This window comes from Clostridium facile (assembly GCF_014297275.1).
Classification (GTDB): domain Bacteria; phylum Bacillota; class Clostridia; order Oscillospirales; family Ruminococcaceae; genus Massilioclostridium; species Massilioclostridium facile.
In genome coordinates this window covers 1,326,446-1,384,116 of record NZ_JACOQK010000001.1, presented here as the reverse complement: position 1 = coordinate 1,384,116, position 57,671 = coordinate 1,326,446, and the positions used below count along the sequence as shown (strand labels likewise).

Below are 57,671 nucleotides of genomic sequence, written 5' to 3'. Positions count from 1 at the left end.
AAACATGGCGATCAGGGAAATATATATCGCCAGCCAGTCTATCTTGTATCGGTAATAGTAGGAGGACATAGCGTCCCATCCGAACAAGCCATCGCTTAATTTTGTAAGTTTTTCTGTACCGTCTGTATTAAAAGAAATCTGGTTGCTGAACACATCATCGTTTTTGCAGTCTTTTGGTTTCATCAATGTGGCGGGGTCTATCTTCTCAATCTTTTCTTCTGCGATATTGTTTTTCTGCTGCAATGCTTCTACCGAGAAGTCGTTTTCATCATAGTAGGATAAATCCTGCACACAGGATTTTAGAATCTGACTGCTGACCGAATTGGAACCCCAAAACGTCTGGATGCCCGTTGTTGTGATACCGGAAATCTGGGACAAAAAAGTAGGCAATCCCGTGATGATCAGGACAAAACACAGCAAGTTGACAGGAATCTGTGATTTCTTTTCGCTCTGGTTGAACATGAGGTTATATCCCAACACCACAATACCAATGAGCAGCAGGCTCCAGATAATCGGGCGGATAGTGGACATGAAGCCTGTGACTTCTGCGCTCTCAAAGAAATTGATATGGGACATTAAATCATTCACGATGGATTCTACGCCGCCGACAAGGGAAGCAAGCCCCCTAATAATCCACCAGCCTAATATCCGGATGATGTACAAAAAAGGATTGTTTGTGGTACTGAATAAATCATCATAGGTCGTTAAAGTTCCATATGCATCGATAGCCTTTGCACTCCTTTCATCGTTATTTTTAGGCATAAAAAACCGCCACTTGAGTAAGTGACGGTTTCTGGTGCTATTCTGTTTTTAGTGGATAAGCCATCCATAATCCTGTCGGCAATCAAGGACATAATCTACATATACTGTATTATCTTTAATTTGAAATACAATCATATACCGTTTTTCAAATAGCAAGTAATGATATACATTGCGTGGGATATATTCTTCCATCAACCAAGGGCATCTTTGCGGCATGGTGTCCAGCGAATTTGCTGCATTTTCAAACGATACAACCAGCCGTTCCGCAGCTTCCGCATTCACCTGCGCTAAAAACGCCGCATGGGATACCAGCATTTGTGTTGCTTGTTTGGATACAACCACTTTATATTTATTATCCACGGCCGGTTGCCTCCTGAATAGCATTTCTCATCATTGCGGCAACTTCGTCTACAGAATATCCTTCATTACCATGCAAACGATCTTCCTCTACTGCCAATAATTCTTCCCGGAGTTTTAGCATTTTTTCCCTGCGGTTGAAGGTTTCCATATCCATGACAACCAAATCTCCTTCACCATTTTTGGTCAGATAGACCGGTTCCGCAGTTTTTCTGCACAGTTCCGCTATTTCATTGTAGTTTTGCCGAATGGCGGCGGATGGACGTATATTCATAAGAAGTCCTCCTTTATAGCTTTATTCTAATTATATTATATACAAATTATACTATAAAATCAAGTGTATCTCTCATTTTATCAAAAATCTTTCGATTACCTGAAAATCCGTACTGGAGATATCCCCATTTTGATAAAGCTGTACCAGTAATTCATAAAAGGACTTTACCGTGTACTGGGATAAATCCAGGTCTATTTGATTGTTTGCAAGACAATTTTCAATTGACTGCAACTCGTTGGTGTTTAACACATCAGTGAGTTTGTTGGTTTTTGGTTTCCTATCTTGCAAAACCCTATCTTGTATAAACGCCAGCAGATATGTGACCTCATCTAGATTGATTGTTTCTGGCTGAATCCCTAACCTCACATAGTCCATATCCGCTTGTGGATTCCATTCTGGCAGGTAATCATAACGGTATCTCATCCGGTGTTCGCCGCTTGCAAAGATGGGCAAAGCAGATATTTTGTTGCTGTTTAAATCTTGTCGTTTCATGGTCGGAATTACCACCATTTCACCCTCCTGCAACCGTTCCAGCTGATTGGGGGAAAGCAGATCCTTCTCCTCATAGGTCTCGGTAAAGCTCTTGTTGATGGAAAACCTGTGTCCAGCCCGGTTCACGTTTTTGATGGTGTATTTTCCGAGTTTTTTGCTTACCATCTCCCGTGTGGATTCTGCGGGGGACATCAGATAAAACATGGTGGAGCAGTTATCGGCAATGATTTCCGCTGCGTCCTCTCCATACACTTTTTTGATCTGGTGATAGGACTGTGCATATAAATCCATACTGAATTTTGCGCCCAATCCAACTGACAGCATGACATCGAGGTTTTCCATGGCGGGGAAGTTAAATGCTTCGTCCGCTATGACCTTCACAGGACGGATACATTTCCCTTTATTCTGCATAGCAGCCTTATCCATCAAGACAAAATATGCCTGCGCCACAAAGATACTGGCGATGGCATGGAAGGTTGTCTTATGAAAAGGAACACGGAGAAAAACCGCCGTTGGTTTCTCCTGATCAAAGCCGATTTTTTCTAAATCAATGGTATTCTTGCTTGTCACCTTCGCTATCTTTTCATAGGTGAAAATGGACAATTTAGCGGCGCAGATAGACAGGATAGAAGCCCTTGTTTTGCCTTCAGAAAATTGTATGGTGGTGTATTTGAGTCTTGCCTTGTCGTTATACGGGCGGGACAGGAAGAATTCATCCAAAGCAGATTCTTTTCGTTGAGGGTTTTTGATGGATTCCAATGTGGAAATAAAGATAGTAACGGAATACATGTTGATCTTATTCCGTTCGCCTGATTGCAAACAATCTTCGATGTGCGTTAAGGCAACAGCGCAAAACAAATCAATCGGAGCGTTGACCCAAAACCGATCATGAGTATTGGGTTCTTCAAACAAAGAAAAAGCGGTTGCCCTGCATATTTCCTCTGCGGATGAAATATCGCCCCTTTCATAATACTGTGTCGCAATTTCCAATAAATTAAAATACATGCTGTAGTCAGTATCAATCAAATCCAGTATGTTGATTCTGTATCCCCGTTCTAACAGATGGGGAATACAGGCACGGGATAATTCCCCTTTGACATCAAAAACAATCATACTGGTTTGTTCCTCTGCACGGGACAGGATATCTATGGAGGGGATCACCAATAACTCCCCTTTACCGGAACGGGTAATCGCCACAATCAGATTGTTGGTGATACTGTCGTCAATATATAGCGTTTTACCATCCCGGTAGACCGGCAAGCCGCCACGTCCCGGAAACGTTTTTTCTTTCTCCGGTATCGCCTTGTATACCTGCTTCACTTCTGAAAACGTCAAAAACCTTGCATCTCCCTTTTGTCCGATGTTTAAGTCCTTGAAGTTGGTTTGGATTTTGTAATAGAAATACATCCCGATACAGCAGGACAACAAACACAGGGCAAGGTACAACAAACCGAAATGCTCAAAATCAAAAGAAAACAAGGAAAGCCACGAAAAAGAACCGGCAGCGATATGAGGAATATGGGTAAATAGCTGGATGATAACGTGGAACAGGATAAACGATAGTAGGGATATCCCAAGGCATATTCCAATGAGTATCTTCTTGTTTGTCAAAATTTCATTGGCGGACAAAAGCTGTTTTTTGTCCGCCAAAAATCGTTTCTTTAATTCTTTTCTATGTAATTTCATGGGTTTCACCTATGCTGGGAAATATGATTGGAGGGTGGACACAATGGCTGGCGCAAAGGTTACAACAAGGAAGCCAATCACGCCGAATAGAATTGCCGTCTTACCCCAACGTCTGCCGGATTCCCCAAACATCAAGGCGACACCGACAAGGACTAAAAGTACAAAGAATATATTCGGACCGAATTTGCGGAGCAAATCCCCAAGGTCATCAATTCCTGTTGTGATTTCTGTGGTATCCACGTTTCCTTCTTCCGCAAAAGCATGAATGGAACACATGGCTGCCATCATTAGGCTGCTGACAGCAGCGATACATTTCTTTGTCATTTTTTTCATATTAGTAAACTCCTATCCATGTAAAAATTCTAATATTTGATGTAACACGGACGCCCATTCCGATAAAAGGGCTGTTCTAGTAGCAGGATAAAGCAATGAAATGAATCCAATGGCGGATAATAGAAAGATAACAACTCCAATTGTTACCCGAAATAACCGGATGACAAGCCGGATACAAAACTTTGCCATGTTGCTTTGTTCCACAACAACCACCTTTTTATCATCAAGCCCATATTGTTTCTTGATTCTATCGTGGCGGTTTTTATCCTGCTGTACTTTGTATTGTAAGGTTGGTTTTAATTTCATCGCACTGAAATAGCGGAAGGGATACACCTGTGTCTAGCCGTTTTTCCAGATATCGTGGCTGAACAGCTGCATACCAGAAACAAATCTTTCCGCTTAAATACCTCTTTGAGATGGGTTTGGATATTGGAAACATCCCATAAGCTGGCATGATAGCATTTTCCTTTTCCCATACAATACGTTCTGGATGTAATATTCAATTTATGGTGTGGTTTTAGAACCGACCGGATATTTCTAGCAATCCTTGACTGGCTGATCCGATCGATGGCATTTTCATCATTGGTCACCAGTTGAAAAACCATATTATGATATGTCACCGTCACAACAGAAAACAAAATACGCATGGTATCACCTCCGAAATCGCTTTTTCTTTTTGGGTGGTTTGGACGTCTCTGTGATGGATATTTTCTTTCCTATGGATTCATACATAGGTTTATTGGCAGAACAGAAAGAAAAGATGTTTGGGATCCATTCGGAAAAATAGCTATCCTTTGATTTTTCCAGCATGAACTTTCTCAGATCATTCCGGATGGATTTACAGGTGAAATTAAAAATATATTGGATTTCCTTATCCTCCAATTGTCCAATGGATTTGTTGGTGCTGTCCATTTCCCAAGGCAGTGTGCCACACACGAGGATTTTCAAATCCTTTTCCAGATAGGGATAGATATTTTGTTCAGATAATACTCCAAAGTCATAGACATACACAGCATAGTTGAGAGATAGCACTTCCGATATCTGTGATAAATCATAGAAAAAATCCATGTTTTCAAACCGTATCTTTCCCAGTTTCCGATCTTGTTCTTGTACCTCATAGAGTGTGGGGATGGACTGGATATGGTCGCTTCCATTCGCTTCGATGTAGCAAGCTTTTATTCCAGCATATTGAAAGTATTTGACCAGCTGGATGGCCTGCATTGTTGTACCGATCCTTGTCTGCGCCCCGCAAACGCCAATGGTTTTGTACACTTTGGAGGAAACGGAATGTTCCGTTTCCTCCCTGTTGTCTGATATCCTGATTTTCTCCAGTTTATTCAGTTCCTCCACATTGTCTTTTCCAGACAGACAATCGGCCAATTGCCGTTCCATATCGCCAATCGTTTCGGCAATAACATACTTGCCAAAGCCATGATGGCGTAGTTCTTTTATTACTTTGCTGTCTTTGGAATAGCCACGTGCGAAAAAGATCCATTCTGCGGTGGATACCGCTTTGAGTTTTAGAAAGGTATCCACGATTTCTTCCGGTTCCTCCACAAAAAAATCCAGGTCAATGACGTAACATTCATAGTCTGACCGCAGCAATTGTTCCGGCAACGTTTGTATGGTCGTAACCCGGTTGGATAAATCCTCATATTCTTTGCAGACTTCCGAAAGGATGAATTTGCTGTCCGTGGAGCCGATCAAGGCGATCATCTTTCTTCCTCCTTCCGTTTCCTTCTTTTTAACAGAAACAAGATTCCTATGATAATGAGGGTAAGCAGGACAACGCCTACTGTCATCATGGTAAGGAGAAGCTTATCCTCTTCCACATATTCGGCAACCGCTTTTACGGTGTATTCAGTTTCCCCAGTAGGCACTTCTATTTCCACCGAGTAGGTAGCAGTAGCGTTATAGCCATTTATTTGTTCTGGTACGATAGTTTCATAGTTCGCTACATATCGTGCGGCATATTGGCTGCAATGAAAAATGGCGTTACGCACGGTAACGCCATTTTCTACAGTTGGTTCTCCGTCCCACGCTGCACGGTTGATCCGGTATGTATAAGGGGATAACCCCAAAGATTGCAGGATGGATTCCTCATAACCCATATATGGAACAGAACCATCCAGAGTATTCGGAATTTGTGTGTTCTCAAACTGATAATATAAACAATCTGTATCGCCGTAATATCTGCCTCGAATAGTGTATCCATCCCGCCACCTGGATTCTTCTTGAATTACATCAACTAAGGAAGCTTTGGCAATCAACTTATTGTCATTGTGACCATAAGTGATTTCTTTTGTCTTTGGGATATTCGGTCTTGTGGAGGAATAGCCGAAATCGGTGGAACTGGTGATGGTGATTCTTTCTCCTGTAGGAAAAGTAACAGGTTCATACCGGACGTCGGTGAGCTGTAACACCAGTTCCTTTCCATCCCTGTCCACTGTCATTTCCTGCTTTACCTCCTGGTTCCTGAGATGTTCAAAGTTCTGTTCCACCGTGATGATTTCCGGCTTTGTGACCTCTTTTTGAGATACCGTATCATAAGTGATATTGCTTAATTCATATGTTATCCCATTCTGTTCAATTTCTGATGCAAAGGGATAAGCATCATTTTTAGTAGTGGTTGTATAAATTTGTTCCTCCGTTACTTTTTCAGAAGCGGCTAAAACCACCGTTGACGTTATAAAAACGGAGAAAGCAAGTACCATACTAAAACCACACATAAACAGTTTTCGTTTCATTTATTTTCCTCTTTTCTTCTTTCTATAACCGAAAGAAATGAATATTGCAGCGCCTATGAATAACATGATGAAGAGATATATCATCAAATAGGAGTAATCACCAGTAGACGGCGTATGGTGTATCTGGTTGTTATCATTTGGCACGTTATCTGGATTTTCAAATTCCACTGTCCCTGTTTTGAGCTGGTTTGTCATCTGGCATTTTACCACTTCGCCATTTTCTTTAATTTCAAATGGGTATTTGTTTTCATCTATCAGGTATCCGTCCGGTGCGTCAAATTCCCGATAATAATACTTGCCATACCGGAGAGGAAAGCGGAATACACCATTTTCATCCGTCCGCCCCTGTACAACGACATTTCCATCTTCATCAAGGATTTCAACGCCTGTATTGGGAAGTGGTTTTCCAGTATTGATATCTGTTTTTGTGATTTCAATTTCACCTTTGATTGGATGATTAATAAAGCAGCCACTTCCAGCTTGGTTTTCGACAATTACCGTTTCTCCATCGGTTATGATTGTGAATGGATAGTAACCTTCATCCTGCAAAAAGCCTTCCAGGGCTTTTGTTTCATGTAGGAAATACCGTCCATATGACAATTCGGATAAACGGTAAACCCCTGTTTCTATTTTCTGTAGTGTTCCAGCTATCTGTGTATCAATCTCAGGATTGTATTCACCATTCCGATCAATATCTACCACTACTTCAAATTCCGCTCCCTCCAGTTTATGGTCTGGGTATTCCTCATCTACCTTTGTTACCTCTACCGCTCTACGGATAAGCTGATTCTCTATCGTGATTTCTATAGTTTGCTGGTCTGTACCAATGGAAACAGGATAGATCTGATCGGATAGAATAAACCCTTCCGGGCTTTCTATCTCTTTGATGAGATATTCCCCATATGGGATATTGGTAAATGCGAAATATCCGATTTCATTGGATACACCTGTGAGGATGGGTTCTTCTGGAGTTTGAGAAGAAAATAGACCAATGGTAGCGCCCTGTAATCCAAATCCATCCTCGTCTACCTTCCAGCCTTCCAGATTGCCACGGATCAGGTTATTTTCCATTGGGTTTCCTTCATTTAAAATGATTTCTACAGTAGGAATTTCCTGATCTTGATAGGAAAAAGTAAACTCGTATTCCGTGTCGTTGAGGATGTAGTGGTGATCAGTTGAGCGTTCTTTGACATAGTATTTGCCGAATGGCAGATCGGTTTGAAAAGAGAGGGAACCATCTTGATGAATACCAGCAATTTCAATCAGACAATCCTTTGGGAATGCAATGGAACCATCTACCGCTAGAATATCTTCTCTAGCAAATAAGCCGAATTTGACCTGTTTGTATTCATCGTTCATTCCAATATCAAATGTATCGTCTTGCTCCAAGGATTTTATGAGTTTTACTTCTACCTTTTGACGTTCGTTCTCAAGGTTTAAGGAAGTGGTAACAACGGAGACGGTTTGACCGCCGTAGGTAAGTGTAACCGGATATTCTGCTGCATCCAATACCATACCTTCTGGCGCTTGTTTTTCTTTGACGATATATTCTCCTAGATACAGTTCCTTCGATGTGGCTACACCACTATCTGTAGTGGTAACCGTATCGACAATATCACCTGCTTTTGCCCTGACTGTCCCGTCCGGAGTAACAATATCGGTTTTCGCTATGATATCAAATACGGCTCCAGATAAGTAGCCTGTTTCATAGATGGGCTGGTAGATGTCTCCGTATTCGCTTTCCGCTGAACTGCTTCCCGTTAGGAGTTCCCCTGTTTTCTCAATCGTGATTTTCCCTTTGGCTGCTACATCCTTCATTTCTATTGTGATGATATCCTGTGTTCCATCCACAGAAAAATCAACTAGCTCACTATTGAGAAGGTATCCTTCTGGGGCTTGCACCTCATAAAGCTGGTACTGTCCATATGTGAGCGGCTCCGGCAACATCAATTTCCCAGTATTGTCGGTGTAAAAGGTGTCAATATCCGTTGGGGTAGGGTAATTGACATGCTGCGTTATGTATCCTCCTGTGGACATATCTTTGATTTTAAATCCTGTGCCGGATAGAGGGATGATCTTTCCTGTTTCAGCGTCCTTTTTTACAATTTCTATCTGGCTTTTGTAAACCGGATTGGACAGGATAAAGGAATACACCTTTCCGTTTTCATTGACAAACGCATCAAAATCGGGGACAAATTCATGTCCCTCTAAGCCAGCAATTTGATGGACAGTATATACGCCATACGGCAATACAGTAGACACTGCGTAACCATATTCATCCGTTGTCAGCAAGTCCCGTTCGGTAGGTTTGGCGGTTTCATAGCTTCCGGCAGATTTCAGATAGATCTAAAATTGCGCCCCTTCTTCTGGTGTATCTATTTGACCGCTGCTTCCATCTATATGCTTTGCGATTGCGATCTGCCCTAAAATGACATCTTCATTTACTATCATGGGGATACTGTTATTTTCCAACGTATATTTTTCCGCTTCCGCTCCGACAGGGTAGGAATTGTAGTCCAACAGATATCCTTCACTTGGTGTAATTTCTTGGATGTAATAATCATCCCCACAAGGATAATACTTTGTTACAAATTGTCCTCCGCCGGAAGTGGTATAGGTATCCAGTAGTTCATTACCTTTGTATAGCCCATAGACAGCTCCGTCTAAAGAAGCGTCTCCTTGTGCTGAATAGCTCCGTTGTGGAATATTATGGGCTGAATCCTGTTTCTGCAATTCCACGCAGAATTTCTTTAAAACATTGCGGAATGTCACCGTAGCGGTTTGACCGCCATACACGGTTATTTTTTGGATTTCCGGTTCTACATATTTATCTGGCGTGATTTCTGTTATTGTGTATTCTCCGGATGGTAGATTCTCTGCCAAAACCGTTCCATCTTCTCCCGTAGTGACGGTTTTATCAACTCCATTTCCAGTAATACGGAAGTCAATACCGTTTACCATGCCATCTTCTGACTGTTTGATGATATCCAGATTGCCAGCAGAGATTTTCAGTTTCATCGTTGCGGTAACAGGGTCTGCGCCACGATTGTAGTTAGCTGTTACCACATGCTGTACGCCTGCTGGACCAATCCAATAGTCCACCACACATGCTCTTGAATCGTTTGGTACATTCTTTTTTGCCTGTATCATGACTGGTTCAGACAGGTTGGAATTGGTGTGGACAGATAGCACATTCCCCGATGGTGAAAAGGTGATACCATCGTAAGAGAAGTTAAAATCCTGCAACACTCCATTGGTGTCGGTCAGGGTAGTGGAATATCCTCCGTTTGTATTGTCGTAGCTCAATTCGTGTGTCGGTGCGTTTAAGGCGATGGTACCGCAAAAACTGGGGACAGTTTTATATGTGTAGACTTTATGTTTCAGTTCATTGTAGTAATTTTGGGCTTCTGGGATAGTATCGAAAAATACATCGTTGATTTTCTGTTCCCATTCGGTGTTGACGGTGCCGTACTCAATCTGCCAGATGAGGGCTTGCGTGGCGAAATAGTAGCTTGGATTCTCGATACCTGTCTTTCCAAAATCAAACCCCAACATGAGTACATAGTTGATCATCAATCTTATCTCCGCCGGTAGATCGTCATAGGTGCTTTGCGCTGTGAAGCGGTCTCCTGTATGGACGCTGATGCCGATCTGGATACAATAGGCGCTGTATGGCTGCCCACCGTTCATGAGCCGCATTTCTGCCCATTTGGTTCCATTGTCTGTACTGGCTTTCCCTGCAAATGGGGCAGGGAAGCTGTCGTCAAATTTGTATCCTGCGTTTTCCCGGTTATACATCCGCATCACGGCAGAATCTCCGGCTTCCCTTGGCGTTGCCGCAAATACAGGCTGTGCAATACCTAATGCCAGGCAGATGGTGAGGATTATCGCCATCATCCTTTGAAAAATACGCTTTTGTTTCATTGTAACTTCCTCCTAAAAAATGAAATATGGTTGTGTTTGAATGGACGAAAATTTTCTTTATACCATGAGATACCATCTCCTTTGCAATAAAAAAAGCGCATCAAGTAACATACTCAATACGCTTTAGAATATATATATATATGAAAAAGTACGATACCAATTGGCATCGTACTTTTTTGTCACTATCTTGCTAAGAAATAAAAATTAAGCTTGCTTTAAAGATTTATAGGTTCCTCAAATCAATTTTCTTTCTTAACTTTTATTTTTAAAAACTTGTCATGGTTGTCTCCTTTTTAATCCCTTAATATATTAGCTCCAATAATTCAAGATTTACATAATTTAATTAATTTAGGAATAAATGTTATTGCACATACTCCTAAAATAGTTATTATAATTACAACCTTGATGTAAAAAAAGGATTTTTGTTCTATTGTTGCATCGTAAAGAATTATTTCTTCTCCATCTGGATTTATCTTTACTAATTGATTTTTATCAACAAACAACATGCGATCCAAAATTTTTGAAGAATTTTGAAGTCGATAGGTTACTCCATTTACTACCTGAGTTTCTCGTGTCAAATACTCATAGTAATATTGATCAGTCTCGTCATCATTAGTCAATAAATATACCATATCAATTAGTTTCCCTTGTAAGTCTATTTCAACCATAATTGTAGTTATACCAAAGATTAAAACTAAATTGTTTTTCTTCCAATCAAGTTTAACATCTGTGTTAGTGTCAATATAAATGATACATTGAAATTCACCATTTTGATTATAAACTGAAATAGCATTCGGGTCACCAAGGCTGCTAATTGCTATCCATCCATTTTCTGAAACAGCAAACCAATCAGGGATTGGTTTTTTTTCTGGTTTTTCAGTTGAAATGTGGAGATCTAAATTATTCCATATTTTATCTTGATTTTTTTGACTGATTTCTGACGTTTTTAAATTACTTTGAAAAGCAAATGCTGTCGATGGAAATATAAATAATAAACCCAACAACAAAATAAAACAAGAGATTATTCGATTCATATTACCATTCCTCTATCATTGTATAGTACTTATCTAACTCTTCGTAAATGTTAAATAAATATTGTGTATCTGATTCTGACCACATTACATGTGCTTCACTCGAAAGAGTTGGAGGATAACTTATACCTACATTTGTGCTTTCTCCTAAAAAGGTGTTACCCTCTCTATCAACTTGGATAGTCCCATCCATACCAATCGTAATAGGAATTGGTGGTTCTGCAGGAATAGGTACCGTTGCCGATCCCCCTAATAAATAAGATTCTTCTATTTCATGTCTTATATCTGGAACATTAGAAGACGAACTATAAAATCCAGCTGATACAGATCTAGCTGATCTTTGGTTAGAAAAACCTCCAGAAACTCCTTTTTGATAACCTATACGTCCTTGAGAATCCATCACTAGCCCTGCTGTTACATTTCCAATAAAAGGACCAATTGCACCTGATATAGATCCTCCAAAAGATTTTGTCCAACTTTGTTTTTTAGCAACGGATTTTATTGCATTTACTATTGGTCTAGCAATGTATTTTGTAACTACCTTCATTAAGAATTTGAAGCACGATTGTCCATTAGTGTCAGTATTATTAATAGGATTATTTTTGCAATACGAATATGTGTTATGAGAATCAATTGCTCCCGTATTACCAGCAATAGTATCGCAATTAATAAATCTTTTTACTAATGGGTCATAATATCTATTTTGCAGATAATACAGTCCGCTCTCGGTATCATAGTAATAACCACGATAACGGAATGGATTTAACTGCCCAATCGTATCCGCTAATGAACCTGTGGTAGATGCTGGATAAAAAGAGTACTATCATACAATAGTACTCTTTTCAATCTCACTCAATATATAGGTGTTGTTTTCAACCATTCTAATAAGTTGGCATATCCTTCTTCAAATTCCAATAAACATTCACCATTTACTGATATAGAAACAATAGGTATTGCATATCCATCATAAAAATATTCTGGTGCAGCTATAAAAGTAACTTCGTCTCCCATATTTACTTTTTCGTCTATATTTTGCTCATGGAGAATTTGAAAGTTTTCACCAACAACTTTGAAATTGTAATATTCGAAATGATAATTCATATTCGATGGATAAATTACATTTGAAAATCCGTAATATAGAATATCTTTTCCATCACTATACGCAATATGGGATATGGTACCTGTGGCTGTTATATAATTGTCTTTTTGTGAATAATAGTCTTTCATTTTTCTTGCTGTACAAGAAGTAAAGAATACAATCGTACATAACAAAGTTATTACCAAGATCATCCTTTTCAAGGCGAGAACTCTGTTCTTCATTTTTTCATCACTCCTATTCAATAAACATCCACACAAATGCTCCTATTTTTTCACTTGCCACTAAATAATCAAATCCTGTATCAATATCGCTCTTTAAATGCTCTCTAGATTCTACCCCGCCATAAATATCAGCAGTAATTTCCCACGGTTTGCTATAATAATCTCCGCTTCCCTATTTTTGCCAAGACGGTATACCAATGCATAAAGCATAATTAATAACGCCCATTTGTTTTAACTGTCGAGTATGCCCATATTCATGACGGACAAGATCTTTAGGGTGTGGGTCTTTCTTGGCGGATCGCGATATAAACATAGCTCCGAATGATCCTGATCGTTCCATATTAGTTCTAATGACTGGCACTCCTTTATAGGATGAAAAATAATTTGATTCTAAAACCTTTTTTTCACTCTTATTATTTTTATCATAATTCTTAATATCCTCAATGACATCCTTGACAAATTTCTTAATAGGCTTAATGATTTTATCATTCACCCAATTAACGATACCAGTAACCCATTTTGGCCAATTACCATTTGAATCACTCATATTAATTGGATTATTAAGACAATAAGAATACAAATTATGACTGTTGATATCTCCGACTACGCCTGCAATTTCATCTGCATTAATAAACCGTTTTACAACTGGATCGTAATATCTACTTTGCAGATAATACAGTCCACTCTCGGTGTCATAGTAATAGCTGCGGAAACGGAATGGATTTAACTGACCTATCGTATCCGCCATTGAGCCTGTAATGGAAATTGGATTTCCCCAACTATCATAAGTATAGTTTACTACTATATTTCCATTGCTGTCAAGAATGCTTAAAATTAGAAAAAAGTACGATACCAATTGGCATCGTACTTTTTTGTCAAATATTTAGTATATCTACTTTTTTAAATAACGGCAGGCTTGATCCATATCAAATATAGATTGTTATTTTCAATCATAGCAATCGTACTTGTGCTTCGCCAGATAAAATATCATTCTTATGAACAAATGTAAATGTTATCATCGCTTGCTCCGAAAACGAATTATACATTCTTCTATAACATATTTACCATTCATAAGTAAAGAATCCTTCCGTCCAATTGTCTTCATCCAATCGATATTCATCAATATTAAAATCATCTGGATGATCGATAAATTTAGGGTGTTTTTTAAATTTTTCTAAAGCCTGTTCCGCTTTTTCTCTGGTAGAATATACCGCAATATCTGTTACGATATCATAGCCATCTTCATCTTCATAAAAATGTGTTAATTCGAAAATTGACTTCATAGCGTCTTCCCCCTATATAAAATCAAAATCATCAAAATCCACTTCGTATTCTTCAATCACAAAATCATCCGGATAATCTCTAAACCCCTCAATTGTTTTATATTTTTCTATCGTTTTTTCTGCCTTTTCTCTAGTAGAATAATATCCTATTCTTGCTGAACTATAAATCCATTTTTGTTCTTTATTATCATACTCTACTTTTCGTTTATGATTTAATTGATATACAAACATGATATTCCTCCTATTTTAACCCTAAAGTTCTATGCGCCCATTTTTTTATTTTACTATATTCTGAGTCTGCCCCTTTTCTATAGTTTCCTTTACCATATTTTTCAGATAAAATTCTATTTGTAAAGTCTTGTGCTGATTCACCAGAATAACAAAGTACTATACCAGCTGGTATAGTACTTTGTTTATGAAATTTAAGTTTTTTTAATCTTTGAATTTGGTATCCATTGAGTCCAAAGTTTGCATACATTATAAAGATCATTTTCATTTTGGGTATTATCAAAGAGGTTTGATGCTTGCATTTCAGTAAAATGGATAGGATCAAACTGCATTTCAAATGGTGGGTTATAAGTAGAATCAACAAATCCGAATATTTGAGGTATATTTGCAAATGAATCTTGTTCTATGTTAGTATGATAATCCCACCTAAGTGTACAAAAATTTGTTATAAACATTTTACCTACATACATACCTATATCTCGAATGACATAATGTGAAAAAATACTTAATTCTAAACTATGTTCACGAACCATATCTTCAATAAACTCATCGGGTTCGCCATTCGCTTTCATTTCCTTTTGAAGCTCTTTTAATACATTTTTTGGGGTTTTTGTTAATTCAGCAACTTTTAAAAACCACCTCCAAATATATATTAAAGATTCCATCGAAAAGTTAAGAGTTTCAATAGGTATATTTAGATCTTTAGATACTTTTTGTTTAATGTATTCTGAACGTTCATCTATATGATCAACAAACCAATCAAAATATGATTTTGCTTCCGAAGGGCTCAATTTTTCATATGGTTTATCAATTGGAATAATTAAAGGTATATAATTCTTTTGATTTTCTGAAATTTTCATGGCTTACCTCTTAAAATGTTCTATAATTTTTATACCGGCGTCTTGCAGTGCTTTTCTTAACGGACCAGAGGGTCCTCCACTATTGGATACTTGACTCCAATAAAAATGCCATTCAACCCTATAACCTCTTGAGATTAAATATGCGTCTTTGGCAATTTCTTGTTTGATAAATTTTGAAAGACTCTGATACCCATATTTTGCTTCTCTAGCAAACTTTCCGCTCAACGAATCAACAACACGTCGACCAAATGGAGTGTTTATACCTCGTGATACACCGCGATATGCTTTACGTAATATTTGTTCTGCATGTTGCCAAGAAGAAGCTGTTACGGTCTTTGCAGCTGTTTTTATACCTAATTTAGCGGCTACTTTACCGCCTAGCTTAGCTATATAAGGTCCTAGGAAAGCGCCAAGTACAGCTCCACCAACGGTTGCAGCTGATATAAGCGCCCATTTTTTCCATCCTGTTAAGCCAAGTTGTTTCGCCAACAATACTCCTAACGCTGCTCCTGCGACACCGCCTATAATTCCTCCAATAATATTTGCCGCTGCTTCTCCATCTGTGTCATACATATTGACAGGATTATTGAGGCAATAGGAGAATAGGTTGTATTGTAAAAGATTGTCCTGTTCTTCTGAGAAGACCTGGGTATCGTCAGCGTTGACAAACCGTTTTACTACCGGGTCGTAATATCTGCTTTGTAGATAATACAGTCCACTCTCAATGTCATAGTAATAGCTACGGTAACGGAATGGATTTAGCTGCCCAATCGTATCCGCCATTGAGCCTGTAATGGAAATTGGATTGCCCCAACTATCATAACTGTAGTTTACCACTGTATTCCCATTGCTGTCAAGAATCCCGATTACGTCTAACTGCGCATTGAACATATAGTAGTAGCTTGTACCGTTATAATTAAATCCAAATACAGAACCTGAATGGTCATAATAAAAGTCCAGACGATCATTCCCACTGACCTGTGTTAAAATGGTATTTCCATTTAGATAATAGTTCGTTACTTTTCCATCTACAATCTTTTGAGTACGAATTCCATCTGAATTGTATTGATAGCTAATATTATCATTGATGGTAGATAACCTACGACCTTTTTCCCATGTGAAGTTCATTCCATCACGGTACTGTAATGGGTTACCAATTTCATCATAAGTAATCGCTTGCCCGTTATAATTGGTTAATTTGTCTTTCCAATTGGTATCTTCATAGGAATAGGTAACAGTTGCAGTCGCGGTGCCTAAATCTCCTATAGTATATGGATATTCTGTAACACTTAACAGATTTCCACCGTTATCATAGGAGTAAGTGATGGTCTTGTTTACATAAAGGTTATCTTCCCTGATTAACTGGCTAAGTTTGTCGTAATGATAAGTTGCTTTCAGCTCTCCGTTTTCCGATATGGTTGTAATGTTACCAGATTCATCATAAGTATAACTTAGCTTATTATCGCCATTTGTTATACTTTCAATTAAATCTGTCGTTGTCCCAATGGAGTTGCCTTGCAAGTAGGTATACTGTGTAGTAAATGGAGTTGTTAGCTGTAAATTCCTTTTCGATAGCCTTGCTAAAGTGTCATACTCATACTCTAATATCTGGGTATCATTGATTTTGATTCCCTGTATTTGATCAGGATGTTTGGTAGCTTGCGTATCGCTATATAGATATGAAGTTTTGACAGATTGACCATTTACCTTACTGATATCATAGTCAATCCTGTTCTTATCATCATAATGGACATAGTATTTTTGGCCATTTGTAGAGTCCATCCCAATACTACGATTGATTTTATCATACTGATATTGATAAGAAACATTTTGAGTTAAATCGGTATATCCTACTAAATTTCCAGAAGTATCATATTGGAATCGATAAGCAGGAGTTCCGTTATAATCCCGTTGCGTTTCATACCCATATTTATCATAATGATATTTAATGGTATCTCCATTTCCATATTGTACCGTATCCAAATTACCGTTATTGGTTAAATATGTGTTTCTGGATAACCTTTGATTGCCAACCTTTGTTTCTTCTAAATTTCCAAATGCGTCATATATAAAGCTGTAGGTAAAGCCATTGTGATGGATAGCCGTCAAGTTGTTATAGGAATAATCATAATTAACAGAAACGTTATTTCCATTGATTGTACTCGAAGTAGATAATAATTGATCTGTATTATGGTTATAAGTATAATTGACGGTAAGTCCATTTGGTGAGGTGACACTAGCTGTGGTATTCGTATTATTGTTATAGGTATATGATGTGACATTTCCACGATTATCTGTAGTAGATTGCACGAGGCTATCTGCATTGTACTGGATAGAGGAAAGCATCACATCGCTGACTTCTTCAAATATCCATTGATAATAAACATCGGTGTTTTCCCTAGTCGCAAAATAAATGATTTCTTTACCATCTTCATAAATTTGGAATGGTTCAATCCGCCAAGCTAACTCTGGAATACTAGCCAGTGTTACCTTATAACTTCCATTCGGGCATTTTTCGAAGCTCAATTGCTGACCAGTTGGGTCATTTGGATCTTCCAACGAGATACCATGGTCTGTTAAAGAAAGCACCTTATCTTTTGCATGTCCCGGAGATAGCATAAATGTATTTGGATCTTTTGTTCCCTGTACTACCGTGAACATCTGGTTCGGGTTTGCGCTGTATGGACCCTGAATAAACTCAGCGGTGTTATCCGTAACGCTGTTTTTGATTTCCGCATACTTTCCATTGACAAGAGAGCGGATCACATAGGTTTTTCCTACTTCTGGTTTTGCGGAAAACTCCTCATTGACTGGTTCCAAGTACCAATGGTAGTTGTTTCCGTCAACTCCACTTCCCCAAATGGTAACGTTGGTTCCGTTGGTAGTTCCGCTACTATTCAGATTAAGGACTTTTTCAAAATCATCTGTGTTCGCTACAATATGGTAGCTTCCGTCCGACAATGCCTTAAACTTAAACTTTTGCGTTGGGCGGGAATTGGAATTCTGGTAAACAACCAGATTCGCACCCTCATTTGTCGATCCACCTTCCAAATCCAATACCCGGTGGGAACCATAGGCGCTTTCAATCTTAAAGAACCCAGAACCTGCATCAACCAGTTTCCATTCCTGATTATGCTGCCCTGTGTATTCATACTGTGCTACATTGCCATTATCAACATCCTGATTTCCGATTAAATCCAAATATTTTCCCGATACTTTATTCCTGATTCGGTAGGTCTGACCCGCATGGACTGCCGTTGCCATATCTCCACCAAATACTTTCGCATTAGTTGGATTTCCATTTGCGTCATAGTGGAATTTGTATTCAACACCATCGGAATTCTTTGCATACATTAAATTCTGTGTGTCCTTGTCATACGCATATTCAAAAGAACGTCCACTTGGATCAACCAGTTTGGAAATATTATCATTTCCATCATAGGAAAATCCTGATTTATCTGCTGCTGTTGCAGCGGACACTAAATTTCCTTCATTGTCATAGACAAAACTTTGGGAATCGTCCTTGATTAACTGAATTCCGTCAAAGTAGATTGGGTTTGGATTGTTGGAATTAAATAAATAAACATGGATGGCAACATAATCAAGGTTCGTACTTGGGTCATTGTCATCGGTGGATACAACACCACTGATATACTGCCAATCCCCTACATATTTGTTTGCATCAAATGATACCCATTTGGGATCATGGTTGTTGTAAATCACGGCCGCCGCAATCTGACAGGTAGAGCTATCTTTTGGAATTAAGTCAGCTTTTACCCATCCGCTCAACATATAGATATCTCCTTCTTTGCCGGATACCTGTATGTTTGTTCCAACATTTTTATCCACGCCAATGCCGGAATCCATTAGAGCAGAGTGATTTCCATTCCATTTTATTTCAGCATTCGGGGTGATGGTACTGCCCCAATGATATTGTCCATCCTCAAAGCTCGGATTGTAGATTAAGTTAAACTTACTATCTGTTTCTCCACGGTCAATCTGGATGGAATCAAACCAAGCTGTACCGGAAGCGTGAACCAAATCACAACGGACTGTCACCATGGTTTCTCCACTCAAGGTGAATTTTGTCCGAACCTTCTGCCATCCGCCGTCAATCTCTGCATCTGTTGTCCCAGTTACCGGAGTAGAGTAGTGGGGCTGTCCGTTGATTACCGCTACTAAAGCAGCTCCAGAATTATCTTGAGTACCGGAAACATTTTCTGTTTTGATATATCCGGATAGCACATAATTACCAGCAGGCAAGGAAATATTTTGCGCTGAACCACAGATTGCTGAGGTCTGTTCGGTACTCACTTTTAATGATGTGTTTAAGAAATATCCCTGGTCATTTACATAATTTACATGATATAAAATGGCCTGGTCAGCATGGGATTTCCAGTTTCCTCTGTCCTCCTCAAATCCAGGATCTAATATTGGGTTACATGCGGTTGCCTGTGTGCTGCCAACCGAACTCAATTTATTCCTCTTTAAGTCTTCGGAATAATATTGATAACTATTGGCATTTCCATCCTGGTCATAGACACTAATTGCTCTACCCATGTTATCAAACTGACATGTTGTAACAAGATTGTCCCCAGGAGTATCAAAATTTCCGTCCATACCACAGCTTTCAAAAATTGTAGTATTTCCATTGCGATAAGAAATCCTTAAACGTTGCCCAATCGCTCCAGTGGTTCCATATTCCGTTATTTCAGATACCCGGTTCACCCTCATATCCCTGGTATAGTCGTAAGAAATATTGTAACCATCTGGAGAAATGGCTTTGGTAAGTCTCCTGTCATCTCCATACTCGAACTTCGATTCTGTTCCATCTGGATAGGTGATCCTGGTCAAATTCAGGTTTTCATAGTTGAATTCTGTTACCCTTCCGGCTTCATCCACAATGCGGTTTAACATTCCATTTCCATAGTAGAAATTTAACCTGTTTCCCGCACCATCTGTAATATCAGTGATGGAATCACCTTCATAGTTATACACAATGGTGTTATTGTTCGTATCAATCGTCCTGGCAAGTAAACCGTTGGAATAGAATTTCAGTACAGTTTTATCTTTTAAAGTAATTTTGTGAAGTATATTTCCATTCGCTTCATTGATGGAAACATACTCCATACCAAGTCCATCTTCGTCGATGTATTTCCCGTCTTTTTGATAAAAATAATGTTTGGTACCATCTGAATCAGTATACACATATGGAAAATCTTTAATACCACTGGATTCAAATTTTTCCATGGCATTGATACGCCAGCCAAACCCGTAGTGGGTATTGTTCTGGCTTTCTGAGTAGTTATAAATATGGCTTACGGTAATTGGTAATCGATTGCTAATGGTTGCGGTATCATCATGCGTCCAAACAAGATTTCCTGTATAATCATTGGTATATCCAGTACCGGCTTGTCCTGCGGATTGTTCATGATAGCTCCAATAGTCCTCTAAACCAGAAGCGTTTTTATAGTAAAATATTCCACTTGGATGGACTTGAGAACCATCTCCTTCAATCTGATAGTTTCCTGGGGTATTGAATGGGTAGTTGCTGGTAAAGAAACGTGCAACCGCTTTCCTGCCTTCGGATTCTGATTTAATCATAATCCCATAATTTTTTCCAGTGTTGTACCAATCCCTCACTAGTTTCGTGATATCCAAGGTAACTGGTCGGGCCTGATGTTCTGGATTCGGTGTAAGCTGTACATAATCCAAGGAGGTTCCAGAATACCAGGGAGCGGTGTTCCATGTTATTGAATCTCCCCATTCACTCGTTTCATGGGTACTGATGTTGAATGACTGTTCTCCGACTGCGCTAAATTGATACTGCCAAATATTAATTTGCCCTTTATAAATAATATCTCCAGGGCTTAATTGCGGTAGATTCGTAAACTTGATATATGCACGGCAGCTTCCCTCCGCATAGTTGTTGCCAATGAGGAATGAGCCATGATATGGTGTAGTTGCTTCTGTCGGTTTTCCAGAATAAATATAGGTATCTACGATATTCTTTTCGCCTTTGCTAGTTTCAGTGTATGGGTCAATGACAACGGGATATGCACGTTGATCTTGCAACAACCATTCTGTGTCTGGAATAATTGTCAGGATACTATATCCTTCCTGGCTGTCCAACTTCATCGCTCATCTCCCCATTGTTGTCATACATAAAGGGAGGGACAAACTCATATACTATCTGCTGCGTATCCGGCTGGTAGATCGAGATACTGTTTTCTTCTTTGTTGAGCCTGCTCTTTAAATTTGGATGCTGGATTTTAAAAGACAACGTTTGATAAACAGCAGAACGGTCTTTTAGAATAATGTTTTCTTTTACGGTATTGGATTGTACCACATATTGAATATCAATATTGGGAAGGATATCAGAATACATACCGGATGATTTTACTGTTGCCAGCTGTGCCTGCTCCCTATTGTATTCTTCAATTTCTTCCGGTGTTTCCGGTTCTTCTATGCTGTTAGCATAAGCTGCTACCGGGGGAGTATCCACAATAAACTCTGATATCTGTTTTTCTTCTATTTTATTTGCCCTTGTCAGGACTTCCTGTGGTGCTAAGCCCCAGGAAATTTCAATTCCATCTCTTTCAATGGAAACCAGTTCATCCGTATCGCTGGTTTTCGCAATCTGTACCTGGACATTGGAAGCGGTATTTTGATATACCTGTTCATTGTCCTCGTTTTCCTGCAAAGTCAGTGTATTGTCGATATCCTTCCACTGTCCATCCTCCTCATAATGGACTGGATCTGGATACATCGCAACCATGTGTGCGTTTTGCTCTGTTAAAAAGTATTTGGTATACGCATCTCTTTTTTCTGTTTCCTCTGTGATAATTTTCTGGACTTCTTCCGATTCATTTTGCGGCCGTTTATCGATCATTTCCTGCGTCAATAGACCGTTTTTATCAAACATAGATTGTTCAGAAGCCTGTACAATTCCTGTTGGAATGGTTGTTATCAGCATGGATAAGGTGAGTGCCAATGCGGTCGTGCGCAAAATCTTTCTTTTTTTCATAACGGTTTCTCCTTTTTGTAATTCTGTTCCATAACCTTCTTTGAATCTTCCATACGTTCTACACTGAAAACACCTCCTATTTTCTCTTAGAAAAACAAAAATTCCACCCCCATCTTTCAGTTGCATCAATGGAAGTAGAATTGTGTGTAAAAAAGTGTATGAAAATAGTGAATATATTTTTATATTTAACTTTTGTTATAATTACATTATACATGAAATGATTTACAATTTCTATTACAAAAAGAAACAAAAAACAATCTCAATATTTGTTATATACGCCCAAATATTGAGATTGTTTGATTCTATTTTTCAAATTATTTCATATTTTTCGGTTATGCACGATAGCATTTGAAGACATGGCGGGGCTGGCCGCTGTATTCTGTACTGATTCCCAAGTACTCAATCGCAAAATAGGTGCAGCCTGTACTGTGTTCAAATTGAAATCCTGATACCAGTTTTGCGATGATCTGATCTTCCGTTAAGTCTGTTGAATAATGGTCGATATAATAGTTGCTGCCCCCAAATTCCGCAACATCAATATGCGTCATAAAGCTGCTTACTTGGTTAATCACACCATTGATAACAGCAGCTTCATCAAAATTCGGTTCCGGTTCTGGCTCCGCTTGTGAAGGTGTTGTTTCAGAAACAGAAGGAGAAGAAGGATTGGAGATAGAAGGGAATGAAGGTTTTATCTGTTGTTCCTTTTCTGCATGATTATTTTCCGCCTTTGGAGAAGTCGAAGCGACCATAGTCATTCTTTCCAGTATCAGATTGCTTTGAAGGCTGATTACCGGACGGACTTTCAGAAACAGTTTCTTTTTGTGTATTATCAGAACCACTTATATCTAACTTCTTGTCATTATGACTAGAAGTTGACTCCACTTCCGATTGGGACTGTTTTTTAGATGTATCATTTTTTAAAATATCAGCCATGCTACTGGTTTGCGCTTCTGCTGTTTTGACTGGAGTTGTCGACATGTTGAAGCCTACCGCTATAACCGCCGCAACTACAACAACACAAAATATTCCTGATAGGATACTAATTGATATTTTTTTATCCTTTAATATGAGCAATTTTAATTTATTAACCTTCCGAATGAAATCTTCTTTCTTCATGATAACCACCTTGATGTCCTTTCGATTGGATTGACAAATATATGGGATGGGGATATAATAAAAGTAACAAGAGTTGCCGTTTCAAAAACGGTTAGCCGTTATAAAAGTTTACGAAAATGATCGTCACTTTTAGCAGGGGGACGGTCATTTTCTTATGTTTTTCACTAATTCTTTGAGTGCGATGATAAGTATAATGATTAGAATCAGATTATAATCCATAAGTACCACCTCCTTCCACGCACAGACTGTGCGTAAAAGGGAAGCAGCCAACCGTCCTCTACCGGCTCACTCTTGTTACTGCCTTTATTCTATCATATCCGGCAGTAAGGATCAATCTTTTTCCTTTCTATTTGTCAAATGATATCTATCATTCAATCTGGTTCATAGTCAGGGTTCTCATATTGAGAATCCTGTTCTTTTTTCTCCTGCTTTTCCATTTGTTTTAATAGGCATTCGAATACCTTCCGGTCTGTTTCCTTGATGGTAATTGTAACAATATCGCCTTTTGCGCTTGCTAAATAAGGATATTCCCCAATGTCATAGCGCGATAGATATTCCGATTCAAATGTCCGATAGGTTTGTGTGGAAATGATGTAGGACACATTTGCGCCTTTCAGTTCTTTAAATTCCATCTGGCTATATGGGGAGATCTCTACTGCAATCTTTCCATTCTGGATATGTTTCAAATCCCTCTCAAAGTCAGGGCGCAGATTCCAGATATCAATATCCGTACCTTTCACACACCGCTTCAGGATACCATATCGGTCTTGATAGTCCTTGTAGATCATTTCTGCGTTCATCTTCATATATTCCCGGTCAAATTTACTGCTATTGTTTAACTGTGCATATACATATATACTGTTGAGATATACTTGTCTAAACTGCCATACAAATGGGATTGCCTGTGTGCGGATGATATCCATATAGGTCTTGGGATATTTGTCAAACAATTGATTCATGGAGACGGACAATTCCCGTGATATCCGCAAAACTACCTCCATCGGATAGCGGCTGAATAACGTATCAAAGTTGTAGTTTTTCCCAGCCCGATCCCCTTGAATCCCAATCATGTTGTATTCATGGTTGCTGATGTTTTTGACAGGTATATGGCTGTTGAGCATCATGCCATATTGTTCCGCAATTCGGTGGATGGCTTGTGTGGTATCCAGATGTTCCAGCTGCTTTATAAGGTCAATGATTGTACCGCCTGTATTTGCCCCGAAGTCATACCAGCTATTGGTTTCAGGATAGTATCTGGCGGACGGTGTTTTTTCCGCCCTTAACTTGAAAAAATGATGGTTGTCTACCGCAATCCCATAACGGGACAAAACCTCTGGTAGAGGGATCTTCTTGATCCGATCCAAATCAAAATATGCCATGGTATCCTCCAATATTGTTTTATAGAAAAACCGTTGGTTCTTTTCAGTACCAACGGCTTATTTCCTCTGTTTTGTTGTGTGCATCCATATCTGCCACATCCAATGGATTGCGGCGGCTATGAGCATTAGACCAACCACCCGGTACACCTCTATTGCGTAAGGGAAAAGAAGGTATGCAGTTCCAACGCCAAGGAGAAAACCGGATATATCCTGACAAACTCTAGCTGCCGTTAAGGCAACCCGGATTCTTTTTGTGTAACAATGGACAACGGATTTTTTCAGTTGCCTATGGATTCCATTCATATATAGAAAGGGCAATGTCAAAGTGATTGGGAGGAGGAATAACAGTGCGCTGATATACCCAAATGGCTGTATCCCTGCCAGCCAGTCCAGTATGTAATTCCACAATAAGCTCAAATAGAACATAAAGTTTGTCATTATGATGGTCATACCAAAAATCATCAGGAACTCTTTCCCGAATGCCTGAAGATGATGTTGTACCGCATTGCGCTGGTAGTTTGTCAATTTATTCTTCCATCTCATACTCGTTCCCTCCTACAAGAACTGGTTGTTTTTCATTTTCCAAATGGACATCCCGTGTCAATTCGATTGAGATGGCATATTCAATTTTTGCCAACTCTTCCGCTTTTTCTTTGAGTAATTCCTCCTTCTCGAATGGTTGATTAACATTTCTCTTCGCCTGCTCAAGTTGATTTCCTTTCATTTCTAAATCTGTCTGCATGTTTTGGAGTTTGCCTTGCAGCTTTTTCGGAAGATGTTCGATCTTTGTAATATTTCCTAAGTTCGATTCCCCGCACTCTATTTCATAACGAAGTACACCTTTTAAAAGCAATTGTGGATAAAATCCGCTGGCTTTATCTACAGCAACCTGCAATCCCCTGAACTCCCCAATTGGCGTTATCTGCCCGACAGGAGAATTGGAAACAAGGATGGATAACAGTTCAGCGGCAATGGGGCGTTTGTCATATTGCTTTCCATCAAGCGTGATTTTAAAATCATCCTGCTGGTTTTTCTGAACAGTCCATATATCCTGCTTTATATTTGCAATACTGTTTTCCAACCTTTTTATTTCTTCCGGTGCGGATTGAACCAGTTCCTGTAAACGTTTCCGTTCGGTCAGATGAGAAGCCCGTTCCAATTGCAGTTTCTGTACCTCATTTTGCAGTTCCATCTGATCCTTTATTTTTGTATCACCCGTTGCGCAGGATTTCACTTCCGCATAGTTGAGTACCGTTTCATCCAAATCATCACAGGAACGGGCGGGAGATTGGTTCGTCATAACTTGACTAATAAACCGTTGTTTCTGCTCCAATGTCTGGAACAAATACGAATCAAACGTCCCTTTGGTCACATAGTAGTAGATATAGATTTCATCATATCGGTTTCCTTGCCGCTGTCTACGTCCATTGCGCTGGGTTAAGTCACGGGGACGCCAGGGTGTTCGTCGACATGATGGATGGCGATGAGCCTGTCCTGGAGATTGGTTCCAGAGCCGCATTTTGCAGTGGAACCGAACAATACCCGGATATCGCCCTTCCGGCACTTTTCAAATAAATCTGTCTTTTGGATATCTGTTTTCGCGTTATGGATAAAGGCAATTTCATGGGATGGGATACCCTGTTCTACTAAATCCTGTCTCATCATCTCGTACATCTGTATGCCACTATCAAGAAAAACAATCTGAAAGGCTTTATCCTCATTGTATTGATCATACAGTTGTTTGACCCTATCGCATACCGCATATATTTTAGATTCCCTACCCACTTCCATCTCCGGGAACAATATGCGTGGGTCAATGGCGATGGATTTTCCCTGTGTTGTGACAAGCAGCATATTGTCTTTGGAGGGATCTACATGACCACCCCGGATTTTCTCTGCACGTTCTGCCAATTCCAGAATATATTGCTTTACAAATTCAGAAGGCTCTATGCTGATCACCTCCGGTTTTCCGGTATGAATGGCAGGACGGGGAATGTTTAAATCCTCGATCAGCTTTACATCCGCAAACAAAGAAAATACCTGCATGAGTTCCGGCAGGTTGTAAAACTTGCAAAAGCGGTTGCGCATACGGTATCCGGTTCCCTCTGGGGCGATCTCCAATGTGCTTTCCACCTTTGTAAAGATACTAGCCCAATCGTCAAACTGGGACATCTTCATCTGTTGTAGGACGTTTGGGATAAAGTAGCGAAGTAGTATATACATTTCGCTGATACTGTTCGAGATTGGCGTACCAGTCGCTCCCACAACTGCCTGGAAGTTTGTCTTTTAATTCAGGTATCTGATTTTGGTAAGCAGGTCAAAGGATTTTTCCGCCCGTGTTCCGCCCAGGCCTGCTACATTTTGTATCTTGGTGTAGATATAGCAGTTTTTATAATGATCAAACTCATCAACAAATAAACGGTCGATACCTAACTGTTCAAAGGTAAGCGTATCATCCTTATTTCCAATTTCCATCATCTTTTTCAAGTTGGTCTCCAGATTTACTTTTTGCGCTTCCAGACGTTTCACGCTGAAACTCCGTCCTTCGTTGGATAATTGGAATAACGCAGCGGTGATATCATCGATCTCTTCTTGTATCAGTTTTGCTTTGTACGTAGTAGAAAGCGGAATACGTTCGAATTGGGTATAGCTCATGATTACAGCATCGTAGTCTCCCATAGCAATCCGGTTGATAAACCGTTTCCGGTGTTTCATTTCAAAATCTTTTTTGGTTGCCACAAGAATATTGGCGTTTGGGAAAAGCTTTAGGAAATCCTTGCCCCACTGTTCAGTCAGATGGTTGGGGACTACAAATAGCGATTTTTTCGCCAAACCAGTCTGCCTGAGCAGCATTGCGCCCGCAATCATGGTGAAGGTTTTTCCGCTTCCCACTTCGTGTGACAGCAGGGTATTACCGCCCAAAAGGATACGCATAGCGGCGTTTTTCTGATGGGGACGCAATGCGATATCATTTGCCATCCCATCGATGACAAGCCCTTCACCGTGATAGCTTCTGGGGACATATACATTGTAGGTTTCATTGTAGATATCCTCCAGCCTCTGCACCTTCTCTGTGTCTTTTAGTATCCAGGATACAAATTCCTGCTGGATTTTTTCTTGTTTTGCTCGTGCCAACTGTGTTTCCTTTGGGTTGAGTACCTGTTTTTCCCGTTCTTCTCCGTTTTCATTTAATACTGTGATCCGGTCGGTTACTTCTGTTTGTTTGAGGTTTAAGCAGTCTTCTACAAGATAGAACGCATTTTTTCTTTCTGTCCAATAGACCGATGTTGTTTCGATACTGGAACCCAGCGGCTTGTTGTAGATGGTGTACCGTGTGGAATGTTTATCGTAATGAAAATAGATCCGACCGCTGACATCGCCATCCATCTCACGGCGATACATGGGCGTATGGAAGGTTTCATAACAGAATTTCCGGATATACTCCAAAGGAATCCAGCTGGTTCCAATTTCAAAATGGATATCGGAGATGTTTAAGCGTTTCGGCTGGACGGCTTTCAAGGCTGCTACATTCCGATGTAGTTCCGGGTAGTCCTCCACCTTTAATTCCGCCAATTTCAGTTTTTCTTTGACATTTCCGCTGAGATATTCCTCCGCCGTCACATATCCTGATCGGTTATCCATGGTACCGGAAATCAAGTGGGCTGGATCGAAGAAGATCTGATCTCCCAATTCGGTGATAATGTCATCCACGCTATGGGGATAGATTTCCGCCATATATGCCAAATCCAATTTTCCACGCCGGTATATGGATATTGCTAAAGCGTCTTTTGCGGAATGAGCAGAAATTTCTTCCGTCGGCTGTATGGTCGGTTTATAGAAGATGGCGGCTTTGTCGTAGCTACCTTCTTTTTTATTCTCCAATGACAGAAGCAAAGGCAAATCCGAATCCTCCTGAAATGCCCGCCGGTTTGCTTTGTCGTTCAAGTACCCATTATCCTTTACAAAGGTATCATATATCTGGTTGAGTGTTGCTAGTTCCTGTTGGAACGCATGGTCTGCGTAGTCATGGACTTGCATATGAATCAGCCGCATAACCTGTTCCCGGATGGCGCACATGCCTTTGACACGCTCCAATGTTTTTCCACTAAAAGTTTGCAAAAACATTTCGTTATTTTCCCGGTAATAGAGGACGTTATCGACAATGGTATAGGTGTAGTTTTTGACTTCAGGATTGGCGGGCAACACCTCTGGGTGTTCTATCTGTTGGCTTATCTCTTGAAGTGATGTTTCTTCAATAACATTTTTCGTTATTGGCTGTGTTGAGATTGGTGTTTGTTGTTCTGTAATCTCCTTTAGTTTTTGTTGCAGCGTACCAATCAAATGAAAATCAGGATCGTCGTTGATACAGGAAGTATCTTTCTCATTGCCGTACATGGATTTATCAAATACCATTGTCCCAAGTATATGGTCTGGATGGTGCAGGTAATATTCATTGACCGGCACGCCCTGTTCCGTCCTGCCTACATGGATCCATTCTGGTTCATTTACCTTTTGTTGTTCGTATTTACGGAAAAATAGGATATCGGTTGTCACCTCGGTATGGGCGATTTTTTGAAAGGCGCTATTGGGCAAACGGACTGCGCCCAATAATTCCGCACGCTGTGCGATATATTTCCGGACAGATGAATTGGCTTTGTCCAGCGTTCCTTTTGAGGAAATAAAGGCGATCAAGCCGTTGGGCTTTACTTGATCCAAAGTTTTTGCGATAAAATAATCGTGTATTTTGAAATTTTCATTTTGATACCGTTTATCAAACACGCCAAAACTTCCGAAGGGGATATTTCCAATCGCCAGATCAAAATAGTTGTCTGGATAGCTGGTTTCCTCATATCCTTTTACCTCAATGGTTGCTTGCTGGTATAGCTGTTTTGCGATTCTGCCGGAAATACTGTCTTTTTCCACGCCATATAGCTGCGATCTTTGCTTGAGGTTGGAAGGAAACACGCTATAGAAATTGCCGATCCCCATGGAGGGTTCCAACACCTTACCGCCCCCAAAACCTAATTCCTCAACCGCACGGAACATCAAGGCGGCTATGGGCAAAGCGGTGTAGTGGGCGTTCAAGGTTGTTGCCCTTGCTTCCCTGTATTCTTCCGGTGTCAGGATTTCCAGCAGCTCTTTGAATTCTGTTTGCCATTTTGGATGGTTTTGATAACGGGCATCAAACGGTTCCGGGATTCCGCCCCATCCGGTGTATTTGGACAGGATGGTTTGTTCTTCCGCTGTTGCCAGCCTGTTTTCCGATTCTATTGTTTTGAGCAGCCTGATTGCTTCCACGTTGGCTTTGTATTTTGTCTTAGCACCGCCGTATTCCACATTTAAAGAGGAAACATGGTTATTTATTTTTTCAATCTCCGCTTTCGCTATTTCCGTTTGGACAGCAGAAAAGCCACCCTTCTCAGAGTGGCTTTCCAAATTTGATTTATCTGTTAGATTGGCTCGTAGATCTCCTCGGTTATCATTTCCCGTGCCATCAAATGCAAGCTGTTCAGGTGTCTCACGATTTTCATCATATTCTCTGTGTTGGGACGGGGATTTTCGTTTTCCAGCTGTTCCAGTATCCTGTGTTCCTTTTCCTTGAGTTCTTCCTGCCTTTGGTACACTTTCTCGATCAGTGTCCCTTCCATCTCCAAATCCCAATATCTTGAGCTGTGATTCTTCTCCATATTCTTCAGGATTGTTCTCCCAATCTCTCCAAGTGGATAATTCTTCGTGTCTGGCAGGTTCACCAGAGGAATTCTGATTCCGTTGATGTTCTGATACTCTAACATGTTCCACACTCCTTATCTTTTCGATTTCTATTTCAAATTCATCTAGTATTTGTCTGGATATCAGATTTATTTTGCTTCCCAAAGTCACAAACTGTTTGTTGTCTTTTATCCCCAGAGGACTTACAACCGGGATCACCGATGGATCAAGTTGCAGCTTTTTACTGATAACATAGGCGATACTTTGTTCTACAAATTTCCTGTCATAATCGTTATAACCTTCCGATCGATATTTGTCCGCTATCTGCAAAACAGTATGGTATATATCTTTGGAATCCAACTGATGTTTCTCTTTCAAAGCCGATAACAGATATTGTTGTTCCTCATGATTGAGAATGAAGCGGTCAGCCCCCAAAATATCTGTTACATCGTTGCCATCGGTATCGGAAATATCGTAGATCAATTGGATGACAGGGATAGAATTTCTCTTTGCTATGGTAGCAATCGCTGTGGCACCATGGTTGATATCACGTCTAATTTTATTCCAGACAGCTTTACTGGCGACATAGGTTGCGTTTGGATGTTGCCCATAAATCATAACTTGATTGTGCATATTGTGTTTATACAGCTGTGCTGCAAGGTCTAAATATTTTTGATAGGACTGAATATTCTGCCGGGCGGATGTCAAATAGGTTTGATACACTTCATAGACGGGTTGTATTGGATTGTTCACAACTTTCTTCCTTCCTGAACCTATTGTCATTGTGACAATAGGTTATTCTTTTTTAGCGCCAAAATATTGGTCTAAAATCTCCATCAGTTTTTCCTGCGCCTGCTTTGGTTTCATTCCTGCAAAATATTTCTGGTAATAGCCAGTAGGGAAGCGGATGGTGACGGGCTTTTCAGAAGATTTTTTATCCGGAATGGTTCTGTTCAACATCTGGTCTAAATATTCTACGCTTAACTGATTTCTTTCCGACATTTGTTTGATCTGGGCGGCTTGTGCCACTGTGATTTTGAACCGTTCCACCTGCCAGCAGTCATAGATGAGCCTTTGGTTTTCTTTGTTGATGAAGGAGAAATGATATCCTGCCATGACTGGCAACTCCTGTTGATCCACTGCATTCAACAGTTCTGGTATCAGTTTTGTCAATCTTGCCAAACGGATAATCTTGCTTTTGCTTTGCCCTGTGGTTTCTACGATTTCCTGTGCGGAATCGTGTTTTTCCTGTCCGGATAGATCAGTTCGCTTGCCCTGTTGGTTGGAATTCACCAGTTTCATATGATAGGCATACGCCAGTTCTTTGATGGACAGTTCCCGTTGCAGGGTATTGGTATCCACAAAAATGTCCGTTGCTTCTGCGTCGTTCACATCCTTCAATATGTATGGAACAGTCTGTAGCCCTATGGATTTTGCGATATTCACTCTATTGTGTCCGGCTAGTATTTCATAATAGCCTGCTTTTCTGCTGCTTTTACGGATGGTGATGGGTTCTATGATTCCGTATTGTTTGATGCTTTCGGTCAATTGTTCCAATCTATCACCGGAAGCTGCCAGGAATGGCTGCACGCCGTCAGGATACAGGTCAGACGGAAAGGGAATTAACAAGCCTATTTCTATTTCCACCCGGTCTTGTTGGGTTCCATTCTGGAACAGTGCGTTGTATCCATCGTTGATGCTATTGATATCCTGCGTATGGATGCCCGCAAATTTTTTCGCAAAGTTTGGATTCATCCCTTACACCTCCTGTCTGTTTAAATATTCTTTTGTAAAATCTCTATATTGTTTTCCGATCTTGTGGTCTTGCTGAATGATGGGGATATGTTCTTTGGTAGACCTTGGCACTTGTACCGAACGGCTGATCATAGTCGTATACATGAGATTTCCAAATTGTTGTTCCATCCCTTCTTTGATCTCACCATATTCAATTACATTTGGCTGCACCATGGTGAGCAGAAATCCTGCAATTTTTAGGTTGTGGTTTTCCGTCCTTCTGACATTCTGCACGGTCTGAAGCATTTGCACGATGCCGTCAATGGCAAATTCCTCTGTTTGTACCGGGATGATCACCTCATTGGCTGCGACTAAAGCGTTTACCAGCATAATCCCCAATGTGGGGCTGCAATCAATGATGATGTAGTCGTAATCAGGAACATAATAGGAAAGGATGATTTTCAATGCCTGGTTGCGGTAAACGCTGCTGATCAATGTCATTTCCGCACCGGATAGGGTGATATTGGCGGGAAGTAGATCGACACGGTTGTTTTCATCACACACGATTGCCTGCGACATCTCTTCCTTTAATTGATGCATTAACTGTTTGTCGCTTTCGGTGTACCATGTATGTTCCGTGCTGTATTCAATACAGTCCTGCTTTAAGACGATATCCATTAAATCCACGATGGAAAGTTTATTTTTACTGCTATCATAGTTTAAATAGCTACTTGCGTTCCCTTGGGGATCAAAGTCCACAAGGAGCACTTTTTTATCTTGTTCCGCAAGTCCTGTTGCGAAATTGACCGCTGTCACTGTTTTTCCTACGCCGCCTTTCTGGTTGGCGATTGCGATGATTTTAGCTGACATTCGAATTCCTCCTCGATAAAGAAAAAAGAAGATATATCCCTTCGCATACGAGGTTTATACCTTCTTTTTTCGTTGATTCAATTTTTACATATGGCTATATATACTGCCTGCAAAGAGTTTCCATGACGGAAGATCTATGTTTGCTGCCAGCAGTCTGCCTTATTCCTTTATTTGCCTTTTGTAAAATTTGGTGTGTCCAGTTTCATGGGGTATCTCAAAGGGAAAAGCGCAATGATGATTTTTGAGAGACATGCAAACTTAAAATACAAGTTTGGAAATAGAAATTTCTGGGCAACTGGATATTATGTGAGTACGGTTGGCATCAATACATCGACTGTGCAAAAGTATATCCGAGAACAGGAGAAACAAGATCAAATCGAAGATAGTTTGAGTCGGAAAGAGTATAGTGACTCTTTTAAGGGTAGCAGGTAATCATACCACTTGTGGTTTGAACAAAGTGAAAGCCAGCGTCATTTAGGCGCTGGCTTGTTTTAAGGCCTTCTAGGCCTTGTTCATGCCATCCCTCTTAGGGGTGGTCATGACTTGCTAGTAAAACAGCAAAGTTTATGATGTACTAAAAAAGATCATAATATTTAATGAAGTGTTTTTACAGCGAAATTATCACAGAATTGTTTTAAGATGAAATTTTATTTGATTTTGATTTTTTGCCCAACATAGATTTTATCTGGATTGGAAATACCATTGATGCTAGCCAAATGTTGGTAGTTTGTCCCATATTTTGCTGCAATGCCGGATAGGGTGTCACCGGATTGTACCGTGTATGTAACAGATTGAGGGGCAGAACTACCTGTAATGTCCCCACGTCCTCTGATGTCACCATCATTACACCATCCTAAATTACCGTTATTCAGTAAGTATGGATTACGTGCGCCTTCTACAATTCGTGTAATCGTACCTGTTTTCCAATCGGACGGGATTACTGCTTTATTGCTGTCTGTTTCTGTGCTAGATGCGTAGTAGCTGGATACGGTTACTACATCCCCGACACTGTATTGTGTGCCTGCTGGCTGGGATGGGGCTGATGTGCCTATCCCAAAGCCATTGTATCCACCCGCCTTGATAATTGCTGGAAAATCTTTATAGCAGTAGTTCATATCTACTTTTCCAGAAATTCCATCTACCTTTTGTGTACTGGAGAACTGCCACATATCATGTGGATTAGGATAGTCTGTAGCAGTAGTATAGTGTGCTAACCAAATAGTATATTTTTTGATACGATTATAATCTAGATGGTTCATTAGCCAGTTTTTGTTAGCGTATACACCAACAAAATATCCTGCCTGTTCCAGTTTTTCGCAGAAGGTACATACAATATCGGTCAAAACATCCTTGCCTAGATAAACGATACTAGTATCTTCGATATCGAAGTATATAGGGTATTCAAATTGTTTTCCTTTTAGCCAGTTTAACAGAACATTTGCTTCCTGCTCCGCTTCTATCATAGAGATGGCATAGGTATAATGATATGCGCCAATTGGCATACCTACTGCTTTGGCACTAGCATAGTTTTGTTCGAACTTGGGGTCTTTTTGGTCAGCTAATTTTCCGTAACCTGCCCTGAGAATAGCAAATTCTACTCCATCTGCTTTCACTTTGGAAAAGTCAACATCTCCTTGCCATTTTGAGATATCAATCCCTTTTTTTTGAAACAACTTATTTTTTCACTCCTTTGCTATTATTAATTTTTAAAATAATACGAATGTATACAGGAATTGTCAGGGTTGAAATTACATGTTTTTTGATTAAGCCAATCGGTGTAGTATTTAGAATATACCCTGTATGATTGCCAGATTTTTAGTTGGATTTTTTATAAATTTCCTTTGTGTGGATAAAGAAAGGGTACGTCAATTCATCTTATATACCATGAAAAAGTGTATACCAATTTGTACTACCTGGCTACTATGATTCCTGTGATTTTATTATAGCAGGACTTAGACAGGACAAACTATGGCACAACTGGACTGCTTAGAAGGGTTATTGTATAGATAGAAACATATGGCTAAAAATACTGTGGGGATGGAATAAAATATGATTGGCGAATTTCTCTGCTTTCATTGTTCTTGTTTATAAACTTTGAAATCCTTTATTCAGAACAGAAAAATGCTAGATGCTGTTTTCAAAGCTATTATGATAGTTTGCAATCAAAAGAATTTTCCTCTTTTGATTAAACGATTTTTCGTATTGTTGGAAGATGAAAATGATGGATTAAAACCATCATCATTTTAGAAAACAGCTGGTATTTTACGACACTGGTTTATAAATTGTTTAAAATTGATTTATTAGTCTGTTAATAGTAGCACTTATACTGGTATCAGTTTAAAAATAGGAGGAAATACAGATGTTACCTCAGGATCACTTATGTTACCCTAATCCTGCAACAGGGCTTACTGCCGGGCAGGTTCAAACCAAAAAAGAGAATGGTAGACAGAATACCCAACCGGAAAAAGTTACAAAAACATCTGGACAAATTTTAAAAGATAATATTTGTACTTTATTTAACTTGTTTAACCTACTTATTGCCATTGCGTTGGCATTTGTAGGGGCATGGTCAAATATGGTATTTATTTTGATTATTGCCCTTAATACTTTAATTGGTATTGTACAGGAATTTCATGCAAAAAAACTGGTGGATAAGCTATCCCTTTTATCTATGCCAACGGCTAAGGTAATCCGTGACGGAATCTCTACAGAAATTTCAATCCAGGAACTGGTGGAGGAAGATGTGATTGAACTGGATGCAGGAAGACAGGTTTGCGCTGATTCTGTAATCCTAACAGGTGGGGTTGAAGTGAATGAATCACTTTTAACTGGGGAGTCTGACCCTATTCCAAAATCAGCTGGTAGCCATCTTCTTTCTGGAAGTTTTATTATCAGCGGAAAATGCCGTGCTTGTGTGGAGCATATTGGAGCAGAAAATTATGCGTCTAAGATTGCGCATGAAGCAAAAAAAATGCGTGGTGTTCAGTCCGAACTGCTTTCCTCTATGCGTAAGGTTACCCGGTTTACTGGTTATCTGATTCCAGTATTGGGTGTTCTACTTTTTTTGGAGGCTTTTTTCCTGCGGCAGGATACCTTGAACCATGCTGTTGTCACTACTGCGGCAGGGCTTTTGGGAATGTTGCCAAAGGGACTAGTTTTGTTAATTAGCATCAGTTTAGCAGTGGGGATTATTGCTTTATCCAAGAAAAATGTCCTGGTACAGGAGCTTTTCGCTTTAGAATCACTTGCCCATGTAGATACCTTATGTTTGGATAAAACTGGTACGCTTACCCAGGGGAAAATGCAGGTAGAAGAAGTGATTCAAACTGAATTAGGACGTTCCATGCAGTTTCATGAACTGATGGGTTCCTTTTTGCAGTATTCCGATGATAATAACGCAACTTTTCAGGCATTAAACTCCTATTTTAGCAAAAATAATTCCCTAGTACCTGTGCATAAAATTCCGTTTTCGTCTGAACGAAAATGGAGCGCTATGACATTTGACCAGGTAGGAACATTGTTGATCGGCGCCCCGGAACGTCTTGCGGATGGTATGGCAGAGAAAATTTTGCAAAAAGGAAATTACGATGGAAAACGAATCTTGCTGGCGGGGATTGTACGGGGGACAGTGAACCAGAATAGCCCTCTGCCGCCAGTAGAGTGTTTGGCCTGCATTGTTATCTCTGATCCAATTCGCCCCAATGCTGCTAAAACTCTGGCATATTTCCAAAAGGAGGGTGTGGATTTGAAATTAATATCTGGAGATAATCCAGTTACAGTATCCTCACTTGCTCTGCAAGCTGGATTTCCAGAAGCGGAACGTTATATCGATATGAGTAATATTACCACCGAAACGGAAATAGAGCAGGCGGCCCTTACTTATTCCGTGTTTGGACGGGTTTCCCCTATACAGAAAAAGCAATTAGTTCAAGCATTGCAAAAACATGGACATTCTGTAGCAATGACTGGAGATGGCGTCAATGACCTGCTGGCTCTTCGGGAAGCAGATTGCAGCATTGCTGTGGCAGAAGGCAGTGACGCTGCCCGGCAAGTATCACAAGTGGTTTTGCTAGACTCCAATTTTTCTTCTTTACCTGCTGTATTGGGAGAGGGTAGAAGGGTAGTCAATAACATCACACGTGTAGCCGGAGTATTTTTTGTAAAAACCATCTATTCTGTTTTGTTGTCAATTGTATGCCTTCTGTTTAATATTCCATTTCCATTTTTGCCGATTCAAATTACCTTAATTGACCTTATTATTGAAGGATATCCTTCCTTCTTTATGTCTTTTGAACCTGATAGCAAAAAAATAACTGGACATTTTCTTCCATCCGTGATGGAGCGGGCAATTCCAAACGCAATTTCCATCTTAGTTTGTTTTCTCGTTTCTCTTGCCATGTCACCATTCTTACAATTATCCACAGAGCAAGCTGGGATATTGCTTTATTTGCTGGTGGGTACAGTGGGAATCCAGGCGGTATTGAAAGCAAGCTGGCCATTTAATAAATTAAGGGTTTTTCTTTGCTCCACTATGACGGTGGGATTTTATCTGGCAGTATTCCTGTTCCACCCTTTACTTCAAGTATCTCTACCATCAGGAATTACCCTTTTATTGTTTGCAGGATTTGTTTTACTGAGTTTTCTTGTAGAACGGGCTGTTTCAGGATTGATCCAATGGAGAAAGAAAAAGACAAGTCATAACTGCTCACAGAAAATAGCAACCAAACAACTATAAAAAGGAAGCGAATCTCCTCATAGATGAATATATTTTCATCACAACTACCAATGAATTCAGTTAAAAACGAAACTGCCCTTGATGGAATACCAAATTCAGTTTATTGCTTGAAATTTAATCGTTATCTACCATGGTTTTTTTATATTGTTTTCATAAATTAGAACAATTCATACCAAAGAAGGATGGTTTTTACTACAATATTTTATATTGATTTTTGGTTTCCTCTTATTTTATAATGGAGTTATAGAACCAAAAGGGGGATGTCTATGACAATTAAAAAGAGGATGTTTATTTCCAATATTCTGATGATCATTATCCCTGCATTTCTTGCAGTCATTATATTGGCAGGCTGTCTGTTTATCTTTTTAGCTTCGATGTTCCCACATGCAGAATATCGTCTGGGATTCCAAGAAGAATTGACGGAAACTCGTTATGAAGTGGTAGAACTAGTTAGGGAATGGTTGGATAAAACTGACCCAGAAACAGAAGCTGAATTGTTGGAATTGGTACAAGAAAACCGTCTTACCCTTCAAATATATCAAGGGCAGCAAATAATCCAACGGTTTGGAGATGAGGTGTTACCACAAAAACAGTTGGAACAGTCATTGGCAGCGTTAGATGGTTCTGGTACGGTATCTAATGGCACTTTTGCCCTGTTTGGGGAACAACTTTTATTAGATGGGAAAACATATCAAATCCACATTTATAATCCAGTTGTTATTTTGTCCCATGATAGACTAAAGCTTTGGGTGGTTGGAATTGGATTTTTTATGGTTGTGGTCCTGGTATTTATTATTTTTATTACAAACCGTTTTTTAATCAAGTTTGTATTTAAAAGAATTTCAGACCCATTGCAAACTTTAGCGGAAGGGGTCCATCAAATACGGGATGGGAACCTTACCCATCGGATCTTCTATTCTGGCGAGGATGAATTCAAACCAGTATGTGAGGATTTTAATGAAATGGCAGAGAGGTTACGTATTTCTGTGGTACAATTGCAAAAAGAAGAAGAGAGTAGAAAAGAATTGCTGGCGAGTATTTCCCATGATATCCGTTCACCACTAACCTCTATCCGTGCCTATGTGGATGGCTTGCTGGATGGAATAGCGGATACCAAGGAAAAACAGAAGGCATATTTGGGTATCATTCAAAAGAAAACATCCGAAATTGACCAAATGGTAAAAAAACTATTTTTGTTTTCTAAAATGGATATAGGGGAATATCCGTATAGTCCAGAAATATTAGATGTTTCTAGAGAGATGGAGGACTTTATTACTGCTTCTGAGGAAGAGTATCAACATAGAGGGCTGAATTTTCAAAATGTATCCATTCCACAGGAGAGTTTTATCTGTGCAGACCCTACTTATTTTCGCAGTATTTTAACAAACTTATTGGATAACAGCGCAAAATATAAAGAAAAAGAAACTGTATCAGTTTCTATTACAGGGGAACGATTCAAACATCGAATGGTGGTTTATGTGGATGATGATGGTCCAGGGGTTCCAGAAGATGCGTTGCCAAAATTATTTGATGTGTTTTACCGCAATGACCTTTCCCGGAACAATCCAAATCAAGGGAGTGGTTTAGGGCTAGCCATTGTAGCAAAGGCAGTGGAACGAATGGATGGCGCTGTCCATGCGGAAAACCTTCCTCAAGGTGGTTTGCGGATGGTATTGGAGTTTCCAACTGTAAAAGGAGAGTAGCAAATGAAGCGTATTTTAATTATTGAAGATGATGACACCATTGCTGCGATTGAGCGGGATTACCTAGCGGTAAATGGATTGGAATCAGATATTGCCGCAAATGGCTATGATGGGCTTGCTATGGGGCGTACAGGAAATTATGATTTAATCTTACTGGATTTAATGCTTCCTGGCATTGATGGTTTTACTGTATGTCGAAAATTACGGGAAGCAATAGATATTCCGATTTTAATGGTGACAGCCCGTCAAGAGGATATTGATAAAATTAAAGGGTTTGGACTGGGGGCAGATGATTATATTACCAAACCTTTTTCCCCCAATGTGTTGGTAGCGAGGATAAAAGCAAACTTGGCGCAGTATGACCGTTTAAAGCGATCTGACACTGTAGAAAAACAAGAATTACAAATTGGTGAAGTCCGCATTCAGCAAGATAGCCGAAGGACGTTTGTTGGGGAACGGGAAGTGGAACTAAAGAATAAAGAGTATGAACTTTTGCTTTTTCTTATGATGAACCCCGATGTTGTGTTTAATAAAGAAACATTATACGAACGAATTTGGGGATATGATGCAATGGGAGACAATGCAACAGTAGCAGTTCATATCAACCGGTTAAGGGAGAAAATTGAAAAAGATCCTTCCTGTCCCCGTTATATTGAGACGGTCTGGGGCGCGGGATATCGCTTTAAACCATAATAGAATATGAATTTTAGAACTATACCCAACTTATTATTCTATATTGTCCATTTTTAATATGTTCCGGAATTTTTGGATAAGTAAACCGCCAAAATAAAGGGAGGCAAATCATTGCTGTTGACAATTCCCTCTATTTTGGCGGTTTACTGTTAGATGCAGTTTTTTATTTATAATCGTTAATATTTTTGAATCAATTATGGTAAAGAAGTATATTTTTTACGGTATTCTGCTGGAGTTAGATTGTATTCTTTTTTAAAACTACGTATAAAATGGGAGACATCATAAAATCCAACAATTTGACCAATATCCACAATGGACATATCCGTACTGGTAATAAATCCAGTAGCCCGTTGCAATTTTTGTTGAGAAACAATTTGGCTAAAAGTTTTTCCTGTGCTTTGATGGATCAGTCGGGAAAGATAGTTTGGTGTATATTGGAAGTGTTTTGCCAAATCTTCTAAGGTAATACTCTGGCAATTTTGCTTAATATAGTTAATGATATCGTAACTTAAAGTATGGTGGTTTTTTGGTAGTACGTCAATGGAATGGTTTTTATAATAATCACGGGAGAGCTGGGAAAATAGTAAAACCAGATATGCGTCCGCCATATTTTGATAAAATGGGCGCTGGTCAATATATTCTTGGATCATTTTTTCAATGAGCTGGAGGGAATCGGGGGAGTTATCGGTAAAATTCAAATATTTTTTATCTTGGCTGTCAAAATACAGATAATCCATAAAAAACGAAATCAGGAGGGAGTTGTCCTTTTGCAGTGGTATGATTTTCTCACGGATCATCGGATTGCTGATAAAAATATTAAAGACAATATCGTCATCCCTTTCCACATAAGGGGCGTGCAGAATATTGGGATTTAGTAGCATAATATCCCCTTGTTTCATACGCACTGTATGGTCTGGAAACACATTTACAAAACCACCACGGTAGACATAAATCATCTCAAAATAATCATGCCGGTGCATATATCCCTTTTGGTCCTCTGGATCTACAAAACCATGCACCCCAATCTGTACAGACTCCTTAAAATTAGAACCTAAGACATAATATCCCTGCTTTTTGAACTGTTCAATTAGATAATCCCACGTTCTTGGCATTCCCTGACGTTCCCGTTCCAGTGCGTAGTCTCTGCGTTTTTGCTTTTCCTTTGTAGCGTATTCCTCTAAATTCATGACAATCTCCCTATTTGATAGATTTCTTTTACCAATTTTTATTATAACAGATGGGTTATTGTTTGTATATAAAAAGACTAAAAATTATATAAAAGATAAATAAATACAGTAAATTGTGCATATAATGCTCTGTGATCATAAATAGATATTTGGTATAATAAGGATATAATACTAATTTGATAGACAACGGAGTGTAAATATAGGATAAGGAGGTATGATTCAAAATCAGGTAAAAGGGCAACAGCACAACCGTTTTCTACAAAAAACAACAAAGGAGAGATGAAATAAATGAAATCAAAAAAACTACTATCTATCTTGGTAGCGGCAACAATGTTATCTGGCATTATAGCTGGCGCTGTCCCAACAGTATCCGCACAAGATCCTCAATCCGATAGTTTTGCCTCTAAATTGGAATCCAACTATATTGATCCAGACCGTAAATATAGTTCTGAATTGCGTTGGTGGATTGGTGAAGCAGCCAATACGGATGAAGTTTTATTAGATGAAATTCAGGCACAATATGACGCAGGATTCCGTGGGGTTGAGCTTTGTATGCAATCGGATGGAAATGCAGATGACATGACTTATGCTTACGGTTCCGATATGTGGGCTCATAAATGGAGATTGATGATGGAAAAATACCTGGATTTGGGTATGACAGTATCTCTTACTTCAGGAACTAACTGGTCTACCTCCAATGTTCCAGGGCTGGACCCGGATAGCCAGGAAGCTATGCAGTGTGTTACAAAAGGCAGTGTGACGGTTCCAGCAGGCACCACATTGTCTACTTTAACAGCTCCTACAAAGCATCGTGATGTTGGAAAATTCCTTGGTGCATATGCTTATAAAATTGTAAAAGAAGAAGTAAAGGAACAGACGAATTGGGGACAAACTACTTATTATACCGTTTATGAAGTAGATTACGATTCCATGATTGATTTATCCTCCCAAGTAACACAAGGGGATACTGTTTGGGATCAAAACTTAAATTGGACTGCTCCAGCGGATAGCAACTATGTTGTTTTTGGAATGTGGATGGAAGGTACTGCTCAGAGTTCCAGTCCTTCCGCGGAAACCTCTTACGCAACCAACTATTTTGATGCCAGAGGCGTGGAAGCATTGAAAACCTTCTGGGAAGAACATTATTTGAATGATCCAGAATTGAATCAGAAGATTATGGACGGCGATGTACAGTTATTCATGGACTCTATTGAAATCCGTACTGGTAACGGATTTTGCTGGTGGGCTGAAGATTTTGGTGATGAATTTAAAGCACGCAAAGGCTATGATATTCTGCCATATATCTTCTTAATAGAAGGTGCTTGCGATAGTTATTGGAGCAATCCATATCAGCCAACCGCAGGAAAACACAGCCTGGCAAACAATGATGAACTTACAGAAAGCATTATCGTTGACTACTTGGATGTTATGACTGAACTTTATATGGAACGGATGCTGATTCCATTAAAAGAATGGTTAAATTCTGTTGGTATCGAAACCCGTGCACAGATTTCTTATGGGAAACCATTTGAAATTTCAGAACCTGAAATGGCAGTGGATTATCCGGAAGCAGAAAACCGTGTTATGTATAACCAGATTGATTACTTCCGTCTCTGGTCCGGTGGCGCAAAACTGGAAAATAAGGTTCTTTCTTCCGAATGTAGCGCACAGAGCAATTCCCAGTATGCTTTTAGTAATCAAATGCACTTGATGGATGCTTATTCCCACTATGCTGCTGGATTTAGCCGCATGATTTGGCATATTTGGAGTGCTGGTTACAGCTATGGAGAAAATGGGGAATGGCCAGGTTGGGGTTCCAGCTTCTATCGTTTTGGTACAAGAGAACCTTCCTCCAGGGATTATGATGAATTTAACTCCCATATCGGCCGTATTCAACAATTGATGCAAACTGGTGTATCCCGTACCGATGTTGGATTTATCCACAATAAATGGGTACAAGGTTTGGTAGACAATGGAGAAGGCCCTGACGTTACAATGAACTGGATGAAAGCCCACCAAGGTGTTTTCTACCGTTCTACTGAATTGCAGGATAATGGCTATTCCTACGATTATTTCAGCCCAGAATTCCTGTATGATGATGACGTTTATTTCAATGAAGAAACCCAAACCATTGAAAAAGCCGGTTATAAAGCACTTGTTCTGTACCAGAGCTGGCTAGATGTCAAAGGTGCGGAAAGAATTTTGGATTGGGCGAAAAAAGGATTAAAAGTTGTTATTATCGACGGCGCTGCAGAACGGACACCTTTCAATGATGGCGAAGAGGCAAGGTTAGCTTCGATTATGGAAGAACTAAAACAGCTACCAACCGTTCGTACCGCGGAAATCTATGATGCTCCAGAAGGATTTGACTATATGACTACCGTTGGCGGCGCATTTAAAGATGGCGTTTACGATGCGTTGCAAGAACTTGGAGTCACTCCTTACGCTGAATATATAGAACCAAACCATCAACTGTTAACTCAAATCCGTCAAGATGATGATGGCAACCAATATTTGTACGCATATAATTATTGTGACAATGAATATCATGAAAATAGCTACATTGAAGAGGTTCAGAATGAAGACCATGGAACCAATATCAAAACAGAAATTAAAATGGATGGTATTTATGTTCCATATATGATAGATGCGTGGACAGGTGAAGTAACCGAAATAGCAGATTACTATTATGACAATGGCAAGACAGTATTCCCAATTGATCTTGATTATGGCAATATTGCACTATATGCATTTGAAAAAGTGGATACTGAGAAATTCCATATTACAGATACCAATGCTCAGTATAGCTATACAAATGAAAATGTTCCAGTAATCCGTGCTACCGAGAGTGGAAACTACTATGCAACTACCAATGATGGCAAGAACTTTAACTATAATATAGAAGTTCCAGCATCTTATGATATCACAAACTGGGATGTAACTGTAGAATCCTGGACTCCTAGCGAGAACATGCTCATAAGTGAAGAAACGATTGGAGATGTTCATACCATCAACAGTAAACCAGATACCGATAAAACAAATATCAATGTGAAACTTGATACCTTAACAACCTGGGATAAAATTCCGGAAGTTGGTAAAGAGGTTTCTGGATTAGGTCACTATAAAGCAATCTTTAACTGGGATGCGGATGCTGCTGACGGTGCTTACCTGAACTTTGGAGATACTTTGAACGAAAGCATGAAAGTTTGGATTAACGGTGTAAAAGTTGGTGGTGATATCAGTACTAATCCATCGAAACTACCACAAGATGTTAGTGAGAATAACAAAGGCGTAGCCGAGTATACCGGCGGTATCAACTGGATTAAACCAATTGCTGATATCGGTGAATATTTAGTAGATGGTGAAAATACCATTGAAATTGAATATAGTTCCAGCTTGACCAACGTTCAGTTGAGCAGAGGCGTGATTAAGCCGACAGATGCAATCTACAACTGGTTTGGTTATGTGCTTGACTATCGTTCTTATGGTCCAGAACAAGCGGTGATTGTTCCATACAATGAGGTTTCTTTGGAAGAAGTTCAGACAGATAAAGGTATTTTGAACTCTGTGATTCAATACGCAGAAGCTGCCAAAGAAAGTGGCGAATATGATAACGCCATTGAAAGTGTACAGAAATCCTTTGACGCTGCTTTAGAAAATGCAAAAACAGTAGCAAACAATGCTGGGGCTACCCAGGAAGAAGTGAACGCAGCATGGAAAACCTTGCTGAATGAAATCCATAAATTAGGATTTGTAGCTGGGGATAAAACAGAACTGGCTTCACTGATAGAAGCAGCAAATGAAATCAATGCAGAACTTGACCGTTATGTGGAAGCAGGCAAAGCGGAATTCACCGCAGCATTAGAAGCGGCACAGGCAGTATACCAAGATGGCGATGCCATGCAAGCAGAAATCAACCAAGTAGCGGATGATTTATTAAATGCAATGCTGAACCTGAGATACAAAGCAGATAAGTCCATCCTAGAAGATGTTCTTACAGAAGCAGGTAAAGTGGACGCAAACGCATACACAGCAGAAAGCTACGCAGCATTACAAGCGGTAGTAGCAGAAGCAAAGGATGTATACAACAATGAAAACGCAACTCAGGAAGAAGTAGATGCAGCAGTAACAAGTGTACAAACAGCAATAGATAAGCTGGTAGCAGTAGATGGAACCCCTGCTGAAACTCCAACGGAAAACAATAATACAGCTGGAAGCCAGACAGGACAGGAATCTACCACACCAAAAGCAAACGCGGCGAAAACAGGCGATTTTGCACCAATTGCTGGAATGGCAGCATTGGCAATTGCAAGTATTACAATGGCAATTTTGAAAAAGAAAAATAAATAGCTATAATAAAAAAACGCTCTGGTGTTTCACCAGGGCGTTTTTTGTTGTGCCAAAAAAATTCATAAATTGAAATACATGGTACATTTGAGGGGATTGCTGAGATTGCATTGTAAAAAAGATAACTACTAGAATAAAAATTTTTGATTTGAAATAAGTTCTATTTTCATTGTTATATTTTTATCCGATTTAATTGAAAGACGGTGGGGTAACATCTGTATTTGCAAAATGATTTTCAGAAGGTGATGGCTCTGACATACTAAAATACATTTTGGCAGCTTTTGTAGTCCCAAAGTCACGATTTGAACCAGTATTTTGTACTTTATTAAAAGCTTCTCTGAACATGGCGTTATGTGCTTCTTCACGATTTAAAAGAAAGTCTATGGTTTCTTTTACTTTTTTATCGTCAATCTGTCTATATAAATATTCATAGACTACTTTCGCTCTCTGTTCAGATGCAATATTAGATAGAAGATCTGCACAAAGATCTCCGGTTACTGTCACATAGTCCGCTGTCCAAGAATAGCCAGACGCATTGATTAATCCTGGATTAAGGCCTAAAAGTACGTGAGATTCGATTTCTCCCGCTGGCACTTTTTTTGCATCTACATCATGGCCATTTAAAAGATTAATAGTCTGTGCGACCATTTCCATATGCCCCAGTTCTTCCGCTGCAATATCTAGAAACAAATCTTTAATTTCAGGATCTTTAATACGGAAACTTTGTGACATGTACTGCATAGCTGATTTTAATTCTCCATTTGCTCCTCCAAGCTGTTCTTGAAGAAGAGCTGCATATTGTGCGTTTGGCCGTTCTACAGCCACAGGATGAAACAGTATCTTTTCATGTTTAAACATAAAACTACCTCACTTTCTCAAAAATAGAATATCCATTTATATTATATATATACAGATTTGGAGGGAATTAAAAATGAGAATTTCAGGTTTAGAATACTACCAGCCACTATGGTTCACAAGAAACTCCTAAACGTTAGGTATATCTTCTTAGGAATGTTACATCTGTGGTGCACAATTTGTAACCGCAAGATTTTGATGTATGAATAGGAGCCAAAATTTAAAATTCAAAAACGATTTAATCAGAACTCGTCCTCTTTTTCTATGTGTGTAATTCCCTATATCTCAATTATTTTCAATGGAAGATGAAAAAGTAAAAATTGGAAATTTCCCATTGTAATGATAAAAACGGTAGTTCGATGATTCTTTCAGGGGCATTTAATACTGTAAATTAAAGTAAAAGTTTTCGTTCATATAAGAAGCTAATACCTGTAAGTGTTAATAGGCTGTTAGCGAAATAAACCTATCTGCTGTAATGATTTATAATCAACAGTATTTAATATCAATCGTTTGACGCTAGAAATCAGGATACTCGCCTGACCAAAAATAAGCTCGTGTTAGTTAAAAACATTTATAAAACGCACGGTCACAGAAAGAATGTGAGTGCGTTGCTTTCAACAAGCAGTTTGTGGTGGATGAATAGCCACAAGCATTGCTTACTATGATATATTGAAACCATACAGATATTGAGTTCATAAAAAATTTTCAAAAAGATAGTTGCATATTTGCTTCCATTTAGTTATTATATAAATACTAATTTAAAATTTTATTCTTTATAATTTTGAGGGGGAGGCTAGAAAGACATGGCGCGAAAAGCCTATTCTGAACAGGAGCGGGAGCAGGTACGGAATGCTTTGCTGACCACTGTGATCCAATGTATTGTGGATCGGGGGCTAATCCATAGTAGTATTGATGTCTTGTGTAAAAAAGTAGGTATCTCCAAGACCTTTTTCTACACCTTTTTTCCCTCTAAGGAAGAATTGATATTGGAGGCACTTCGGTATCAGCAACCCAAGTTACTGCAATATGCTAGACAGTTGATGAAAGATCCTACACTCAGTTGGCGTGAAGGTCTCCGGACTTTTTTAGAGACCTGCGCTTATGGTGACAAGAAGGGCATCGCCGTGCTGTCGATTGAAGAAGAACAAGAGGTTTACCGCTGCCTCTCTCAAGAAAATTTTCAGATATTCCGTGAGGATCAAACCAAATTCTTTAACAATCTACTGGTGATTTTTGGCCTTTCCGTGGACAGCATAGAACCAAGGCTCTTTGGAAACCTGGCCCTGTCCATGATGATGGTTTACAAGGCAATACCAAATACTATGCCCTTCCTGTTTCCAGAAGTGGCAGAGGATATGGTGGAGTTTCAAATCAATGCCCTGCTGGATGAAATGCAGCGGGTAAAAGAAAGAACAAATAGAGTGAAAGAAAATGTACAAAAATAATCAGAGATCCCTTATGAGGGTACAAATCGATTCAATAATACAATCACTGAAAAAGGCCGATTTTCTGGAGTCGGCTACTGGTTCTGTGCGGCTTTTTATGTCCTGCGTCAATCTATCTTTACGATAGTACGGCGTAGGGCTTTTTTGTTATTTGAAAGGAGTTAGAGAATATGGGGTTAAAATATACCTGTCCCCGCTGTGGGACCCCTTTAGGCTATGATGATTTATGCTGGAAATGTAAGTCTGAACAGGAACGAAAGGCTGTATTGGCCTGGACATCGGAACAAATCGCAGAGAAACAGAAAAGCCTGATTCAAAACATCCAACGGCTGGCAGATATGGAGGACCCGGAGTTCACCGACTTTTGGCAATTACTCGGTTACCAGGGCGCCATTACCCCGGAGATTCAGCGGGCAGCACTGGATGCAGAGGTGTTTTATCCCTCTGAACTTTATTATCGTGCTCCAGAGGATGTGCGGGACAGTCTAATCCATGCTTTATTGTCTACAGAGGATTCCAACGAAGCATCAAACCTGATGTGTTGTCTCGCTATGCAGGGAGATAATCTGGCGCAGGAAACACTATTGGAACTGGAGAAGAATCCACATCCCTGGCGAAAAAAACTATATGTAGATCCATCCATTTACGCCCAGTGCGGCGGATGGACCTTTGACAAAGAAGGGAAACGGATAGAACTTAACTTTGATACCTGCTATTCCATGGTTAAGGAAGTACACGGCGAGTCATCTCCAGTTCACATCGGTCGGGCACGGGAGGACACCTGCCCCCACTGCAGCGGGCGGATGATGGATATGCTGGTACTGGATGGTCGAGATGAGCGGCTGAAATTTCTGGGGATAAACGGTATTTTGACCGCCACCTGCTGTCCCAACTGTGTGGGCTTCTTGAAAGATCCAGCTTTCAACCGTTTTACTCTGGACGGCGGTGTGGAAGTCTTTCCTTCTAAACTCTTTGACGGATCGGATGAAATGGAATGTTATATCCAAACGGAAGATTACAACTCTCTTACCGAGAATCTCTTTGTACTGGGCAAAGCGCCAGTGCCTTTGTTTTACGGTGCTGCTTGTGACGATGTGAACACCATCGGGGGTTTTGCTAACTGGGTGCAGGACTGGGAATATACCGCCTGCCCGTGTTGCGGAAAGCCTATGAAATATCTGGCACAGATTCAGTGGGATACCCTGATGGATGGTACAGAAGGAACACTTTACATAGAGTTCTGCTCGGACTGCCATATTGTATCCATGCAGCATCAGCAGACTTGAGAGGATGAGATATTATAAGTTTACTAAAATGCGATGGTGTGAATGGTCGATACCATCTAACCCACAAACCGGATACTGATCCAACAGTTCTGGCAGAAGTGGATCTCTGAAAAAAGGTATCTCTTACGCTAACATGAAGGAATATGGAGGGCAGCTGATGTCAAATTTTGCAGAACTAATAGCGGATGCGTTAGATATTTTGAAATATGATGGAGCCGTACAGGATACCTTGGCAGAATTACGGAAAAAATGGGGCGCACAGGTACCGGCGCTGCTTGAGGAACGCTTTGATGCCGTTGGCGTCCAATATATGAAATTGCCCCACGAAAAAGGGACGGCAGCCTTGGGACAGGAACTGTCTGCCTTCGGCTGGGCACTGTATAACCTGGACAATGAGGACGAGTATCTTTTTGTCCTGATTCCAGAGGAAGAACGCAGTGAATTGGAACACTACTGCAAAAAACAGGGGCAATATTGTCACCTGATGAAACAGCAGGGGCGAAAATGGGGTGACTATGCTAAGGAGCAAGACCCTGAGGCGCTGATGCCCTGCGAGGAATATCTCCTTGAGGACGAACACGACTATTTCTTCAATTCTCTGGCAGGGGATTTTGCGGCTGGGGAATGGAAAAGCACTCATTCCGAAGAATGGAAATATGGCTGTGTGGTGGATCTGCGCTGCCGTCCGCCTAAAGTGACTCGTTCTATGAGCCTATGCCATTTCGGGGATATTTCCTATTCGGATAAAACCGGGCTGTATGCCGCTTCAAAGGCCTCCGCAAGCGGAATGATCGGAAAGGCATTGCTATGCAAAAATCCCAATACCCTAAACTTTTTTGAGCCTTCTCCCATCGGATATGAGGGAGCGCCGAAATCTTTTTACTGGACAGATCATTCCCTCTGGGTGGGTGATCCCCAAAACGCCACACGGATCACCTTTACTGATCGAGGTACTTGTCAGGATGTGCAGAACTGGCCGCTGCCCAAGGATGGCTGGAGTGGCACCTATCACTGCGGCATCACGGAGGATGGTCTGGGTCGAGTGTACTTTTCCAATGAGTGGTATAAGGGAACTATTTACCGCTGGGCGGATGGTCAGGTGACTGAGCATTCTTTCCCTCTGGCTGGATATGATCACCTTTCTGAATCAGTTCCCGTCCCCGGTACAGGCTGTATCTATATGATTCACAGTATTAGCGATAAAGGTCGGATTGAGGAATGTTTGTTGGAGTTGGACATGGACACCGGGCACTGCCGTATTGCCACTTTGCCCGGTATGGGCGAGGATTTAAAATTGCGCTGGTTCACCGATAGATGGTTGCTGATACAGGGAAATGGAGAAATCCTTTCCGATGACTTTGCCCAACTCATCAACATGGATACCAGAGAGATATTACGTATCCGACCGGGAATGTTTGGCGGGGAAAAGATGCAGCACATCGGAATGCTTACCGATGGTACAGTGGTCATTGTCACCCTACGTAATGGTATAGGGCCGGTGTTCCGTTATCCTACCGACTTCTGGAGTTTCCTGCGGACGGCGAATAAGCACTACAAACTAGAACCTTGGTGGGAGTATCGGGAGATGTACCCAAATTTGCCCTTCCTTCTGCCAAGTGAGGCGTCAGAGTTGCTACAGGAGAGGAATGACTGCCCTAATGCAGGAAACCCACTACTTCGTCCTCAGTTCAATCAACTCCCTAAGAAGGAAAAACAGAAGCTGATGGAGCGGATAGCAGAGCATTATAACTTAAAATTTTTGCGAATAGAAACCTTTGACCGATGGGGACAGCTCTGTACCACTGGGGTTTTTGAACAGGATGGACGGGAGTTCGTTTTTGTTCCCGGCGATACCATTACTCTGGGTTGGGAGCAGTTTGCTGTAGGGCTGAATCAAACTGGACAGGAGGAATTGGACAACATTTTCCAGGAAATCGAATATAACGATTCTCCAGAGGAATTTATTCAAAAGAAAATGTCACCAGTACGCCAGGCGGTTATCGATCCTATGCTTGTTGGCCGGAAACTGGAGGAGATCGGATGGGAGCAGGTAGAATGGGAAGATTCCCGACTTCTTCCGGAGTGGCTGGAATCCTTCCAGAAATTTGCTGCTACTGGGCAGGATAACCTGACACTGGTGGGACACGTCCGCTTTAAACGAGAAGGGGACAATTGGCAGGTCTGGATCTCCCACCAGGTGACCTACTCCAATTTGCAGGAATGGCTATGGCAGAAGGGCTTCTCTCTACCAACAGCGAACGAGTGGTCCTATCTCTGTGGGGGTGGATGTCGCACCCTGTTTCCATGGGGAGATGGAGTGGATAATGCCATGCACATTCACTACTTTGGGGAACAAGATGATGACCGATCCTATGACATGAAAGAACCGAACTTCTTTGGTCTATCCATTGGCTATGATCCCTATATGAGGGAGGCAGTGAAGGCCAATACGTTTACTACCTGCGGTGGGGATGGCGGCTGTAATATCTGCGGAGGTATGGGACCGCTAATTGGATATCTGCCATGTTCCCCTCATGCCAAACCAGAGGTACAGGAGAGTGGAGATCTCGACAATGACTATGATTTCTTTCGTCCTATCATCCGGGTGGTGCTAGAGACAAATCAATTATCTGATAAAGGAGAACCTAATATGCCTACAACAGAATGGATAAATAAATACAAAGCAATTAAGGACAAGTTGGTCTGTAAGATCGACCTAGATGCCTATTTTACAGAAAAAGTTATCGGGAATATGATGGTAGCGGTGCTGGACATGGGTGTAGTCCGCTTTCCTACTGGAACGATCTTTGCCTGTGATCCACTGGTGGAGTTGGAAGATGCACGACCCTATTTCCAGACTATTCCAGCTGGGAATTACCCGGTGAAAATCTGTGTGGTACCCAGTGAACAATATGGTGACCGCTATGCTTGTGTTAAGATAGTTGTCAGCGATAAGAAGCCAGTCCGGTGTGAGTTGGGCATGGTGGGCAACGAGGATCTAGATGAAGAACTGGAAGATGGTGAATATTTCGGTTTTGATGTAGACGCTGGCATGGGTTGCATCGCAGATATCCAATTGCAGAAAGCCTTTCAAGTATACTGGGCGAAACAGCTGGAGGAGAACCCGGACATCGACCCATACAATGACCTGTTTTGTGATTTGCTGGAGGAGAACGCCAAAACACACCCTAAATACCAGAGAAAGGGCGGTGACTGGCTCCTCTGGACGGTGCCAGGGACGGACTGCGATCTCCCCATCTTTGCTTCCGGCTGGGGTGATGGCGTCTATCCAGTCTATTTTGGTTATGATACAGAGAATAAGGTATGTGGAGTATATATTCATTTCATTGATATTACAGAAGCCTATGAAGAATAAATGGAAAGGAGAGAGCAGTATGAAACCCTTTGATCCTCAGTATCCGCTATTAAAGGAGATGTACCAAGATGAATATTTTCCCGACTTCTTGGTAGACAAAGTGAGAGGAGAGCTTCAAAAAGTGATTCATCTGTTGGAGAGCGGAGAAATCAATGTTAAGGTTGTGCAGAAAAAGTTGGATGAGGTGATCTGCGCTATCAATGATTTACAAGATGAGTTTGACGAGAATGACAGCGAAATCGAAACGGTAGCCCGTGATTGCATAGGAGAAACAGTAGCATACATCTTGGAATGGTTCGGTATTCCCATCGAAACTGAGGAGGCCATTCGGGAGAGAGATTGGTAATGGCTTTACCTCAAGCATGAGTGAAGACATAAGAAGCAATATGGTAGAAAACAACAGATATGGGAGGAAAGATTTATGAATCTGCTGGAACAATGCCAGAAATGGAATGAGAACGACGAATTTCAGAAAATTATCGACACGTTGGAGGACATCCCCGCTGAGGAGCGCACGCCCGAAATGGACAGTGAATTGGCTCGAGCATACAGCAACTTAGCAGATCCTGGGGATCGGGAACTATTTGAAAAATCCATAACTTTACTGAAGCCCCATGAGGAATATTTCCAGGGCGATCACTGCTGGAATTTTCGTATAGGTTATGCTTATTATTACTTGGGCCAGGAAGGCCTATCGCTGCGGTATTTTGAACAAGCTTTGGCAGCCCGCCCTGGAGATGAGGACACTCAGACCCTCATCGACGACTGTCGCCGCCGGTTAGCTCTGCCCAGGTTTGAGAAGAATTTTCGAGAGAGAACGGAGGAAGCTTGGAACGCTTTTGTCCGAATTGAAGGGGAATTGCGCAAGATTATGGACACCGATAAATTGCGGGAGCGGGGCGAAGAGCTGATGGAGAAGTGCGGTAAGGTGTTGGAGATTGCCCTTACATCTCCCTCTTTTGAACTGGGCTTCAATGGAGAAAAATATGAACTAATTCTTAGCGCTGATGGAAATCGGCTTGAACTATTCCCTCTGGTCTACTTCCAGCGCCATGTACCGGAATCTGTGCTGGAGCACTGGAATATTCTGGTGGGACGTCAGATATCTGAAGGGTTTTATCTCCGGGCAGGGGAAACAGAGATCCGGTCAGAGGATGTTCAGGTCTGGGTGGACAAAAAACAGGATTGCGTCTCCTTGTCCCTGTATAGTAAAAAGCTGCTGCCGTTGATGAAAGATGATGCAGAGAAAGCATGGTGGCTGGCCTATACACTCACTGATCAGGTCTTGGGAGAAGTGTCTGCTATCGCACTTATCAACGATCTGCAACTGATGGAGCAGCCTAAGGAGGGGACATCCACTATGCTGTCTGCTCTGCGTATCACCCTTCGTGATATGGGGTATCAGCTGTGGGATGATGCCCAAAACTACCTGGACAACAGTTATATTGGCTATGAGCTAAAGCCAGTAGAGGATCCGGATGCCGACTGGCGGATGGATGTCTACATTGGTTCTAATCGCCTTCCAGTTCTGATCAATGAGTATATGAGTGTCGAGAGCGATGCGATGGATGAGTACCATAAGAATGGTATTGTGGCTGGTTTTTTGTGTTATCCTTTAACTGGGTTTGAAGAGAAAAAACGAGCTGAACAGATTCTGCAATTCCGGGATGCTCTGCAAGAAGCTATTCAGGAACGCGCCGGAGCGGATGCAGTTACTTTCCTAGGTGGCGCCACAGGATTGTACTATGGGTATTTGGATTTGATTGCCTGGGATCTTCCTGCTGTGCTAGATGCGGCCAGAGAATTCTTTTCCGAAACCGATTTGAATTGGGGAGGCTTTCATGTATTCCGCCGGGATGTGGGGGCGGTCCGTCTGTGGGAGCAGGAAAAAGAGCCAGAAATTGATCCTGAAACCGGCTCTTTGCTGTCGGTGGAGGACATAGAAACGCTAGCATCTTTTGACGATGGAGTTTCGGGCTACTTTGGGCAGATGCTCAGCTGGTTGGAGAACTTTATAGAACAAGGTGTACAGGAAGGAAAATTCACCCAACATCAGGCTGAGCAGGATCTTCAGATTGCCCTGTGGTATTCCTTTGCCTGCAATAATCTGGATGTGTACCGGTATTACTACAAGGCAGCCCAATGGATGAAGAATTCGGAGAAAAATGCCAAAGGTTGCGCCATGTGGTACTATCGCTATTCGGTGGCCTTAATGTACTGCGGACAACTGGAAGAAGCACTGAGCTATGCAGAAAAAGGTATTCAGGAAGAGGCGGACTACCCATGGATCTGGCTACAAGTAGGCAAGCTACGCAGCCACTTTGGAAACAAAACCGGTGCTCTGGAGGCAGTATCCCATGGTCTTGCATTAGAACCCAATGATTATGAGTTTCTGACTTTGAAAAAAGAAATTGAGGATGGAGCGTCTCTGGAACAAATGGAGTACCACTGGATTAATCCCGATGCCGATCAAACCCTCCAGCAGGGAATGGATGAGGATTCGGATGATAAGCAATACTCTATCTCCTGTATGACAGTCAACCAAGAAGGGCTAGAACGCTTTTGGGCTATCTTTGGTCCAAAACCGGAACAGTACATGCCCAATTCGCCCTATACCCAGTTTCCTTATCTGGTAAACGAGCGTACTGTAGATTTGATATTTCAGATGAATGAGGGCGGAATGTCCAAGTTGCGCACAGACTGGTTGAAACAGCTGAAGAATTGGCTTCAAAACTGGCAATGGATGGAACGGAATCATCCTGATGGCAGGGCGGCTCGCCTGGATACCGTGTTGATTGGATTGGACTATCGCATCGGTCTACTTTATAAGTTGATGGAGATGGATGAATACTTCCAAATTTTCCTCAATCCAGACGGAACAGAGGTAGAGGATTCCTTCTGGTCCTCAGTAGAAAACAATGAACCAGAGCTTTATACTGGAGAAGAAATGTCTGCGGTAGAGCAACATATCAAGAGAACCTTTGGAGAGTTCGATCATGTGTTCCATGAGCTGGTTTCTCCTGACATCCATGTGGACATCTGTGTGGTGCCGCCCTCCGAGGAGCGGGACTATTACACACTGGTCACCATGGGAATGGGAGCCCACCGTATGAATGTGCCGGAGGAATTGGCAGAATATAAGCTGGAACGGGCGGAACTGGCTATCACTCTGCCAACGGACTGGAAACTAGATGAGGAATCTATGAAGGATGAGCAGTGGTATTGGCCCGTTGGACTGCTAAAGGTATTGGCCCGTCTGCCGATTGCCAGCGATACCTGGTTGGGATTTGGGCACACCATGGACAAGCAAACGTCCTTCACAGAGAATACGGAGCTCTGCGCTGCGATCTTAATAGATCCTCAAAATACCGAAGAGAGTGGTCGCCTCTGTCTGCTGCCAGGTGGCGAGGAGGTCAACTTTTATCAGGTGATTCCTCTCTATCGGGATGAACTGGAGTATAAACTGGAACACGATGCGGACGCTCTACTAGACAAAATGGAAGGCATCAGCTTCGTAGTAAATCCTACCCGCCAGGACGCTATTATTAGAGGTACTCTTTGCAGCGGTAATGACGAGGGAGATTATGTTGTGGAAATGGACGATGCAATCTGGCATCTAGAAACTATTCAGGAAAAGGATCTGCCAGTGGATGAAATCAATGCCTATAACCACATGGCCATCTACCTGCGCTGGTGCATGGAATGTGACTTAATGGACGAGGATTTTCTGAAGAAATACGACGAAGTGGTAAAACAAGTCAAGGCTGATCCTGCCAGTGTAGATCTGCGTGAGTTTCTCCGGGATGAGCTGGATGGACAACTTATCGGCCCCCTGTTCAACAAAAAGGGAAGGGCGTTTGCTTCCTATTATTATGGGGAGATGGACAGCCCCTATTATCCCAGTGACATTGATAACTACGCCATCAGTGTCATTGGACAGGAGCGCAATTACTCCGATGAGATTCAGGATGAGGCATACCTGTTCATTCCCTTTGATGAGAACTACTATCAGACCATAGCAAAGGTGATTGAAGAACGTTTCGTTAACTGGCAGGGGCAGGACTTTGATGAGGATACTCTGGAACCCTCTGAACTCGCCAAGGCTATGATGGAGTATTTAGACTGTGAATGCACGTATTTCCCTGCCATGAAGGATGATGACCCCATCATGTCGGCATACAGTTACGCCAAGCGGGACAGCATCCATGAGGGCTTTGTACCAGTGCTCATCAAGGTGGACGAAATCCTGTGGGAATGCCTTATTATGAATTCCGACCCGGATAGCGACGGTAAAGATGATTATGCCTTTGATCCGGACAAGGTGGTGGAATACCGGAAAAAGATGCTTGATGTTCCCGTTCAGGATGGAAAGGCAGTTCTGGAAGAACTCATCGGTCAGCGCAAGGCGGAGGCTGAGGACGATGATATAGACTGGGAGGAAGAAATTCTGGGTAAGATGGAAGGTGGTTATCATAATGACCGTTTCTCCAGCTACTGGGATTTCAGTACTGACATGACCTATCCGCTGATTCTGGCTAAAATCCCAGTGAAGAACCCATGGGAGATTTTTGCCTATCTGCCCTTTGGTAATTGGAATGAATGTCCCAATACATCAGAGATGATGGCAGCGGCGAAATATTGGTTCGAGCAATACAGCGCTATTCCTGCTGCCATGACTCATGATGAATTGGAATTTGACCTTCCATCTCCCATTCCAGAGGAAAAGACCATGGATACGGCGGTGGAACTGTATGGATTCTGTCCCGATGTAATCGATCAGGGACCAGAGGATACCACTGTGGGCGCTTTGGCAGATATGTTGCGGCAATCCACTGTTTGGTATTTCTGGTGGGATTAGAAAGAAGGCTGTATCCGTGAATAAATATTTGAACATAAATTTTTCAGATATAGT

Annotated in this window: 39 protein-coding genes and 3 pseudogenes (1 of these 42 cut by a window edge); 10 read left to right on the top strand and 32 right to left on the bottom strand. The window is 40.8% G+C overall.

Annotated elements, in window-relative coordinates; all coding sequences use genetic code 11:
• From H8Z77_RS05740 to H8Z77_RS05595, 29 genes and pseudogenes are all read right to left on the bottom strand, one after another.
• On the bottom strand, window positions 1-762 hold the 5' end (the start) of the coding sequence (locus tag H8Z77_RS05740; RefSeq protein ID WP_186996450.1) for a pLS20_p028 family conjugation system transmembrane protein. It extends 1,089 nt beyond the left edge of the window; the window shows 762 of its 1,851 coding nt (coding positions 1-762); it begins with the start codon at window positions 760-762; the stop codon falls past the left edge of the window.
• Window positions 763-810: 48 nt separating this feature from the next.
• Entirely contained in the window at window positions 811-1,146 is a 336-nt protein-coding gene (locus H8Z77_RS05735) for a type II toxin-antitoxin system RelE/ParE family toxin (protein WP_186996449.1), read from the bottom strand.
• Window positions 1,115-1,393, bottom strand: coding sequence for a type II toxin-antitoxin system Phd/YefM family antitoxin (locus tag H8Z77_RS05730; protein ID WP_186996448.1), 279 nt, complete (start codon window positions 1,391-1,393; stop codon window positions 1,115-1,117). Before H8Z77_RS05730 ends, H8Z77_RS05735 begins: the two co-directional genes overlap by 32 nt.
• Before the next feature lie 72 nt (window positions 1,394-1,465).
• Window positions 1,466-3,571, bottom strand: a complete 2,106-nt coding sequence (locus tag H8Z77_RS05725; protein ID WP_186996447.1) for a VirD4-like conjugal transfer protein, CD1115 family — start codon at window positions 3,569-3,571, stop codon at window positions 1,466-1,468.
• 9 nt (window positions 3,572-3,580) lie between these two features.
• Window positions 3,581-3,904 carry a TrbC/VirB2 family protein gene (locus tag H8Z77_RS05720; protein ID WP_186996446.1) on the bottom strand — a complete coding sequence of 108 codons (324 nt, stop codon included), beginning with the start codon at window positions 3,902-3,904 and terminating at the stop codon, window positions 3,581-3,583.
• A 12-nt stretch (window positions 3,905-3,916) separates the two neighbouring features.
• Window positions 3,917-4,108 carry a hypothetical protein gene (locus tag H8Z77_RS05715; RefSeq protein WP_186996445.1) on the bottom strand — a complete coding sequence of 64 codons (192 nt, stop codon included), beginning with the start codon at window positions 4,106-4,108 and terminating at the stop codon, window positions 3,917-3,919.
• 98 nt (window positions 4,109-4,206) lie between these two features.
• Complete coding sequence (locus H8Z77_RS05710) at window positions 4,207-4,551, bottom strand: hypothetical protein (RefSeq protein WP_186996444.1); 345 nt, start codon at window positions 4,549-4,551, stop codon at window positions 4,207-4,209.
• 4 nt (window positions 4,552-4,555) lie between these two features.
• A complete protein-coding gene (locus tag H8Z77_RS05705; RefSeq protein ID WP_186996443.1) occupies window positions 4,556-5,620 on the bottom strand; it encodes a hypothetical protein in 1,065 nt (354 codons plus the stop codon).
• Window positions 5,617-6,651 carry a hypothetical protein gene (locus H8Z77_RS05700; protein WP_186996442.1) on the bottom strand — a complete coding sequence of 345 codons (1,035 nt, stop codon included), beginning with the start codon at window positions 6,649-6,651 and terminating at the stop codon, window positions 5,617-5,619. Before H8Z77_RS05700 ends, H8Z77_RS05705 begins: the two co-directional genes overlap by 4 nt.
• On the bottom strand, window positions 6,652-8,943 hold the full coding sequence (locus H8Z77_RS05695) for a SpaA isopeptide-forming pilin-related protein (protein WP_186996441.1): 2,292 nt from the start codon (window positions 8,941-8,943) through the stop codon (window positions 6,652-6,654).
• A 54-nt stretch (window positions 8,944-8,997) separates the two neighbouring features.
• Window positions 8,998-10,575, bottom strand: coding sequence for a SpaA isopeptide-forming pilin-related protein (locus H8Z77_RS05690; protein ID WP_186996440.1), 1,578 nt, complete (start codon window positions 10,573-10,575; stop codon window positions 8,998-9,000).
• A 323-nt stretch (window positions 10,576-10,898) separates the two neighbouring features.
• Window positions 10,899-11,609 (bottom strand): hypothetical protein, encoded by a 711-nt coding sequence (locus H8Z77_RS05685; protein ID WP_186996439.1) that lies wholly within the window; start codon window positions 11,607-11,609, stop codon window positions 10,899-10,901.
• 1 nt (window position 11,610) lies between these two features.
• A complete protein-coding gene (locus H8Z77_RS05680) occupies window positions 11,611-12,153 on the bottom strand; it encodes a hypothetical protein (protein WP_286165470.1) in 543 nt (180 codons plus the stop codon).
• A gap of 30 nt (window positions 12,154-12,183) precedes the next feature.
• A pseudogene (locus H8Z77_RS11605) lies at window positions 12,184-12,381 on the bottom strand (RHS repeat-associated core domain-containing protein); the annotation flags it as partial.
• A 77-nt stretch (window positions 12,382-12,458) separates the two neighbouring features.
• Window positions 12,459-12,926: a hypothetical protein gene (locus H8Z77_RS05675; protein ID WP_186996438.1), complete on the bottom strand. Its 468-nt coding sequence runs from the start codon at window positions 12,924-12,926 to the stop codon at window positions 12,459-12,461.
• 172 nt (window positions 12,927-13,098) lie between these two features.
• Window positions 13,099-13,782: an RHS repeat domain-containing protein gene (locus H8Z77_RS05670; protein WP_286165469.1), complete on the bottom strand. Its 684-nt coding sequence runs from the start codon at window positions 13,780-13,782 to the stop codon at window positions 13,099-13,101.
• Between the two features lie 205 nt (window positions 13,783-13,987).
• Window positions 13,988-14,209 carry a DUF7336 domain-containing protein gene (locus H8Z77_RS05665; RefSeq protein WP_186996436.1) on the bottom strand — a complete coding sequence of 74 codons (222 nt, stop codon included), beginning with the start codon at window positions 14,207-14,209 and terminating at the stop codon, window positions 13,988-13,990.
• Window positions 14,210-14,221: 12 nt separating this feature from the next.
• Window positions 14,222-14,440 (bottom strand): DUF7336 domain-containing protein, encoded by a 219-nt coding sequence (locus tag H8Z77_RS05660; RefSeq protein WP_186997146.1) that lies wholly within the window; start codon window positions 14,438-14,440, stop codon window positions 14,222-14,224.
• A gap of 191 nt (window positions 14,441-14,631) precedes the next feature.
• Window positions 14,632-15,297 (bottom strand): hypothetical protein, encoded by a 666-nt coding sequence (locus H8Z77_RS05655; RefSeq protein WP_186996435.1) that lies wholly within the window; start codon window positions 15,295-15,297, stop codon window positions 14,632-14,634.
• Between the two features lie 3 nt (window positions 15,298-15,300).
• Entirely contained in the window at window positions 15,301-21,435 is a 6,135-nt protein-coding gene (locus H8Z77_RS05650; RefSeq protein ID WP_186996434.1) for an RICIN domain-containing protein, read from the bottom strand.
• Window positions 21,407-22,324 (bottom strand): hypothetical protein, encoded by a 918-nt coding sequence (locus H8Z77_RS05645; RefSeq protein WP_186996433.1) that lies wholly within the window; start codon window positions 22,322-22,324, stop codon window positions 21,407-21,409. Before H8Z77_RS05645 ends, H8Z77_RS05650 begins: the two co-directional genes overlap by 29 nt.
• Before the next feature lie 332 nt (window positions 22,325-22,656).
• A complete protein-coding gene (locus tag H8Z77_RS05640; RefSeq protein WP_186996432.1) occupies window positions 22,657-23,073 on the bottom strand; it encodes a hypothetical protein in 417 nt (138 codons plus the stop codon).
• Complete coding sequence (locus H8Z77_RS05635; protein WP_186996431.1) at window positions 23,039-23,440, bottom strand: hypothetical protein; 402 nt, start codon at window positions 23,438-23,440, stop codon at window positions 23,039-23,041. Before H8Z77_RS05635 ends, H8Z77_RS05640 begins: the two co-directional genes overlap by 35 nt.
• Window positions 23,441-23,811: 371 nt before the next feature.
• Window positions 23,812-24,819, bottom strand: coding sequence for a CHC2 zinc finger domain-containing protein (locus H8Z77_RS05630; protein WP_186996430.1), 1,008 nt, complete (start codon window positions 24,817-24,819; stop codon window positions 23,812-23,814).
• Between the two features lie 57 nt (window positions 24,820-24,876).
• The gene (locus tag H8Z77_RS05625) at window positions 24,877-25,362 is read right to left on the bottom strand and encodes a hypothetical protein (protein ID WP_186996429.1); all 486 of its coding nucleotides are present in this window, start codon (window positions 25,360-25,362) and stop codon (window positions 24,877-24,879) included.
• A complete protein-coding gene (locus tag H8Z77_RS05620; protein WP_186996428.1) occupies window positions 25,346-26,338 on the bottom strand; it encodes a hypothetical protein in 993 nt (330 codons plus the stop codon). The genes H8Z77_RS05625 and H8Z77_RS05620 overlap by 17 nt, the downstream gene beginning before the upstream one ends.
• Window positions 26,257-29,808 (bottom strand): annotated as a pseudogene (locus tag H8Z77_RS11770) (helicase-like domain-containing protein). The gene H8Z77_RS05620 and the pseudogene H8Z77_RS11770 overlap by 82 nt, the downstream one beginning before the upstream one ends.
• Before the next feature lie 1,515 nt (window positions 29,809-31,323).
• The gene (locus H8Z77_RS05600; RefSeq protein WP_186996424.1) at window positions 31,324-32,283 is read right to left on the bottom strand and encodes a ParB/RepB/Spo0J family partition protein; all 960 of its coding nucleotides are present in this window, start codon (window positions 32,281-32,283) and stop codon (window positions 31,324-31,326) included.
• Between the two features lie 3 nt (window positions 32,284-32,286).
• The gene (locus H8Z77_RS05595) at window positions 32,287-33,132 is read right to left on the bottom strand and encodes a ParA family protein (RefSeq protein WP_186996423.1); all 846 of its coding nucleotides are present in this window, start codon (window positions 33,130-33,132) and stop codon (window positions 32,287-32,289) included.
• A 183-nt stretch (window positions 33,133-33,315) separates the two neighbouring features.
• On the opposite strand from H8Z77_RS05595, the pseudogene tnpA reads away from it, so the two are divergent.
• A pseudogene (gene tnpA, locus H8Z77_RS05590) lies at window positions 33,316-33,564 on the top strand (IS200/IS605 family transposase); the annotation flags it as partial.
• Between the two features lie 215 nt (window positions 33,565-33,779).
• On the opposite strand, the gene H8Z77_RS05585 reads toward tnpA, so the two are convergent.
• The gene (locus H8Z77_RS05585) at window positions 33,780-34,805 is read right to left on the bottom strand and encodes a GH25 family lysozyme (RefSeq protein ID WP_186996422.1); all 1,026 of its coding nucleotides are present in this window, start codon (window positions 34,803-34,805) and stop codon (window positions 33,780-33,782) included.
• Window positions 34,806-35,491: 686 nt separating this feature from the next.
• On the opposite strand from H8Z77_RS05585, the gene H8Z77_RS05580 reads away from it, so the two are divergent.
• From H8Z77_RS05580 to H8Z77_RS05570, 3 genes are all read left to right on the top strand, one after another.
• Window positions 35,492-37,867 (top strand): cation-translocating P-type ATPase, encoded by a 2,376-nt coding sequence (locus H8Z77_RS05580; protein WP_186996421.1) that lies wholly within the window; start codon window positions 35,492-35,494, stop codon window positions 37,865-37,867.
• A gap of 266 nt (window positions 37,868-38,133) precedes the next feature.
• Window positions 38,134-39,570: a sensor histidine kinase gene (locus H8Z77_RS05575; protein ID WP_069988395.1), complete on the top strand. Its 1,437-nt coding sequence runs from the start codon at window positions 38,134-38,136 to the stop codon at window positions 39,568-39,570.
• Between the two features lie 3 nt (window positions 39,571-39,573).
• Entirely contained in the window at window positions 39,574-40,263 is a 690-nt protein-coding gene (locus H8Z77_RS05570) for a response regulator transcription factor (RefSeq protein WP_186996420.1), read from the top strand.
• A 194-nt stretch (window positions 40,264-40,457) separates the two neighbouring features.
• Here H8Z77_RS05570 and H8Z77_RS05565 read toward each other — a convergent pair whose 3' ends face one another.
• Window positions 40,458-41,450, bottom strand: coding sequence for an AraC family transcriptional regulator (locus tag H8Z77_RS05565; protein ID WP_186996419.1), 993 nt, complete (start codon window positions 41,448-41,450; stop codon window positions 40,458-40,460).
• Window positions 41,451-41,738: 288 nt separating this feature from the next.
• On the opposite strand from H8Z77_RS05565, the gene H8Z77_RS05560 reads away from it, so the two are divergent.
• Window positions 41,739-45,800, top strand: a complete 4,062-nt coding sequence (locus tag H8Z77_RS05560; protein ID WP_186996418.1) for an FIVAR domain-containing protein — start codon at window positions 41,739-41,741, stop codon at window positions 45,798-45,800.
• A 186-nt stretch (window positions 45,801-45,986) separates the two neighbouring features.
• On the opposite strand, the gene H8Z77_RS05555 is transcribed toward H8Z77_RS05560, so the two are convergent.
• Window positions 45,987-46,655: a manganese catalase family protein gene (locus H8Z77_RS05555; protein WP_069988399.1), complete on the bottom strand. Its 669-nt coding sequence runs from the start codon at window positions 46,653-46,655 to the stop codon at window positions 45,987-45,989.
• An 800-nt stretch (window positions 46,656-47,455) separates the two neighbouring features.
• Here H8Z77_RS05555 and H8Z77_RS05550 point away from each other — a divergent pair.
• The 5 genes from H8Z77_RS05550 to H8Z77_RS05520 all read left to right on the top strand — a co-directional run bounded on the left by H8Z77_RS05550 (window position 47,456) and on the right by H8Z77_RS05520 (window position 57,617).
• Entirely contained in the window at window positions 47,456-48,097 is a 642-nt protein-coding gene (locus H8Z77_RS05550) for a TetR/AcrR family transcriptional regulator (protein ID WP_069988400.1), read from the top strand.
• A gap of 170 nt (window positions 48,098-48,267) precedes the next feature.
• Window positions 48,268-49,383 carry a hypothetical protein gene (locus H8Z77_RS05545; RefSeq protein WP_186996417.1) on the top strand — a complete coding sequence of 372 codons (1,116 nt, stop codon included), beginning with the start codon at window positions 48,268-48,270 and terminating at the stop codon, window positions 49,381-49,383.
• Window positions 49,384-49,540: 157 nt separating this feature from the next.
• Complete coding sequence (locus H8Z77_RS11760) at window positions 49,541-52,759, top strand: DUF4241 domain-containing protein (protein ID WP_286165467.1); 3,219 nt, start codon at window positions 49,541-49,543, stop codon at window positions 52,757-52,759.
• A 19-nt stretch (window positions 52,760-52,778) separates the two neighbouring features.
• The gene (locus H8Z77_RS05525; protein ID WP_186996416.1) at window positions 52,779-53,105 is read left to right on the top strand and encodes a DUF5713 family protein; all 327 of its coding nucleotides are present in this window, start codon (window positions 52,779-52,781) and stop codon (window positions 53,103-53,105) included.
• A 75-nt stretch (window positions 53,106-53,180) separates the two neighbouring features.
• The gene (locus H8Z77_RS05520) at window positions 53,181-57,617 is read left to right on the top strand and encodes a suppressor of fused domain protein (protein WP_186996415.1); all 4,437 of its coding nucleotides are present in this window, start codon (window positions 53,181-53,183) and stop codon (window positions 57,615-57,617) included.
• Window positions 57,618-57,671: the final 54 nt, after the last annotated feature.

What these genes read in the sequence shown, in the direction of transcription:
- H8Z77_RS05735 (WP_186996449.1), bottom strand. Translation starts at nt 1,146, where the DNA reads ATGCTATTCAGGAGGCAACCGGCCGTGGATAATAAATATAAAGTGGTT.
- H8Z77_RS05730 (WP_186996448.1), bottom strand. Translation starts at nt 1,393, where the DNA reads ATGAATATACGTCCATCCGCCGCCATTCGGCAAAACTACAATGAAATA.
- H8Z77_RS05725 (WP_186996447.1), bottom strand. Translation starts at nt 3,571, where the DNA reads ATGAAATTACATAGAAAAGAATTAAAGAAACGATTTTTGGCGGACAAA.
- H8Z77_RS05720 (WP_186996446.1), bottom strand. Translation starts at nt 3,904, where the DNA reads ATGAAAAAAATGACAAAGAAATGTATCGCTGCTGTCAGCAGCCTAATG.
- H8Z77_RS05710 (WP_186996444.1), bottom strand. Translation starts at nt 4,551, where the DNA reads ATGCGTATTTTGTTTTCTGTTGTGACGGTGACATATCATAATATGGTT.
- H8Z77_RS05705 (WP_186996443.1), bottom strand. Translation starts at nt 5,620, where the DNA reads ATGATCGCCTTGATCGGCTCCACGGACAGCAAATTCATCCTTTCGGAA.
- H8Z77_RS05700 (WP_186996442.1), bottom strand. Translation starts at nt 6,651, where the DNA reads ATGAAACGAAAACTGTTTATGTGTGGTTTTAGTATGGTACTTGCTTTC.
- H8Z77_RS05690 (WP_186996440.1), bottom strand. Translation starts at nt 10,575, where the DNA reads ATGAAACAAAAGCGTATTTTTCAAAGGATGATGGCGATAATCCTCACC.
- H8Z77_RS05685 (WP_186996439.1), bottom strand. Translation starts at nt 11,609, where the DNA reads ATGAATCGAATAATCTCTTGTTTTATTTTGTTGTTGGGTTTATTATTT.
- H8Z77_RS05680 (WP_286165470.1), bottom strand. Translation starts at nt 12,153, where the DNA reads ATGAAGGTAGTTACAAAATACATTGCTAGACCAATAGTAAATGCAATA.
- H8Z77_RS05675 (WP_186996438.1), bottom strand. Translation starts at nt 12,926, where the DNA reads ATGAAGAACAGAGTTCTCGCCTTGAAAAGGATGATCTTGGTAATAACT.
- H8Z77_RS05665 (WP_186996436.1), bottom strand. Translation starts at nt 14,209, where the DNA reads ATGAAGTCAATTTTCGAATTAACACATTTTTATGAAGATGAAGATGGC.
- H8Z77_RS05660 (WP_186997146.1), bottom strand. Translation starts at nt 14,440, where the DNA reads ATGTTTGTATATCAATTAAATCATAAACGAAAAGTAGAGTATGATAAT.
- H8Z77_RS05655 (WP_186996435.1), bottom strand. Translation starts at nt 15,297, where the DNA reads ATGAAAATTTCAGAAAATCAAAAGAATTATATACCTTTAATTATTCCA.
- H8Z77_RS05650 (WP_186996434.1), bottom strand. Translation starts at nt 21,435, where the DNA reads ATGAAGTTGGACAGCCAGGAAGGATATAGTATCCTGACAATTATTCCA.
- H8Z77_RS05645 (WP_186996433.1), bottom strand. Translation starts at nt 22,324, where the DNA reads ATGAAAAAAAGAAAGATTTTGCGCACGACCGCATTGGCACTCACCTTA.
- H8Z77_RS05640 (WP_186996432.1), bottom strand. Translation starts at nt 23,073, where the DNA reads ATGGTCGCTTCGACTTCTCCAAAGGCGGAAAATAATCATGCAGAAAAG.
- H8Z77_RS05635 (WP_186996431.1), bottom strand. Translation starts at nt 23,440, where the DNA reads ATGAAGAAAGAAGATTTCATTCGGAAGGTTAATAAATTAAAATTGCTC.
- H8Z77_RS05630 (WP_186996430.1), bottom strand. Translation starts at nt 24,819, where the DNA reads ATGGCATATTTTGATTTGGATCGGATCAAGAAGATCCCTCTACCAGAG.
- H8Z77_RS05625 (WP_186996429.1), bottom strand. Translation starts at nt 25,362, where the DNA reads ATGAGATGGAAGAATAAATTGACAAACTACCAGCGCAATGCGGTACAA.
- H8Z77_RS05620 (WP_186996428.1), bottom strand. Translation starts at nt 26,338, where the DNA reads ATGCGGCTCTGGAACCAATCTCCAGGACAGGCTCATCGCCATCCATCA.
- H8Z77_RS05600 (WP_186996424.1), bottom strand. Translation starts at nt 32,283, where the DNA reads ATGAATCCAAACTTTGCGAAAAAATTTGCGGGCATCCATACGCAGGAT.
- H8Z77_RS05595 (WP_186996423.1), bottom strand. Translation starts at nt 33,132, where the DNA reads ATGTCAGCTAAAATCATCGCAATCGCCAACCAGAAAGGCGGCGTAGGA.
- H8Z77_RS05580 (WP_186996421.1), top strand. Translation starts at nt 35,492, where the DNA reads ATGTTACCTCAGGATCACTTATGTTACCCTAATCCTGCAACAGGGCTT.
- H8Z77_RS05575 (WP_069988395.1), top strand. Translation starts at nt 38,134, where the DNA reads ATGACAATTAAAAAGAGGATGTTTATTTCCAATATTCTGATGATCATT.
- H8Z77_RS05570 (WP_186996420.1), top strand. Translation starts at nt 39,574, where the DNA reads ATGAAGCGTATTTTAATTATTGAAGATGATGACACCATTGCTGCGATT.
- H8Z77_RS05565 (WP_186996419.1), bottom strand. Translation starts at nt 41,450, where the DNA reads ATGAATTTAGAGGAATACGCTACAAAGGAAAAGCAAAAACGCAGAGAC.
- H8Z77_RS05560 (WP_186996418.1), top strand. Translation starts at nt 41,739, where the DNA reads ATGAAATCAAAAAAACTACTATCTATCTTGGTAGCGGCAACAATGTTA.
- H8Z77_RS05555 (WP_069988399.1), bottom strand. Translation starts at nt 46,655, where the DNA reads ATGTTTAAACATGAAAAGATACTGTTTCATCCTGTGGCTGTAGAACGG.
- H8Z77_RS05550 (WP_069988400.1), top strand. Translation starts at nt 47,456, where the DNA reads ATGGCGCGAAAAGCCTATTCTGAACAGGAGCGGGAGCAGGTACGGAAT.
- H8Z77_RS05545 (WP_186996417.1), top strand. Translation starts at nt 48,268, where the DNA reads ATGGGGTTAAAATATACCTGTCCCCGCTGTGGGACCCCTTTAGGCTAT.
- H8Z77_RS11760 (WP_286165467.1), top strand. Translation starts at nt 49,541, where the DNA reads ATGTCAAATTTTGCAGAACTAATAGCGGATGCGTTAGATATTTTGAAA.
- H8Z77_RS05525 (WP_186996416.1), top strand. Translation starts at nt 52,779, where the DNA reads ATGAAACCCTTTGATCCTCAGTATCCGCTATTAAAGGAGATGTACCAA.
- H8Z77_RS05520 (WP_186996415.1), top strand. Translation starts at nt 53,181, where the DNA reads ATGAATCTGCTGGAACAATGCCAGAAATGGAATGAGAACGACGAATTT.